This window comes from Paenibacillus polymyxa (assembly GCF_001719045.1).
Taxonomy (GTDB): Bacteria; Bacillota; Bacilli; order Paenibacillales; family Paenibacillaceae; genus Paenibacillus; species Paenibacillus polymyxa_B.
In genome coordinates, this window is the sequence record NZ_CP015423.1 from 2,858,088 (window position 1) to 2,915,758 (window position 57,671).

The 57,671-nt window shown below is 47.3% G+C and carries 54 protein-coding genes, 3 rRNA genes and 1 riboswitch (2 of these 58 cut by a window edge); of the genes, 53 read left to right on the top strand and 4 right to left on the bottom strand.

The window, feature by feature from the left end; all coding sequences use genetic code 11:
• The 5 genes in view from dnaN to gyrB are tightly spaced (at most 54 nt apart) and all read left to right on the top strand, a layout consistent with a single transcriptional unit that may run on beyond the window.
• On the top strand, positions 1–445 hold the end of the coding sequence (dnaN, locus tag AOU00_RS12795) for a DNA polymerase III subunit beta (protein WP_069290745.1). Its footprint begins 698 nt before the window's first position; 445 of the gene's 1,143 nt are visible here — the last part of the coding sequence; its start codon lies off the left edge, out of view; the stop codon is at positions 443–445.
• Positions 446–492: 47 nt separating this feature from the next.
• On the top strand, positions 493–711 hold the full coding sequence (gene yaaA, locus AOU00_RS12800; RefSeq protein ID WP_023986416.1) for a S4 domain-containing protein YaaA: 219 nt from the start codon (positions 493–495) through the stop codon (positions 709–711).
• Between the two features lie 54 nt (positions 712–765).
• On the top strand, positions 766–1,881 hold the full coding sequence (gene recF, locus AOU00_RS12805) for a DNA replication/repair protein RecF (protein WP_013308098.1): 1,116 nt from the start codon (positions 766–768) through the stop codon (positions 1,879–1,881).
• A gap of 16 nt (positions 1,882–1,897) precedes the next feature.
• A complete protein-coding gene (gene remB, locus AOU00_RS12810) occupies positions 1,898–2,149 on the top strand; it encodes an extracellular matrix regulator RemB (RefSeq protein ID WP_063211658.1) in 252 nt (83 codons plus the stop codon).
• A 30-nt stretch (positions 2,150–2,179) separates the two neighbouring features.
• Positions 2,180–4,090 (top strand): DNA topoisomerase (ATP-hydrolyzing) subunit B, encoded by a 1,911-nt coding sequence (gene gyrB / locus AOU00_RS12815; RefSeq protein ID WP_061830445.1) that lies wholly within the window; start codon positions 2,180–2,182, stop codon positions 4,088–4,090.
• Between the two features lie 140 nt (positions 4,091–4,230).
• Here the strand turns inward: gyrB and AOU00_RS12820 are convergent, their stop codons facing one another.
• A complete protein-coding gene (locus AOU00_RS12820; RefSeq protein WP_069290746.1) occupies positions 4,231–5,058 on the bottom strand; it encodes a YheC/YheD family protein in 828 nt (275 codons plus the stop codon).
• A gap of 465 nt (positions 5,059–5,523) precedes the next feature.
• On the opposite strand from AOU00_RS12820, the gene gyrA reads away from it, so the two are divergent.
• From gyrA to AOU00_RS12850, 6 genes are all read left to right on the top strand, one after another.
• On the top strand, positions 5,524–8,088 hold the full coding sequence (gene gyrA, locus AOU00_RS12825; RefSeq protein WP_061830447.1) for a DNA gyrase subunit A: 2,565 nt from the start codon (positions 5,524–5,526) through the stop codon (positions 8,086–8,088).
• Between the two features lie 215 nt (positions 8,089–8,303).
• Positions 8,304–9,392 carry an HD-GYP domain-containing protein gene (locus tag AOU00_RS12830; protein ID WP_069290747.1) on the top strand — a complete coding sequence of 363 codons (1,089 nt, stop codon included), beginning with the start codon at positions 8,304–8,306 and terminating at the stop codon, positions 9,390–9,392.
• Positions 9,393–9,708: 316 nt separating this feature from the next.
• A 16S ribosomal RNA gene (locus tag AOU00_RS12835) occupies positions 9,709–11,264 on the top strand.
• A gap of 286 nt (positions 11,265–11,550) precedes the next feature.
• Positions 11,551–14,476, top strand: a 23S ribosomal RNA gene (locus AOU00_RS12840).
• A 78-nt stretch (positions 14,477–14,554) separates the two neighbouring features.
• Positions 14,555–14,671, top strand: a 5S ribosomal RNA gene (rrf, locus tag AOU00_RS12845).
• The 16S, 23S and 5S rRNA genes sit together here, the layout of an rRNA operon.
• 234 nt (positions 14,672–14,905) lie before the next feature.
• The gene (locus AOU00_RS12850) at positions 14,906–15,325 is read left to right on the top strand and encodes a hypothetical protein (RefSeq protein WP_013308104.1); all 420 of its coding nucleotides are present in this window, start codon (positions 14,906–14,908) and stop codon (positions 15,323–15,325) included.
• Positions 15,326–15,697: 372 nt separating this feature from the next.
• Here the strand turns inward: AOU00_RS12850 and AOU00_RS12855 are convergent, their stop codons facing one another.
• On the bottom strand, positions 15,698–16,225 hold the full coding sequence (locus AOU00_RS12855) for a hypothetical protein (protein ID WP_069290748.1): 528 nt from the start codon (positions 16,223–16,225) through the stop codon (positions 15,698–15,700).
• Between the two features lie 400 nt (positions 16,226–16,625).
• Here AOU00_RS12855 and AOU00_RS12860 point away from each other — a divergent pair, with 400 nt between their 5' ends.
• From AOU00_RS12860 to rsmI, 10 genes are all read left to right on the top strand, one after another.
• Positions 16,626–16,811, top strand: a complete 186-nt coding sequence (locus AOU00_RS12860) for a sigma factor G inhibitor Gin (protein ID WP_023986422.1) — start codon at positions 16,626–16,628, stop codon at positions 16,809–16,811.
• 144 nt (positions 16,812–16,955) lie between these two features.
• Positions 16,956–18,539, top strand: a complete 1,584-nt coding sequence (locus tag AOU00_RS12865; RefSeq protein ID WP_069290749.1) for an aminotransferase class I/II-fold pyridoxal phosphate-dependent enzyme — start codon at positions 16,956–16,958, stop codon at positions 18,537–18,539.
• 103 nt (positions 18,540–18,642) lie between these two features.
• Positions 18,643–19,290 (top strand): dTMP kinase, encoded by a 648-nt coding sequence (tmk, locus tag AOU00_RS12870; protein WP_013308107.1) that lies wholly within the window; start codon positions 18,643–18,645, stop codon positions 19,288–19,290.
• Between the two features lie 74 nt (positions 19,291–19,364).
• The gene (locus AOU00_RS12875; RefSeq protein ID WP_007427998.1) at positions 19,365–19,694 is read left to right on the top strand and encodes a cyclic-di-AMP receptor; all 330 of its coding nucleotides are present in this window, start codon (positions 19,365–19,367) and stop codon (positions 19,692–19,694) included.
• Positions 19,695–19,891: 197 nt separating this feature from the next.
• The gene (locus tag AOU00_RS12880) at positions 19,892–20,335 is read left to right on the top strand and encodes a YaaR family protein (protein ID WP_013308108.1); all 444 of its coding nucleotides are present in this window, start codon (positions 19,892–19,894) and stop codon (positions 20,333–20,335) included.
• A 161-nt stretch (positions 20,336–20,496) separates the two neighbouring features.
• Positions 20,497–21,492, top strand: coding sequence for a DNA polymerase III subunit delta' (gene holB, locus AOU00_RS12885; RefSeq protein WP_023986424.1), 996 nt, complete (start codon positions 20,497–20,499; stop codon positions 21,490–21,492).
• A gap of 138 nt (positions 21,493–21,630) precedes the next feature.
• Positions 21,631–22,431: a PSP1 domain-containing protein gene (locus AOU00_RS12890; protein ID WP_013308110.1), complete on the top strand. Its 801-nt coding sequence runs from the start codon at positions 21,631–21,633 to the stop codon at positions 22,429–22,431.
• A gap of 27 nt (positions 22,432–22,458) precedes the next feature.
• Positions 22,459–22,833, top strand: a complete 375-nt coding sequence (gene yabA / locus AOU00_RS12895) for a DNA replication initiation control protein YabA (RefSeq protein WP_025722558.1) — start codon at positions 22,459–22,461, stop codon at positions 22,831–22,833.
• A 90-nt stretch (positions 22,834–22,923) separates the two neighbouring features.
• The gene (locus tag AOU00_RS12900; RefSeq protein ID WP_025722559.1) at positions 22,924–23,679 is read left to right on the top strand and encodes a tRNA1(Val) (adenine(37)-N6)-methyltransferase; all 756 of its coding nucleotides are present in this window, start codon (positions 22,924–22,926) and stop codon (positions 23,677–23,679) included.
• On the top strand, positions 23,676–24,557 hold the full coding sequence (gene rsmI, locus AOU00_RS12905) for a 16S rRNA (cytidine(1402)-2'-O)-methyltransferase (RefSeq protein WP_069290750.1): 882 nt from the start codon (positions 23,676–23,678) through the stop codon (positions 24,555–24,557). The genes AOU00_RS12900 and rsmI overlap by 4 nt, the downstream gene beginning before the upstream one ends.
• Before the next feature lie 124 nt (positions 24,558–24,681).
• On the opposite strand, the gene AOU00_RS12910 is transcribed toward rsmI, so the two are convergent.
• Positions 24,682–24,936, bottom strand: a complete 255-nt coding sequence (locus tag AOU00_RS12910; protein WP_007428005.1) for an AbrB/MazE/SpoVT family DNA-binding domain-containing protein — start codon at positions 24,934–24,936, stop codon at positions 24,682–24,684.
• Positions 24,937–25,267: 331 nt separating this feature from the next.
• Here AOU00_RS12910 and AOU00_RS12915 point away from each other — a divergent pair, with 331 nt between their 5' ends.
• The 13 genes from AOU00_RS12915 to AOU00_RS12975 all read left to right on the top strand — a co-directional run bounded on the left by AOU00_RS12915 (position 25,268) and on the right by AOU00_RS12975 (position 37,855).
• On the top strand, positions 25,268–26,551 hold the full coding sequence (locus tag AOU00_RS12915; RefSeq protein WP_069290751.1) for an HD domain-containing protein: 1,284 nt from the start codon (positions 25,268–25,270) through the stop codon (positions 26,549–26,551).
• A gap of 42 nt (positions 26,552–26,593) precedes the next feature.
• Positions 26,594–27,364: a TatD family hydrolase gene (locus AOU00_RS12920; protein WP_069290752.1), complete on the top strand. Its 771-nt coding sequence runs from the start codon at positions 26,594–26,596 to the stop codon at positions 27,362–27,364.
• A 201-nt stretch (positions 27,365–27,565) separates the two neighbouring features.
• Positions 27,566–27,847, top strand: a riboswitch (cyclic di-AMP (ydaO/yuaA leader).
• 271 nt (positions 27,848–28,118) lie between these two features.
• Positions 28,119–29,267 (top strand): resuscitation-promoting factor, encoded by a 1,149-nt coding sequence (locus AOU00_RS12925; protein WP_061831836.1) that lies wholly within the window; start codon positions 28,119–28,121, stop codon positions 29,265–29,267.
• A 146-nt stretch (positions 29,268–29,413) separates the two neighbouring features.
• Entirely contained in the window at positions 29,414–29,959 is a 546-nt protein-coding gene (gene rnmV, locus AOU00_RS12930) for a ribonuclease M5 (RefSeq protein WP_013308117.1), read from the top strand.
• A gap of 7 nt (positions 29,960–29,966) precedes the next feature.
• The gene (rsmA, locus tag AOU00_RS12935; protein WP_069292044.1) at positions 29,967–30,851 is read left to right on the top strand and encodes a 16S rRNA (adenine(1518)-N(6)/adenine(1519)-N(6))-dimethyltransferase RsmA; all 885 of its coding nucleotides are present in this window, start codon (positions 29,967–29,969) and stop codon (positions 30,849–30,851) included.
• Between the two features lie 55 nt (positions 30,852–30,906).
• On the top strand, positions 30,907–31,803 hold the full coding sequence (gene yabG / locus AOU00_RS12940) for a sporulation peptidase YabG (protein WP_061831846.1): 897 nt from the start codon (positions 30,907–30,909) through the stop codon (positions 31,801–31,803).
• 201 nt (positions 31,804–32,004) lie between these two features.
• Positions 32,005–32,286 (top strand): biofilm formation stimulator Veg, encoded by a 282-nt coding sequence (gene veg / locus AOU00_RS12945; protein ID WP_013308120.1) that lies wholly within the window; start codon positions 32,005–32,007, stop codon positions 32,284–32,286.
• Positions 32,287–32,448: 162 nt separating this feature from the next.
• Positions 32,449–32,628 carry a small, acid-soluble spore protein, alpha/beta type gene (locus tag AOU00_RS12950; protein ID WP_007428013.1) on the top strand — a complete coding sequence of 60 codons (180 nt, stop codon included), beginning with the start codon at positions 32,449–32,451 and terminating at the stop codon, positions 32,626–32,628.
• Positions 32,629–32,772: 144 nt separating this feature from the next.
• A complete protein-coding gene (gene ispE, locus AOU00_RS12955; protein ID WP_069290753.1) occupies positions 32,773–33,627 on the top strand; it encodes a 4-(cytidine 5'-diphospho)-2-C-methyl-D-erythritol kinase in 855 nt (284 codons plus the stop codon).
• A gap of 181 nt (positions 33,628–33,808) precedes the next feature.
• Positions 33,809–34,636 (top strand): pur operon repressor, encoded by an 828-nt coding sequence (gene purR, locus AOU00_RS12960; RefSeq protein ID WP_013308122.1) that lies wholly within the window; start codon positions 33,809–33,811, stop codon positions 34,634–34,636.
• A 175-nt stretch (positions 34,637–34,811) separates the two neighbouring features.
• Complete coding sequence (gene spoVG, locus AOU00_RS12965) at positions 34,812–35,099, top strand: septation regulator SpoVG (protein WP_007428016.1); 288 nt, start codon at positions 34,812–34,814, stop codon at positions 35,097–35,099.
• Between the two features lie 345 nt (positions 35,100–35,444).
• On the top strand, positions 35,445–36,842 hold the full coding sequence (glmU, locus tag AOU00_RS12970; protein WP_081330709.1) for a bifunctional UDP-N-acetylglucosamine diphosphorylase/glucosamine-1-phosphate N-acetyltransferase GlmU: 1,398 nt from the start codon (positions 35,445–35,447) through the stop codon (positions 36,840–36,842).
• Positions 36,843–36,901: 59 nt separating this feature from the next.
• Entirely contained in the window at positions 36,902–37,855 is a 954-nt protein-coding gene (locus AOU00_RS12975; RefSeq protein ID WP_013308125.1) for a ribose-phosphate diphosphokinase, read from the top strand.
• Between the two features lie 69 nt (positions 37,856–37,924).
• Here AOU00_RS12975 and AOU00_RS27590 read toward each other — a convergent pair whose 3' ends face one another.
• Positions 37,925–38,125, bottom strand: a complete 201-nt coding sequence (locus AOU00_RS27590) for a hypothetical protein (protein WP_023986434.1) — start codon at positions 38,123–38,125, stop codon at positions 37,925–37,927.
• Between the two features lie 74 nt (positions 38,126–38,199).
• Here AOU00_RS27590 and pth point away from each other — a divergent pair, with 74 nt between their 5' ends.
• The 19 genes from pth to hpt all read left to right on the top strand — a co-directional run.
• Positions 38,200–38,760 (top strand): aminoacyl-tRNA hydrolase, encoded by a 561-nt coding sequence (pth, locus tag AOU00_RS12985; RefSeq protein WP_061831840.1) that lies wholly within the window; start codon positions 38,200–38,202, stop codon positions 38,758–38,760.
• Between the two features lie 86 nt (positions 38,761–38,846).
• Positions 38,847–39,077, top strand: coding sequence for an anti-sigma-F factor Fin (locus AOU00_RS12990; protein WP_013308128.1), 231 nt, complete (start codon positions 38,847–38,849; stop codon positions 39,075–39,077).
• Positions 39,078–39,211: 134 nt separating this feature from the next.
• A complete protein-coding gene (gene mfd, locus AOU00_RS12995) occupies positions 39,212–42,739 on the top strand; it encodes a transcription-repair coupling factor (protein ID WP_023986436.1) in 3,528 nt (1,175 codons plus the stop codon).
• Positions 42,723–43,841 carry a peptidylprolyl isomerase gene (locus AOU00_RS13000; RefSeq protein ID WP_069290755.1) on the top strand — a complete coding sequence of 373 codons (1,119 nt, stop codon included), beginning with the start codon at positions 42,723–42,725 and terminating at the stop codon, positions 43,839–43,841. The genes mfd and AOU00_RS13000 overlap by 17 nt, the downstream gene beginning before the upstream one ends.
• Positions 43,842–44,008: 167 nt before the next feature.
• Positions 44,009–44,551 (top strand): stage V sporulation protein T, encoded by a 543-nt coding sequence (gene spoVT / locus AOU00_RS13005; protein WP_061831843.1) that lies wholly within the window; start codon positions 44,009–44,011, stop codon positions 44,549–44,551.
• 141 nt (positions 44,552–44,692) lie between these two features.
• Entirely contained in the window at positions 44,693–46,351 is a 1,659-nt protein-coding gene (locus AOU00_RS13010) for a putative polysaccharide biosynthesis protein (RefSeq protein ID WP_069290756.1), read from the top strand.
• Between the two features lie 158 nt (positions 46,352–46,509).
• The gene (mazG, locus tag AOU00_RS13015; RefSeq protein ID WP_069290757.1) at positions 46,510–48,009 is read left to right on the top strand and encodes a bifunctional methyltransferase/pyrophosphohydrolase YabN; all 1,500 of its coding nucleotides are present in this window, start codon (positions 46,510–46,512) and stop codon (positions 48,007–48,009) included.
• 333 nt (positions 48,010–48,342) lie between these two features.
• Positions 48,343–48,615: an HU family DNA-binding protein gene (locus tag AOU00_RS13020; protein ID WP_007428028.1), complete on the top strand. Its 273-nt coding sequence runs from the start codon at positions 48,343–48,345 to the stop codon at positions 48,613–48,615.
• Complete coding sequence (locus tag AOU00_RS13025) at positions 48,615–48,893, top strand: RNA-binding S4 domain-containing protein (protein ID WP_016818913.1); 279 nt, start codon at positions 48,615–48,617, stop codon at positions 48,891–48,893. Before AOU00_RS13020 ends, AOU00_RS13025 begins: the two co-directional genes overlap by 1 nt.
• Before the next feature lie 177 nt (positions 48,894–49,070).
• Positions 49,071–49,355: a sporulation protein YabP gene (gene yabP, locus AOU00_RS13030; protein WP_025721693.1), complete on the top strand. Its 285-nt coding sequence runs from the start codon at positions 49,071–49,073 to the stop codon at positions 49,353–49,355.
• Positions 49,352–49,930 (top strand): spore cortex biosynthesis protein YabQ, encoded by a 579-nt coding sequence (gene yabQ, locus AOU00_RS13035; protein WP_013308136.1) that lies wholly within the window; start codon positions 49,352–49,354, stop codon positions 49,928–49,930. The genes yabP and yabQ overlap by 4 nt, the downstream gene beginning before the upstream one ends.
• A 4-nt stretch (positions 49,931–49,934) precedes the next feature.
• Positions 49,935–50,264, top strand: coding sequence for an FtsB family cell division protein (locus AOU00_RS13040; protein WP_013308137.1), 330 nt, complete (start codon positions 49,935–49,937; stop codon positions 50,262–50,264).
• 123 nt (positions 50,265–50,387) lie between these two features.
• Entirely contained in the window at positions 50,388–50,912 is a 525-nt protein-coding gene (locus tag AOU00_RS13045) for a S1 domain-containing RNA-binding protein (protein ID WP_014279051.1), read from the top strand.
• Between the two features lie 67 nt (positions 50,913–50,979).
• Positions 50,980–51,126: a hypothetical protein gene (locus AOU00_RS26270; protein ID WP_155765239.1), complete on the top strand. Its 147-nt coding sequence runs from the start codon at positions 50,980–50,982 to the stop codon at positions 51,124–51,126.
• 292 nt (positions 51,127–51,418) lie between these two features.
• Positions 51,419–53,926 carry a stage II sporulation protein E gene (spoIIE, locus tag AOU00_RS13050; RefSeq protein ID WP_023986443.1) on the top strand — a complete coding sequence of 836 codons (2,508 nt, stop codon included), beginning with the start codon at positions 51,419–51,421 and terminating at the stop codon, positions 53,924–53,926.
• Positions 53,927–54,052: 126 nt separating this feature from the next.
• The gene (locus AOU00_RS13055) at positions 54,053–54,802 is read left to right on the top strand and encodes a vWA domain-containing protein (RefSeq protein WP_023986444.1); all 750 of its coding nucleotides are present in this window, start codon (positions 54,053–54,055) and stop codon (positions 54,800–54,802) included.
• Positions 54,786–55,724, top strand: coding sequence for a protein kinase domain-containing protein (locus tag AOU00_RS13060; RefSeq protein ID WP_061831248.1), 939 nt, complete (start codon positions 54,786–54,788; stop codon positions 55,722–55,724). Before AOU00_RS13055 ends, AOU00_RS13060 begins: the two co-directional genes overlap by 17 nt.
• 65 nt (positions 55,725–55,789) lie before the next feature.
• Positions 55,790–57,238: a tRNA lysidine(34) synthetase TilS gene (tilS, locus tag AOU00_RS13065; RefSeq protein ID WP_069290758.1), complete on the top strand. Its 1,449-nt coding sequence runs from the start codon at positions 55,790–55,792 to the stop codon at positions 57,236–57,238.
• A 47-nt stretch (positions 57,239–57,285) separates the two neighbouring features.
• Positions 57,286–57,671, top strand: partial view of a hypoxanthine phosphoribosyltransferase gene (gene hpt, locus AOU00_RS13070; RefSeq protein WP_025721686.1) — the 5' portion only. Its footprint extends 154 nt past the window's final position; 386 of the gene's 540 nt are visible here — the first part of the coding sequence; it begins with the start codon at positions 57,286–57,288; its stop codon lies beyond the right edge, outside the window.

Genomic DNA, 57,671 nt, shown 5'->3' on the forward strand with positions numbered 1-57,671 from the left:
ATTCAAAGTAGATCGGGTGCTATTTTATTCCCGCATCTTGGACGGCACCTATCCTGATACTTCTAGAATTATTCCGACCTCCTACAAAACAGAACTGATTGTGGATACAAAAAGTTTAAGTGAGTCAATTGACCGTGCTTATTTGCTGTCCCGTGAGGAAAAAACGAATATTGTAAAAATGCAGTCGCTGGAAAATGGCGGCTTGGAAATTTCCTCTAGTTCCTCTGAGCTTGGCAAAGTGCGTGAGGAAGTAACTGTGTCCAAATTTGAGGGAGAGCCGCTCAAAATTTCGTTCAACTCCAAATACATGCTCGACGTGCTCAAGGTGATTGATAGCGAGCAGCTGACGATTGCTTTTACCGGCATTATGAGTCCCATTATTTTAAAACCGGCAGATTCCAGCAATGCGCTGTATATCATCCTGCCATATCGCACAACCAACTGACGTTTAGCTTTAACCCACCCGAGGACAAGCGAAAGGATGAACAAGCCTTGAAACAGATATCTATACAGACCGAATACATCAAGCTCGATCAATTTTTAAAATTAGCCGATTGTGTATCCACAGGAGGCATGGCTAAAGCCCTGCTGCAAGAGGGACAAGTCCGTGTGAATGGTGAACCGGAAGAACGTCGTGGAAGAAAACTGTACCCGGGTGATACCGTAGAAGTAGAGGACAACGGAAGTTTCGAAGTTACAGCAGGAGCATGATCGCCTGGGTGGCAAGGACTCCTTTTAGGTACGGAGTAACAAGGGGGACCCTATGTGTTTGTGAACAACATTGTTTTGCAGCAATATCGGAACTATGAGCAGCTGGAGCTGAATGAATTTGGGCCCGTTAATTTGCTAATCGGACAAAATGCTCAGGGCAAAACGAATCTGGTAGAGGCGATTTTTGTACTGGCTTTAACCAAAAGTCATCGAACGTCCCGCGACAAAGAGTTAATCTCCTTCGGGGCTACTTCCACTCACCTAGCTGCGGATGTGGATAAAAAATACGGGAAAATCAGACTGGATCTCGCGTTATCCACACAAGGCAAAAAAGCAAAGATCAACGGACTGGAGCAGCGAAAACTGAGCGATTTTATTGGTTCGTTAAATGTGGTCATGTTTGCACCTGAGGATCTCGAAATCGTCAAAGGAACACCGGGGGTTCGCCGCCGGTTTCTTGACATGGAAATTGGACAGGTTGCGCCAGGATATCTGTATCATTTGCAGCAATACCAGAAAGTATTGGTGCAGCGAAATAACCTGCTCAAGCAAGCTTGGGGTAAGGATATGGCTTCAGTGCAGCTGATGCTGGAGGTATGGAATGAGCAACTTGTTGAGCATGGTGTTAAAATTGTTAAAAAGCGGAAACAATTTATAACAAAGCTACAAAAGTGGGCTCAGGCCATTCATGAAGGGATTGCAGGTGGGACAGAAGAGTTAAAATTAACCTATGTTCCCTCCTTCAGTGAGCCAGAGGAAGAAGATGAAGCTGTCTTATTGGAGCGATTTATGATAAAGTTATCCCAAATGAGGGAACAGGAAATCCGCCGTGGCATGACTTTGGCGGGACCCCATCGTGATGATTTGGCCTTTGCCATTAACGGCAGAGAAGTGCATACGTATGGCTCGCAGGGGCAGCAGCGGACGACGGCCCTGTCCTTGAAGCTGGCCGAAATAGAGTTAATTCATGAAGAAATTGGTGAATATCCTGTCCTGCTGCTGGATGATGTTTTGTCCGAGCTGGACCCCTATCGTCAGACTCAGCTGATCGAGACTTTCCAAAGCAAGGTACAGACCTTTATCACGGCAACCGGGGTTGAGACTTTGAACGCAGAACGACTCAAGGATGCCAATATTTATCACGTCCACGACGGGCATGTGGAACACTAAGGAGTGAGTGACCGCTATGTATATTCATCTGGGTGGAGAAAAAATCATCCGCTCTTCAGAGCTTGTGGCTATTTTCGATATCTCGATTGAAAAATCCTCTAAAATCTCCAAGCAATACGTGAACCACGCCCAACAGCAGAAGCATGTCGAGATGATTGGCGAAGAGGAAGCCAAGTCCATCGTAGTGACTCAGAATACGGTGTATTATTCCCCCATCTCCTCAACAACACTCAAAAAGCGGGCAAACCAGTTTTTTGCCAATGCTTAACCATAGAATCTATAGAAGTAGGTGAAAGGCATGTCTATGAATCAACCGTCTTATGATGCGGGCGAGATTCAGGTCCTTGAGGGCCTGGAAGCGGTTCGGAAACGTCCCGGGATGTATATTGGCTCCACGAGCGCCAAAGGTCTCCATCATTTGGTCTGGGAAGTTGTGGACAACAGCATTGACGAAGCGCTGGCGGGTTACTGTGACAGCATTCAAGTTGTCGTTCACGAAGACAATAGCATTACCGTTACAGATAACGGTCGCGGTATTCCAGTAAGTGAACACGCCAAAATGAAAAAATCTGCGCTGGAAGTCGTTATGACCGTGCTTCACGCAGGTGGTAAATTTGGAGGCGGAGGGTACAAGGTATCCGGTGGTCTGCACGGGGTTGGTGTATCCGTAGTAAATGCCCTCTCCAGTAAAATGATCGTGCATGTTAAACGGGACGGACATCTGTATGAGCAGGAATATCATCGTGGTGCTCCGCAGTATGATGTCAGAGTCATCGGTGACACAGACGAGACGGGTACCCAAACGACTTTTTATCCTGACGATCAAATCTTTACAGAAACGACCGTATATGACTATGATACGCTCCAGACGCGGATTCGTGAGTTGGCTTTCCTGAACAAAGGTATTGCAATCAGCTTGACTGATGAACGGACGGGCGCCAGCGATACATTTCACTACGAGGGCGGAATCAGTGAATATGTGCAATTTTTGAATCAAAAAAGAGAAGCGCTGCATGAACAGCCGATTTATGTCGAAGGCTCGCGTGATATGATTCAAGTCGAAGTGGCATTGCAATATAACGACAGCTATACCGAGAATATTTATTCTTTTGCCAACAACATCAACACCCATGAGGGCGGAACTCACGAATCAGGTTTCAAGAGTGCATTAACCCGGATTATTAACGATTATGCACGTAAAAATGGCTTGATTAAGGACAACAACGCCAACTTGACTGGTGACGATGTGCGTGAAGGATTGACGGCGATTATCTCCGTCAAAATTCCAGAACCACAGTTTGAGGGTCAGACCAAGACAAAGCTGGGTAACAGTGAGGTGCGAGGGATTGTCGAATCCCTATTCGCAGAGAAACTCCAGGAATTCCTAGAGGAAAATCCGTCTGTTTCCCGCCGGGTGGTTGATAAATCCTTACAAGCAGCACGTGCCCGGGAAGCAGCGCGTAAAGCGCGTGAGCTTACACGTCGTAAAAGTGCGCTGGAAATCAGTTCGCTCCCAGGCAAACTGGCGGATTGCTCCTCTAAGGATGCTTCGATTAGTGAACTGTACATCGTCGAAGGTGACTCAGCAGGAGGATCGGCCAAGCAGGGTCGTGATCGTCACTTTCAAGCTATTTTGCCGATTCGCGGTAAAATCCTGAATGTTGAAAAGGCACGCTTGGACCGTATTTTGTCCAGTGATGAAATTCGGTCTATGGTAACAGCAATGGGTACAGGGATCGGAGACGACTTTGACATCGCCAAAGCCCGTTATCACAAGGTCATTATCATGACTGATGCGGATGTCGATGGTGCCCATATTCGTACGTTGTTGCTGACGTTCTTCTATCGGTACATGCGTAAAATCATTGATGCAGGCTATATTTATATAGCTCAGCCACCACTATTCAAAGTGGAGCGTAACAAAGTTGTACGTTATGCGAACTCCGAGGCGGAACGTGATGAGATCATCAGGGAATTTGGAGAAAACGCGAAATACAATGTACAGCGCTATAAAGGTTTGGGTGAGATGAATGCGACCCAACTTTGGGAAACTACAATGGACCCTGAGAGTCGTACTATGCTTCAGGTAACTGTCAGTGACGCGATGCTGGCTGATACACTGTTCAATACCTTGATGGGTGATAATGTAGAACCCCGTCGTGACTTTATCCAAGAACATGCAAAGTACGTGAAAAATCTTGATTTTTAATGTGTGATGTTCCTTCCTAGTGGCTGTTTTACGTGCTCATTAGGTAGTATTTTGTAGGAGTTCCAAGGGGCGCCCAAATGGGCGTCCCTTTTCTTCTCATTAACCAGCCCGGGTGTATTTGAATATTTGAACTCATTGTTTTAGGCTTTTTTCTTAGAGCGTATGGTTTTACCCGTGGATGAAGAGTACCGGCCGTAGCCTACTGCATATCTGAATATTTTATGATAGAGGCTTTTGTTTGGAAGGGAAGAGAACACCTTAATTGCTGGTCTCGTATTAACCTCCAGAATCCACGGATAATTTTGCTGATCCAGTCCCACATCTAATCCAATTTCCCTTAAACGTGGGTATCTTTTTTGCAACTGCCAGGCTACCCGTTCGCCCATTTTTGATAATTTTTTCTCCAGTCGTACAGCTTCCTTTACATCCATGTATGGAGCGACCAGCTCATTGAAAAAGCGCGTTGTTCCACCGCTGTGATGATTGGTGACGACTTTGTCAGGAGCAGCTACGCGTCCTACAATAAGCGTTGTTTCCCATTGGTGTCTCAAATTCATCTGGGTTAATACCCTCAGATCGAAAGGGCGTGCTTCATGCTGAAGAAGTGGAATTCCACGCTGGATCAGATATGGACGTTTTCGTATGCGGGAAGAAACCACTTTATGCAGATCTTCTAGACTTTCGAAGGTGAAGGTATCTACTTCATAGCGAAGCACATACCAAGTTCTCTCTTCGATAATTCCTTCTTCTGTCGGCGGAAGCGGCTCTGTCAGCCTCTCTGCCCGCATAACCCCTTTTCCATAAGTACCGTTATCCGGCTTAATATAGACAGTACCATACACGGCCAACATTTCGTTCAAGTGATCAAATGTGTACAACCGTGTTTCTGGTACATAAGCCGCCAATGTCGGATTGGGGAGAATGGCATTTGTTTTGGTCCACTTACTGGATACTCGCTGAATAGACAAGTAATCTCATCCCTTTCTTTTCGAAATATGAGTCATGTACTTGGAATCCGCAACAGTTTGACAAAACAAGGGAAACTAAAGGACAAGCGCGTAAAACAATGATATAATAGAGAAATACGGCGTTTTTCGGAATTTTGCTAAGTGAACCCTGACCGTATACGTATTGTATGTGGAAAAGGCCCTTAGGGTGGGGGCTAATCCCCAGCTCTGGGGAATTTGTTATAATCAGGGCTTGTGAGTTGTACAAGAGATAGCAATCTGCTACTCGCAGAAAGAGAATGACGAGGGATTTACGCTGTAAAGAGGACAGATGCGTTTAATTGTGCTCTTTTTGTGAAAGTAATATAATTACACAGATGAGGATTTCAGCCAAAATCCTGCGCAGAGAGCGGAGTGTATAGGCAGTATCTTGTTAGGCTTTTCACATAGAGAGCATTGTATTGAAGGATAAGAAGGAGGACCAGCATGGCGGATCAAAATAACTCGCAAATCATCAATAGGGATATCGGAGTGGAAATGCGCGAATCCTTTATGGATTATGCCATGAGTATTATTGTTAGCCGTGCCTTGCCTGATGTGCGGGACGGACTGAAGCCGGTACACCGTCGTATTTTGTATGCGATGTCCGAGCTAGGCATGTCGCCAGATAAGCCTTACAAAAAATCGGCAAGAATTGTCGGCGAAGTTATCGGTAAATATCACCCTCATGGTGATACGGCTGTATATGATACGATGGTGCGGATGGCGCAGGATTTTTCCTTGCGTTATATGTTGGTGGATGGACACGGTAACTTTGGCTCCGTGGATGGAGATATGGCGGCTGCGATGCGTTACACCGAAGCACGGTTGTCCAAGATTGCCATGGAAATGCTACGTGATTTGAACAAAGAGACCGTTGATTTTATGCCGAACTACGATGGTGAAGAGAGCGAGCCCGTTGTATTACCTGCACGTTATCCTAACTTGCTGGTGAATGGCGTCGGCGGAATTGCAGTCGGGATGGCTACCAATATTCCTCCGCATAACTTGGGAGAGGTTATCGATGGTGTACAAGCACTAATCGAAAATCCTGACATTACGCCGATGGAACTTATGGATTATATTCAAGGGCCGGATTTCCCGACAGCAGGTTATATTTTAGGACGCTCTGGTATTCGTCAGGCGTACCAGACTGGCCGCGGATCTGTGACCATGCGTGCGAAGACCACCATAGAAGAGATTGGCAATAAAGCACGGATTATCGTGCATGAGCTGCCTTACCAAGTGAATAAGGCTCGTCTGGTCGAGAAAATTGCCGAATTAGTACGTGACAAACGTATTGAAGGCATTACGGATCTTCGGGATGAATCGGACCGTACGGGTATGCGTGTCGTTATTGAGTTGCGTAGAGACGTGAACCCGAATGTCGTTCTGAATAATTTGTTTAAACATACGGCCATGCAGTCGAATTTTGGTATTAATATGCTTGCCATTGTAAACAACGAACCGAAGATTTTGAACCTGAAGGATGTCTTGTATCATTATCTCAAACATCAGGTCGAGGTTATTCGTCGCCGGACAGAATTTGATCTGAAAAAAGCCGAAGCTAGAGCACACATTCTGGAAGGCTTGCGCATTGCCCTTGACCATCTGGACGAAGTTATTGCCTTGATTCGTTCTTCCCAAACTGCAGAAGCAGCTCGTGAAGGACTGATTGAGCGTTTCTCGCTCACTCTTGAACAGTCTCAGGCTATTCTAGATATGCGTCTGCAACGCTTAACCGGTTTGGAACGTGAGAAGATCGAGAACGAATATAACGAGCTAATACAAAAGATTGCGGAATATCGTGAGATTTTGGCGAACGAGCATCTGGTACTCAATATTATTAGCGAAGAGCTGAATGAACTTAAAGAACGTTTCGCTGATGAACGTCGCACTGAAATTACAGTGGGTGAAGAGAGTATTCTGGATGAGGATCTCATTCCGCGTGAAGATGTTATTATTACTGTAACCCATACAGGATATATCAAACGCCTTCCTGTTACTACTTATCGCAGTCAAAAACGCGGTGGTCGTGGTGTAGTGGGTATGGATACCAAAGATGAGGATTTCGTAGAGCATCTGTTCATTACGAATTCACATCATCATTTGTTATTCTTTACCGACAAGGGTAAGGTATATCGGATTAAGGCCTATGAGATTCCTGATCTAAGCCGGACTGCCCGGGGGACACCGATTATTAACCTGATTCAGATTGAACAGGGTGAGTCGATCAATGCGGTAATTCCAATCGAGGAATTTGTGGAGGATAGCTATCTATTCTTTGCGACCCAGCATGGAATTATAAAGAAGACACCTCTTGACGACTATGCAAATATCCGCAAAGGTGGCTTGATTGCCATTAACTTGCGTGAAGATGACGCCCTGATCGAAGTGAAGCTGACGGACGGACAGCAGGAAATGATTATTGGTACAGCACAAGGCATGTCTATCCGTTTCCCTGAAAGTGATGTACGGTCTATGGGCCGTAGCGCTACAGGGGTTAAAGGGATCAACCTTGATGAGAGTGATGCTGTAATAGGTATGGATATCGTAGATACCAGCCTGGATATCCTGATTGTAACGGCCAAAGGTTATGGCAAGCGTACCCCTGTTGTGGATTATCGTATCCAAAGCCGTGGAGGTAAGGGGATCAAGACGATTAATGTTACGGATAAAAATGGTCCGGTTGTCGGTCTCAAGGTTGTAAAAACCGAAGAGGATCTGATGATCATTACAGCTAGTGGCACCTTGATTCGGACTAGCATGGGGGAAATCTCCACGATGGGTCGGAATACACAAGGGGTAAGGCTGATTAATATTCGCGATGATGATTCGGTTGCAACTGTTTGTCGAGCGAACAAGAATGAGGAGCAGGATGAACTGCTTGAAGAATTATTAGAGGATGGGGAAGCTGGAGAGGGCTCCTCTCTATCATCTGTTGAACCAACTCTCGAAATGAATACAGAAGATACGGAAGGTAACGACCCAGAATCTTCTGAGGGCGAATAAGAGCCTGCATATGGAAACAACATTAGTTATTAAATTTTAGATGGAAGAGACTCTCTGACTATTTGGTCGGGGAGCCTTTTTCTTTTTCTGGCTAACGAATTCAGACAAGTATGCTTTAAATGGCATAAAATGAATGTACAGGATCAATCCCAAGTAATATAATGACATCATAACTGGCAGCTGGAGCAGCTGTTGTGAGAACAGAGAGGTTGACCATGACAACTGTACCCGTATCCGAATTAAAAGCAGGACTTAGATTGCAAAGCGATGTATTTACAGAAATGGGCAGCTTGCTGCTACCGAAAGGGCGCATTCTGCTACCGCGTGACTTGGAGATTTTACAGGCGTTCCTGATCCAGCAAGTTGAGGTAGGAACGGATGATCTTACAAAATCCAGTGGCGAGTCTACGACTGTTCGATCTGGAATATCGGAATCGCAAGGACCTTCGTTAGATGGGCGAGATGAATCTGAACAATTTCAGGATGAGTATGACAAAATGGTGATGCTCGTTAAGAACGCATTTCAATCGGTACTCGTCTCTAATTTATCTATATATGAACTGCGAGGACAATTGGAGTCCTTACTGGTGCACATTCAGCGCTATAATGTAATGACCTATACTCCGCCTGCCATGATCGAAGTGGACTATATTTTTCACAACGCCGTGCTAGCCTCCCTTACTTCCTACTCCATTGCACAATGGATCGGATTACCTCAAAAGGATTGGATGCAGGTGGCTTTTGCTGGATTGCTTCATGACATAGGGAATGCTAAAATGGACCCGGCCATTCTGTACAAGCCCTCCAAACTAACGTGGGAAGAGCAAGAAGAAATACGTAGTCATACATCACTAGGATACCAGCTGCTTAAAAATGTGAAAGCTATTAACGAAGGTGTGCGTTTGGCAGCTCTTCAGCATCATGAGAAAGTGGACGGTACTGGATATCCACTGCGTCTTAAAGGGGAACAAATCCACATCTACGCTAAAATCGTTGGAGTGGCTGATGTATTCCATGCTATGACTCTAGAGAAAACATACCGGCCTGCCCAATCACCGTATCTGGTTCTAGAGCAAATCAAGTCAGAATCATTTGGAAAGCTGGACCCAAGTGTCGTACAAGTTTTTATTCATAAGCTAACCCAATTCAATAATGGAACCAAGGTGCGCCTCAATGATAACCGTACAGGGGAAATTATATTTGCTGATCGAGATCATCCGACTCGTCCGTTGATTCAAGTAGATGGGGAAATCATTAACTTAATGCTGCAAAGAGAGCTTTATATCGAGTATATTGTTACTTAACTAAGTATTTTTAAAAAAACAGTTGCACAATATAAAGAAAGTATGATATATTATTTCTTGTCGCTTCAAGTGTTATCAAAAAGAGTGAAAAACACTTTTGAGAAAAAAGTGTTGACATAACTCTAGGAAATATGATACACTATAAAAGTTGCTGAGGGGTTGAAAGAAACGCCGAGGCGGACAATGAATGTTTGATCTTTGAAAACTGAACAACGAGTGAGTAAAACGATTTTGTTCGTAAAATCAAGAGATATTTTATCTCGTCAGTTTCAAAATGAGCTTATCGCTCTTTCGATAAACCAACTTCGGTTGGTCTTTAATGGAGAGTTTGATCCTGGCTCAGGACGAACGCTGGCGGCGTGCCTAATACATGCAAGTCGAGCGGGGTTATGTAGAAGCTTGCTTCTACATAACCTAGCGGCGGACGGGTGAGTAACACGTAGGCAACCTGCCCACAAGACAGGGATAACTACCGGAAACGGTAGCTAATACCCGATACATCCTTTTCCTGCATGGGAGAAGGAGGAAAGATGGAGCAATCTGTCACTTGTGGATGGGCCTGCGGCGCATTAGCTAGTTGGTGGGGTAAAGGCCTACCAAGGCGACGATGCGTAGCCGACCTGAGAGGGTGATCGGCCACACTGGGACTGAGACACGGCCCAGACTCCTACGGGAGGCAGCAGTAGGGAATCTTCCGCAATGGGCGAAAGCCTGACGGAGCAACGCCGCGTGAGTGATGAAGGTTTTCGGATCGTAAAGCTCTGTTGCCAGGGAAGAACGTCTTGTAGAGTAACTGCTACAAGAGTGACGGTACCTGAGAAGAAAGCCCCGGCTAACTACGTGCCAGCAGCCGCGGTAATACGTAGGGGGCAAGCGTTGTCCGGAATTATTGGGCGTAAAGCGCGCGCAGGCGGCTCTTTAAGTCTGGTGTTTAATCCCGAGGCTCAACTTCGGGTCGCACTGGAAACTGGGGAGCTTGAGTGCAGAAGAGGAGAGTGGAATTCCACGTGTAGCGGTGAAATGCGTAGAGATGTGGAGGAACACCAGTGGCGAAGGCGACTCTCTGGGCTGTAACTGACGCTGAGGCGCGAAAGCGTGGGGAGCAAACAGGATTAGATACCCTGGTAGTCCACGCCGTAAACGATGAATGCTAGGTGTTAGGGGTTTCGATACCCTTGGTGCCGAAGTTAACACATTAAGCATTCCGCCTGGGGAGTACGGTCGCAAGACTGAAACTCAAAGGAATTGACGGGGACCCGCACAAGCAGTGGAGTATGTGGTTTAATTCGAAGCAACGCGAAGAACCTTACCAGGTCTTGACATCCCTCTGATCGGTCTAGAGATAGACCTTTCCTTCGGGACAGAGGAGACAGGTGGTGCATGGTTGTCGTCAGCTCGTGTCGTGAGATGTTGGGTTAAGTCCCGCAACGAGCGCAACCCTTATGCTTAGTTGCCAGCAGGTCAAGCTGGGCACTCTAAGCAGACTGCCGGTGACAAACCGGAGGAAGGTGGGGATGACGTCAAATCATCATGCCCCTTATGACCTGGGCTACACACGTACTACAATGGCCGGTACAACGGGAAGCGAAATCGCGAGGTGGAGCCAATCCTAGAAAAGCCGGTCTCAGTTCGGATTGTAGGCTGCAACTCGCCTACATGAAGTCGGAATTGCTAGTAATCGCGGATCAGCATGCCGCGGTGAATACGTTCCCGGGTCTTGTACACACCGCCCGTCACACCACGAGAGTTTACAACACCCGAAGTCGGTGGGGTAACCCGCAAGGGAGCCAGCCGCCGAAGGTGGGGTAGATGATTGGGGTGAAGTCGTAACAAGGTAGCCGTATCGGAAGGTGCGGCTGGATCACCTCCTTTCTATGGAGAATCGTTTCCTGCAACGGAAACATTCAAATATGAAGCGTAAGCTTCAAAAACTACTCACTCGTTGCTCAGTTTTGAGAGCTCAAACTCTCAGAAAAAGCTGGTTGTTTACAGCTTTGCACCTTGAAAACTGGATACCGAAACGAAATTGCGTTTTAGAATATTCCTTTAAGCTGATCTTGTGTAAACAAGTGAAATAAAGGTAGCTGTCTTGAATTTAATTCACACGTAAGTGTTGAACCGAAATTCAGAGCAAATCGTATTTACAATGTAAATACTAGGTTAAGCTACAAAGAGCACACGGAGGATGCCTAGGCGCCAGGAGCCGACGAAGGACGTGGCGAACAACGATAAGGCCTCGGGGAGCTGTAAGCAAGCTTTGATCCGGGGATGTCCGAATGGGGAAACCCGGCTGTCTTCATCGACAGTCACTTTCTGCTGAATACATAGGCAGAATAGAGGCAGACCAGGGGAACTGAAACATCTAAGTACCCTGAGGAAGAGAAAACAATAGTGATTCCGTCAGTAGCGGCGAGCGAACGCGGATTAGCCCAAACCAAGGAGCTTGCTCCTTGGGGTTGTGGGACGTCTCACATGGAGTTACAAAGGAACCGGTTAGATGAAGAGGTCTGGAAAGGCCCGCCAGAGAAGGTAAAAGCCCTGTAGTTCAAAACTTGTTCCCTCCGAGACGGATCCCGAGTAGTGCGGGGCACGTGAAACCCCGTATGAATCCGGCAGGACCATCTGCCAAGGCTAAATACTCCCTGGCGACCGATAGTGAAGCAGTACCGTGAGGGAAAGGTGAAAAGCACCCCGGAAGGGGAGTGAAATAGATCCTGAAACCGTGTGCTTACAAGAAGTCAGAGCCCGATCTATGGGTGATGGCGTGCCTTTTGTAGAATGAACCGGCGAGTTACGTTCCCGTGCAAGGTTAAGGTGAAGAGCTGAAGCCGCAGCGAAAGCGAGTCTGAATAGGGCGAATGAGTACGTGGACGTAGACCCGAAACCGGGTGATCTACCCCTGTCCAGGGTGAAGGTGCGGTAACACGCACTGGAGGCCCGAACCCACGCATGTTGAAAAATGCGGGGATGAGGTGGGGGTAGCGGAGAAATTCCAATCGAACCCGGAGATAGCTGGTTCTCCCCGAAATAGCTTTAGGGCTAGCCTCGGAAAGAAGAATCGTGGAGGTAGAGCACTGATTGGGTGCGGGGCCCGCAAGGGTTACCAAGCTCAGTCAAACTCCGAATGCCATAGATTTAGTTCCGGGAGTCAGACAGTGAGTGCTAAGATCCATTGTCGAAAGGGAAACAGCCCAGACCATCAGCTAAGGTCCCCAAGTGTGTGTTAAGTGGGAAAGGATGTGGAGTTGCACAGACAACCAGGATGTTGGCTTAGAAGCAGCCACCATTGAAAGAGTGCGTAATAGCTCACTGGTCGAGTGACTCTGCGCCGAAAATGTAACGGGGCTAAACACACCACCGAAGCTATGGCTTGATGCTTGCATCAGGGGTAGGGGAGCGTTGAATGCGGGTTGAAGGTGTACCGTAAGGAGCGCTGGACTGCATTCAAGTGAGAATGCCGGTATGAGTAACGAAAAGATCTGTGAGAATCAGATCCGCCGAAAGCCTAAGGGTTCCTGAGGAAGGTTCGTCCGCTCAGGGTAAGTCGGGACCTAAGGCGAGGCCGATAGGCGTAGTCGAAGGACAACAGGTCGAAATTCCTGTACCACCGTAATCCGTTATGAGCAATGGGGTGACGCAGTAGGGTAGTGACGCGGACTGATGGATGTCCGTCTAAGCAGTGAGGCTGATGTGTAGGCAAATCCGCACATCGTAAGGCTGGGCTGTGATGGGGAGCGAAAATTATAGTAGCGAAGGTCATGATCTCAGACTGCCAAGAAAAGCCTCTAGCCAGGAGAAGGTGCCCGTACCGCAAACCGACACAGGTAGGCGAGAAGAGAATTCTAAGGCGCGCGGAAGAACTCTCGTTAAGGAACTCGGCAAAATGACCCCGTAACTTCGGGAGAAGGGGTGCCTCGGTAGGGTGAATAGCCCGAGGGGGCCGCAGTGAAAAGGCCCAAGCGACTGTTTAGCAAAAACACAGGTCTGTGCGAAGCCGCAAGGCGAAGTATACGGGCTGACGCCTGCCCGGTGCTGGAAGGTTAAGGGGAGTGGTAAGCTCGCAAGAGCGAAGCTATGAACCGAAGCCCCAGTAAACGGCGGCCGTAACTATAACGGTCCTAAGGTAGCGAAATTCCTTGTCAGGTAAATTCTGACCCGCACGAATGGCGTAACGACTTGGGCGCTGTCTCAACGAGAGATCCGGTGAAATTTTAATACCTGTGAAGATGCAGGTTACCCGCGACAAGACGGAAAGACCCCATGGAGCTTTACTGCAGCTTGATATTGAATTTGGGTACGATCTGTACAGGATAGGTGGGAGCCGTTGAATCTTGAGCGCCAGCTTGAGAGGAGGCATCCTTGGGATACCACCCTGATCGTATCTAGGTTCTAACTTGGTACCGTGATCCGGTGCGAGGACAGTGTCAGGTGGGCAGTTTGACTGGGGCGGTCGCCTCCTAAAGAGTAACGGAGGCGCCCCAAGGTTCCCTCAGAATGGTTGGAAATCATTCGAAGAGTGCAAAGGCAGAAGGGAGCTTGACTGCGAGACCTACAAGTCGAGCAGGGACGAAAGTCGGGCTTAGTGATCCGGTGGTACCGCATGGAAGGGCCATCGCTCAACGGATAAAAGCTACCCTGGGGATAACAGGCTTATCTCCCCAAGAGTCCACATCGACGGGGAGGTTTGGCACCTCGATGTCGGCTCATCGCATCCTGGGGCTGAAGTAGGTCCCAAGGGTTGGGCTGTTCGCCCATTAAAGCGGTACGCGAGCTGGGTTCAGAACGTCGTGAGACAGTTCGGTCCCTATCTGTCGTGGGCGTAGGAAATTTGAGAGGAGCTGTCCTTAGTACGAGAGGACCGGGATGGACGTACCGCTGGTGTACCAGTTGTTCCGCCAGGAGCACCGCTGGGTAGCTATGTACGGAAGGGATAAGCGCTGAAAGCATCTAAGCGTGAAGCCCCCCTCAAGATGAGATTTCCCAGTATGTAAGACCCCTTGAAGACGACGAGGTAGATAGGTTGGGGGTGGAAGTGCAGTAATGCATGGAGCTGACCAATACTAATCGGTCGAGGGCTTATCCTAAGAATAAAATGCAAATGAGTTTCGGATCCAGTTTTCAGGGTGTAACCTTGAATGTAGAATTTACGATGTAAATTCATGTTTGGTGGCGATAGCGGAGGGGTTCCACACGTACCCATCCCGAACACGACCGTTAAGCCCTCCAGCGCCGATGGTACTTGGACCGCAGGGTCCTGGGAGAGTAGGACGTCGCCAAGCAATAAGTAAAGAGGATCATGATCTCGTTGAGATTATGATTCTTTTTTTGCATATACGTATATTTTAGAAATATCCTTACAAAAGGAAGGTAACATTTTTGTTACGGAATGTAGGAGTAAACCCTGTATAATATAGGTATTGAATCCCATACACACACGCTGCATTATTGCAGATTTATGCAAACTCCATCATAGGATTTTGTATAGTCAATCAGGCTGGTAAGGAGGGAAGATCATGCGGCGAAATAAATGGCTTGCTCTATTGGTGCTATTCAGTGTCGCTGTCGCGATTCTTACCGGGTGCGTGGAAGAGGAGCCTTCTTGGACATCGTTTGAGGGTGCTGCTAACGAGAAGACGTTTCCGGTTCCTAAAGAAGCTAGTAAAACCGATCGGGCCAGCAGTAATTCGGACATGGACTATGTTCGCTATGCACTGCCAGCGTTGAAGGAAAGTGATAGTCTACCTGCTCCTTATTTAGAAGAGATTGCAGCTTGGGGCTGGACTGAGGAACCGAATTTATCCACCTCGAATCAGAAGGTGTTTCAGAAAAATAAGCATATGGTGCATTTGTCTGTGCATGATGGTTCTTTTACTGTATTGGTTCCAAAAGACAGAAAGGCTGTTGTGAAGAGCAAAAGCGTGGATCTTAATTAGGGACACGGTTTTCAACCGAGTAAGTAGCATAGGATTTATTGTAGATCATATTTATAGTAAACTCAGCATATTGTATGCTGTGTATCATGATGAATGAAGAGATCGGATATGGGGAAGCACTCAGAACTGCCGTTGAGTAGGGAGTGGCTTCCTTTTATATATTTGCATGTTGATCAAATGCCCTACATGAATAACGAGGATAACGATGAGGAAAAGTTTACTTGATAAGAGAATAAAGCGATTTTAATTGTTAATCCACAAAAAAAGGAGTAACCGTTTGAGGTTGCTCCTTTTTTATTGCTTCAGTCTAGATCGTTGATAGGTTAGTTCAGACCTGAGTTTTCTATCTGTACGGATAATGAGTGGTTAAATTTACTGTAGATAATATGAGGCATCTTCATCGGTGAACTTTAACATGCCATCTTTTCTCTCGCCGGTAAGCCGACTGAGGATGTATAGACGCGGTGCAATAAGCCAAAGATGCCAGAAGAGTAAGGATACAGTAAAGGCTGGTGGAGACCAGAGAATGAATACGGCTGATAAGCAGATACCGATCCAGAGGGTATGTATGTGCACACGACGAAAGATGCTATAGCCTATGTACTGGTCTGTCATATAGCCTAGCCAAGGTAATTTACGGTGGAATGCCCAGCGTTTGCGGAAGGATGTTCCGCCACCGATATATAGGACAGATCGTGAGATTACGAAGTGTACCCATAAGGTTAGGAAAAAGGCAAGAGCAAACAAAAACACGCTAGTCCAGGAAAAGGCAAGAAGCAGAAAGAGAAGCATAATAACAGGCAGTGTGATATGACTCCATATTAGTTGACGCGGTATACTGATTTTTTTAATGAGCTTGTAGTGATAGTAGGTAGCTTTGGTTCCGGTTTCCTCTGTCATGCGAACAGTCCTTTCATTAATCTACTGCATCACAAGTGGCTTCCCGTCCACAGCCGGAAAAAGGGACGGTACTTCGCTCATGCCGCTTTAAATAAGCATTTAATCGTTTTTGTAGAAATACAGAATGATCGACATCCAGTGTTAGCTAGCCTACTCTATAATTACTGGAAAAGCTATCACTGATGAAGTGTTCAAGGGCTCCGATGAAAGGGTATCCATACATAAGAGCTTTTCTTATTATATCGGCATAGACGGCTGTTTTTTAAACATACGGGGTACAAACACCATAATGGCCCAGATGGAATATATATAGAGTATATCGTCGAACTGGGCTATGAAAAGGTTTAAAATAGTAGAAAGTGACCCATACTAATAGTAAAAGAAACAAGGTGGGATGGATATGCATGATCAAGGCGGCCACCGCTGTATTATATGCGGGCAGCACAAGCATGAAGGCATTTTTATCGTTTCCGAGTTTATCTGTGATACGTGTGAAGCTGAAATGGTGCACACGGATGCAACTGATGCCAAATATCATTTTTTTATTGATCAACTAAAGCAAATCTGGGTACAGAAAAATGCATAATATCCTTTGCTAATTAGTCTTTGAAGGATTGGCATTCCAAGGTCTGTCGATACGGGCCTTTTTTTCTGTGAGTAAAAGTAGGATTCCGCTTGATTTTACGATAAAATAAGGTAGATATAAAGCTTTGTTTGGAAGGATTGCAGAATGATGGGGAAAAAGGCGGTACATGCACCATTAATGGAAGCTCTAATACGTTACCGGACTCAGGGCAATGCTTCTTTCCATGTACCCGGTCATAAAAATGGACAAGTATATGAGCATGAAAATATTGCATCTCTGTTGCAAGAAGTGATGTCTATTGATGCGACAGAAATTACTGGACTGGATGATTTGCATCACCCAGAAGATGTGATTCGTGAAGGGCAAGAGCTGGCTGCAAAGTGCTTTGGTGCTGAAGAGAGCTTTTGGCTAATTGGAGGAAGCACGGTCGGTAATTTGGCTATGATTTTAACTGTATGTACGGAGCCGGGAGATCTACTGCTGGTACAGAGAAATGTACACAAATCTGTCCTGAACGGTCTCATGCTGTCAGGGGCTAATGCGGTATTCCTAGATCCGGAAATAGATACACTAAGCGGGCTGGCGGTTGCCCCAACGACGGATACAATAAAAGCTGCACTGAAGGCCTATCCTTCGGCTAAAGGGGTGTTACTTACACTACCTAATTACTATGGGATGGGGCATGACCTGAAGGCAACGGCTAAGGCCTGTCATGCAGCCCATGTGCCGCTATTGATAGATGAGGCACACGGTGCCCATTATGGGCTGCATCCTCGTTTGCCAGCCTCTGCGCTATCCTGCGGGGCTGATGTAGTCGTCCAGTCGACACATAAAATGCTTCCAGCCATGACCATGGGGGCCATGTTACATGTGCAGGGAGAGAGAATCCATCGGGAACTGCTTCGTCAGCGTTTGGCGATGGTGCAAAGCTCTAGCCCTTCTTATCCGTTAATGGCTTCACTGGATTTGGCAAGATGGTATATAGAGGCGTATGGAGCAGATGCTTTTACAGTGGGCTTAGCGGCGGCAGATGCTTTTAGAAAGGGCCTGGAGCAGCTCCCACGCTTTCGCTTGCTAGAACCTACACAGCAGGCACTAGAGGGAGAATATGCTCACAGGGGAATCTCTGAGGTCCTAGAAAGGGCTGATGAGGGAATAAGCGGATATTCAACCCAGGATCCTTTTAAATTGGTACTGTATGATACATGGGGTATACTGGATGGGTTTGGACTCAAGCATGAGTTGGAGACTTACGGATGTGTTCCAGAGATGAGCGACGAAAAACATGTTGTTTTATTGTTTACGTTAGGCTCTACGGCTAAGGATGCGAGTCACCTGTTGCAGGCTCTTGTGCATATAGATAATGATATAAGATTTAAGGAGACGGCTGGTGAGCCGGGGTCAACGGAAAAAGAGCAGCAAAGATTCGAATTAGATTTTTCCACGTGGAACAATGATAGAATGAAGGGATACTCTAGTCCGGTGCCGTTTGGGCTTCGACCGATTAGCCCGGATCAGATGGAGACCGTGCCTGTAGACGAATCCGCTGGCAGGGTAGCGGCTGAAATGATTATCCCGTATCCTCCAGGTATTCCACTGCTATATGCAGGAGAAACGATTACAGAAGCGATTGCATTGCGGATGAGTCGTCTACGTGAGCTGGGAGCCAAGTGGCACGGGGTAGCAGATGAAAGTATGCTTACAATTCGGGTATTCCGTTTACAATAAAGATTAGATACTAGAGACTTAACAAATACAGAAGACTGAATAAAAGAAGCATACGTAGCCTATGGGTGACTTTTATTTTTCAGGCAGGAAAGCAGGGAATAACATGAATCGGAAAGGCATTTTTATCACACTGGAGGGGGGAGACGGCTCCGGTAAAACAACTATGATTCAACGGCTGGCGAAGTTTATGGAGGAAGAAGGCTATCCAGTCATCACGACGAGGGAGCCGGGTGGCATCGAAATTTCCGAAAAGATTCGTTCTATCATTTTGGACCCTGCTCATACCAGTATGGATGCTCGAACAGAGGCACTTTTATACGCGGCGGCGCGGCGTCAGCATTTGGTGGAGAAGGTAAAGCCGGCTATTGAACAGGGAGCTATCGTATTATGTGATCGTTTTGTGGATAGTAGCTTGGTCTATCAAGGATTTGCAAGAGGGATCGGAATTGAAGAGGTGGCTTCAATTAATCGCTTTGCGGTGGATGATTGGGAGCCGGATGCCACATTTTATCTGGATATTGAGCCCGAATTGGGATTGGCAAGAATTAATGCGTCACGAGGAGCAGAAATGGACCGCCTCGACATGGAGAGTATATCGTTTCACCATAAGGTGCGAGAGGCATATTTGGAGTTGGCTCGCAAATTTCCGGAGCGAATTACAATTGTTGATGCATCTCCGGCGCCAGAGCAGGTGGAGCAAGTATTGAAGGATTTGCTGAAAAAGCGGTTTGTTCAGAATTTTAGCATATAATTGTCGAAGGATATACGGTAAAATTGAGCTAGGGACAAGGTTGTCTCTAATATGACTTGAAGGAGGAATACAGGATGAAGCTGATTATTGCGATTGTACAGGATAAGGACAGTAACAGATTATCCAGCGGACTGGTGAAAGCTAATTTCCGTGCTACTAAATTGGCGAGCACAGGAGGATTTCTGCGTGCTGGTAATACGACATTTATGATCGGTGTTGATGACAATCAGGTGGACTCATTAATGAACGTCATTCGCAGCAGTTGCAAGGTTCGTGAACAGCTGGTCACACCCGTTACCCCTATGAGCGGGACGACGGATTCCTATTTACCGTTGCCTGTTGAAGTCCAGGTGGGTGGAGCGACGGTATTCGTGATGCCTGTAGACCGTTTCGAGCATTTCTGAATCTACACAATAGGGCCTATTCTGCCGATATGATAGGGGAATCGCCTGTATCTTCTCACATGATGAGAGTGAGGGCAGATCCACTAAAACGGCAGCGCTACAGCGCAGTCCCCGGAAAGCCGAAGAAACCCTGAGTTCTAGATCGAACTGTTCATGAAGGGGGAAAGTGGAAGCATCCGGGGAGAAAGCAGGTTTATATGAAAATAAATCCGGGCTATCGCCCTTTACAAAGTACATTGTCTACGAATGAAATGAGTGCAAAGCCAATTCAGCCCAAGAGCTTCTCCGACGTTATGCAGCAAAATGGGGAGCAAGCTTCGCAGGAGGAATTGAATCGGCGCTTTAAGGAAATACAAATGCAGGGAGATCGTCTTGCACGTTCAATGACGATTCGTGAGCTGAAGGCCTATAAGATGCTGGTTAAACGGTTTTTGGAAGATACCGTTCGGCGAGGCGTGTCCATGAAGGACACAAAGGGCTGGGATCGCCGGGGACGCAGCAAACGTTATAAGCTGATTGATGAAGTGGATGAGCTGTTGCTCAAAATGGCGGATGAGCTGCTCGAAACCGAGCAAGGCAAGATTGAGCTTTTGCAAGGGGTCGGTGAGATCAGAGGATTGCTAATTAATCTCTCATTTTAATGCAGACTTATGTTATAAATGAATACAGACGGGCTGTTGCCACGAAGAAATAATCTGCTTGCTGATCATGCTGGCAGATTATTTTTGACTATGTACATGCCTGGAAGAACAACGATTTGCCGATGGATCACAGTTGTTTTCAGTGGAGAAAGTGAGGAAATATGTCTTTTCAACATATAATGGGCCAGGATGTAGCCAAAAAAATGCTGCAAAGTGCACTACGGAATCATACGGTCAACCATGCCTATGTTTTTAGCGGGCCGCCGGGAAGCGGGCAGATGAACATGGCGCAGATCTTTGCTAAGGCTTTATTTTGTGAGCGACAGACGGATGATGCATGCGGGGAGTGTTTGTCATGCCGCAAGGTAGAGCACGGGAATCATCCAGATTTGCATATTGTAGAGCCGGATGGAGCTACGATTAAAATTGATCAGATTCGTGGGCTTCAACGTATATTTTCTTACAAATCTGAAAGCTCCAATCCGAAGGTATATATCATTCGGCAGGCGGATACCATGACAGTGCAAGCTGCTAATAGCCTACTTAAATTTCTGGAGGAGCCCCAGATTCCAGTGGTCGGCATACTCATTTCTGAAAATGGACAGGCGTTGCTGCCTACGATTCAATCACGGACGCAGCAGGTTCCTTTCCACGCTTTACAGCCGGAGGTGATGATGCAGGCATTAATTGGGGAAGGCTATACGGCAGGGCTTGTCCGGTCGGTCGTTCATATTGCTTCAGGACTGGAATCATGTAGAGAAATTCTCCAGCAGAATTGGTTTGCAGAAATTAGAAACGTAGTGTTACAATTAGTGAAGGAGTCCATGAGTCGGGGGAGCTCGTCTATTATTCTGGCTCAACAGAAGATTTTTAAAACTGGACTTTCTGAACACCTGGATATTCTGTTTCATCTGTTTCATTTGTGGTTTAAGGATATGCTTCATTTCCGTTACGGAAGGCACGAAAGCATTGTTTTCATAGATCATTTGGAGTCCGTCTCCAAATTGGCAATCACCCGCAGCACGGAACAATGGGTCTCTTATATGGATTTGGCCGCGAATTGCAGGAAGAAGCTCCGTTTTCACGTCAACGGGCAATTATGCGTGGAGCAGCTTCTGATTGGGTTGTCCGATACAAGCGGTTCTATCACCGGCTAACAGGAAGGCGCGCTTGTTCCACTCTGCACAATCCGCGACGCCAGGTTCCCGGTTTGTGCGACAGTGAGACTTCAATTGCGGCCATTCGTACAATGTCGGCTTCAAATGAGGTTTAGTGGCATACAAGGGGGTTAATTTTTGTATAGTGTAGTGGGTGTCCGTTTCAAGAAGGCGGGCAAGACTTATTATTTTGATCCGTTGGATCTTCCAGTGGAGAAAGAAAACTGCGTCATTGTAGAGACCGCGCGCGGTATTGAATATGGCAAGGTTGTAGTGGGCAAAAAAGAGGTAAATGATTCGGATGTTGTCCTGCCCTTAAAAAAAGTCATTCGTATTGCTGGGGATGATGACGCTCTTGTTGTAGAAGAGAATAAATTGGCGGCAAAGGATGCATTCGGCACGTGTTTAAATAAAATTAAAGACCATGGCCTTAAAATGAAGCTGGTAGATGTAGAATTTACATTTGACCGAAATAAGATCATTTTTTATTTTACGGCAGAGGGTCGGGTAGATTTTCGAGAGCTTGTAAAGGACTTGGCCAGTATTTTTCGTACACGGATCGAGCTGCGGCAGATCGGCGTACGGGATGAGGCTAAAATGCTTGGCGGAATCGGACCTTGTGGACGTATTCTGTGTTGCTCCTCATGGCTGGGGGATTTTGAGCCGGTATCTATTAAGATGGCGAAGGATCAGAGTTTGTCGCTGAATCCGACGAAGATTTCCGGGTTGTGCGGGAGATTGATGTGCTGTCTCAAGTTTGAACATGATAACTACGAAAGCATGCGAGAAGAGCTACCTCAGGTGGGTAAGATGGTTATCACCTCTTTGGGAGAAGGTAAAGTCGTAGGTGTGAATGCAGGTCATCGCACGGTGCATGTTCAACTGTTTGAGATCAGTAAGGTCAAGGAACTTCCAATGGACGATGTAGTCGTCAAGTAAACCATTAGGTTGCTTCGGGGTGGAAACTTGGATAAATTAAATGTTTTTGCGCGTATTCACGAAATGGAAACCCAAATGGGACAGTTGCATAGCGATCTGGGTGAATTGAAACTGGCAGTAAAAGAGCTGCTGGAGGAAAATCAACGACTAACGATTGAAAACGAACAGGTGCGCAAGATGCTCAAACGTGAAACCTCTGGAGAAGAAAAAACGGCAAACAAGCCGAAGCTTCCTCCTCCGATCGTCATTAAAGATGAAGGGCAAACGGGTGAGGTCGTGGGCGAAGGCTACGACAATCTAGCGAGGCTGTATCATGAAGGATTTCATATATGCAACGTGTATTACGGACATTTGCGAACGGAAGGCGATTGCCTCTTCTGTCTGTCATTTTTGAATAAATAAAAACAAGCCGTAGGAGCAAGATGCCTACGGCTTTTTTGTAAGGAAGTATGAGTGAAAAGCGATTTTGGTTATAAAAGATGGGAGAGCACTATGTACGAAAATGAAAAGAAGTCGGAACGAATTGATGATCTGCTTTCACATAATTTGCGCATTATCCAAAGTGATGAAGTATTCAGCTTCTCGATGGACGCGGTCTTGCTGGCACGTTTTGCCGGTATTCCGCAGCGCGGGAAGATTCTGGATTTGTGTACTGGCAATGGGGTTGTCCCGCTGTTGCTAACGACACGAACAAAAGCGTCTATTGAAGGAATTGAGATTCAACCACGTTTGGCAGATATGGCTAGACGTAGTGTCAGCTTGAATGGATTAGAAGCAGCAATTCAGATTCGGGAAGGGGACCTACGTGAGCTGGTTCACATCACGGGACATGGTGTTTATGATGCGATTACCGTGAATCCCCCCTATATGCCGCTAAATGGTAGCGATATCAAGCTGAATCCTCACCAGGCAATTGCCCGTCATGAAGTGAACTGCACACTGGAAGAAGTCATTCAGGCATCCACCCGGCTTGTACGTAATGGGGGAAAGGTATCTATGGTTCATCGCCCGCAGCGGCTGGGTGAGATTATAACCTTGATGCGTAAACATAGTTTGGAACCCAAACGAATACGTTTTGTTCACCCACGAGTTCATATGGAAGCCAATATGGTCTTGGTTGAAGCATTACGTGACGGTAAACCGGAGGTTCGTTTGTTGCCTCCGCTCATTGTATATCAGGAAAATGGGAATTATACTCAGGAAATAAGAGATATCTATGGAGAAGTAAGCAAGGGGGATTCTGTGTGAAAGCAGCTGTACAAAAAAGCTTCAGTACCAGCGAAGAAGAACGGGGAAAGTTGTATCTTGTTGCAACACCCATTGGGAATCTGGACGATATGACCTTTAGGGCGATTAACACCTTAAAGTCATGTAGTATTATCGCTGCCGAAGATACACGGCAGACACGCAAACTGCTCACCCATTTCGAAATTACACCGGATATGCTCTTCAGTTATCATGAACATAATAAGGCTGCCAGTGGGCCTGAACTGATACGATATATAATAGAAGGAAAAAATTTGGCACTGGTTAGCGATGCAGGTCTACCAGCCATTTCTGACCCTGGTTCGGATCTGGTCAAACTGGCACTGGAAGCGGAAATTAGCGTCATTCCTATCCCAGGAGCAAATGCGGCACTATCGGCTTTAATTGCCTCAGGACTGGATACAGAAAGGTTCACCTTCGCTGGCTTTCCACCACGGGAGAAAAAGGACCTAGAGAAGCTGTTGCTATCGTTTCAGGTATCTCACGGCACAATTATTTTTTATGAATCGCCTCATCGTATTGTGAAGACATTGATGGTGTTGAAGGAAACATTAGGTTCACGCAAAGTGGTGCTTGCGCGTGAGCTGACCAAGCTGCATGAGGAATGGGTGCGGGGAACCGTGGAGCAATGCCTTGCTAAACTAGAGGAGAATCCGCCGATTGGTGAATATTGTCTGGTGGTTGAAGGGAAAGACAAAGAGGAAGAGGAACAGGAACGTCAGGCATGGTGGCAGTCTTTATCTTTGGAGTCCCACGTCGCACATTATGAGGCAGAGGGACTCACACGCAAGGATGCAATGAAGCGTACAGCCACAGATCGTTCAATCTCCAAGAGAGATGTTTACAACGCACTCTTATGAATATCTGCCTAAACAAAAAAGGGCCTTCCAACGGTTGGGTTCAAACCGTGGAAGGCAACAAGGAGTATATATGAAAAAGGTTAGAATTAACAATATCTGATAAGTCTATTATATACTAAAATTCTCAGTTTGTCACAGGTGTTGGGATTTCAGAAATGCAATCTTGGCAAACAATTTTTCCTTTGAAGTAAATTACGTTCTCAGCATTGCCGCAGAAGATACAAGCTGGCTCGTATTTTTTAAGCATGATGCGTTCGCCATCAACATAAATTTCCAAAGCGTCTTTCTCTCCGATTCCCAGGGTACGGCGCAATTCGATTGGAATAACAACACGTCCGAGCTCGTCAACTTTTCTTACAATACCAGTGGATTTCATCATAATAAATCAGGCTCCTCTCGCCGTTTAAAATAATATAAGTGTCATGATTCGACAAAATTTTCTCTTTTCTGATATTTACTATACCAACGATTCCCAAAACAGTCAACCTTAAAAATGTAGTAACAGTCTGATTATGCAAAAGTATTTAGATTAAAGAGCTTTACTTGTGTGTATTGCCTTATCTTATTGATGATTTATTCAGTTTGTCGATTTGGAAATGTCGAAAAACTATAATTCGACATATTACGACAAATAATGTCGAATGAGGGAAACCATTTAGGATTTTATTGTATTTTAATCCATTATTCCGAATATTAAAGGAGCTGATATCTTGCACCAGCCACTCAGTGAAGAAAAAGTTTTTAAAGACCCGGTACATAATTACATCCATGTTCAGGATACTGTGATATGGCGGTTGATCAACACGCCGGAGTTCCAACGTTTACGGCGCATACGGCAGTTAGGTACGTCGTATCTTACGTTTCATGGAGCGGAGCATAGCCGGTTTTCACACTCATTGGGCGTATATGAGATTACGAGAAGTATTATTTCTCAATTTGAACGTGGGGATTTCCCGGATTGGCCGAAGGAGGAAAGGCTGGTTGCTCTGTGTGCAGCTCTATTGCATGATGTGGGGCACGGCCCGTTTTCTCATTCAATTGAGGAAGCCTTTCATATGAACCATGAGGATTGGACATGCCGCATTGTACTGGGATACACGAAGATCAACGCCGTGCTACGGCAAGTCGACGAGAAGCTTCCACAAAGGGTGGCTGCGGTTATAGCCAAAACGTATGATAAACCGATTGTTGTCAACCTGGTAACCAGTCCACTAGATGCCGATCGTATGGATTATTTGTTGCGGGATGCTCACTCGACAGGCGTCAACTACGGCACGATTGATTTGGATCGTATTTTACGACTGCTGCGTCCTCATAATGGGAGAATTGTTGTGAAGGAATCAGGTATGCATGCAGTAGAAGATTATTTAATGTCACGCTACCAGATGTATTGGCAAATTTATTTTCATCCTGTAACACGCAGCTCGGAAATCCTTTTACGTAAAATTTTCAAGCGAGCAAAGGAATTGTTTAAAAACGGATATGAGTTTGGATTTCTGCTGGACCCGTTGCCGGATCTGTTGAAAGGAGATCTTACAGTAGAGCAATATCTGATGCTCGACGAGTCATTAATCCAGACCGTATTTAGCCAGTGGAAACGAGAAAAGGACGAGATTTTAAGTGATTTGAGCAGCCGGTTTATGGACCGTAGATTGTATAAATATGTAGAGATTGAAAATATGGATACAGATACCATTGACAGTATTCGAGAAGCTTTGAAAGAGGCTGGTTTGCACCCTGAATATGATTTTGAAATTGATTTTCCGACAGATCTTCCTTATGATGTGTTTCGGCAGGGTGGCTCGACGGACAACCAGATTTTACTGCTTGGACGTCAGGGCGAGGTGAGTGAAATATCCGAAGTTTCGGAAATTGTGCGCTCAATAAGTGGTATTCACCGAGGGAAATATCATATGTATTTTCCCCAGAATAAATTGAACGCGGTAAAAGACAGGCTTCCTGCCGAAATAAGGAATTATTTTGTCAAAGAATAGACAACTATATAGAAATGTAAGTAAAAAAAGGAGATGTAAACCTTGGATTTATTCGACACTCATACTCACTTGGATGCGCCACAATTTGACGAAGATCGTGAAGAAGTTATAGCACGTGCTGTCGAATCAGGAGTAACGCGGATGATCAATATCGGATTTAATCGTGAGACCATTCCATCCACCATGAAATTGGCCGAGACGTATGATTTTATTTATGCGGCAGTTGGATGGCACCCACAGGATGCTATTACAATGCAGGAGGGCGATCTAGAATGGATTGCATCGTTATGCGGTCATAAAAAGGTTGTAGCCATCGGGGAGATCGGTCTGGATTATTATTGGGATACATCACCGAAGGATGTGCAGCATCGGGTGTTTCGAAATCAAATTGGTCTGGCTCGTGAGCTCAAGATGCCCATTGTTATTCATAACCGGGATGCCCATGAAGATATTGTTAAGATTTTGCGTGAGGAAAAAGCGAGTGAGATTGGTGGAGTCATGCACTCCTTTTCGGGTAGCTGGGAGACAGCCAAAATGGTGCTGGATATGGGATTTCACCTTTCCTTCGGTGGTCCAATAACGTTCAAAAATGCCAAGCAGCCAAAAGAGGTGCTCGCACAGGTGCCGCTGGACCGTCTGCTCATTGAAACTGATGCTCCCTATCTGACACCTCATCCGTTTCGTGGGAAGCGAAATGAGTCTGCACATGTGAGACTGGTAGCAGAGGATGCAGCCCAAATCAAAGGGATTACAGTGGAGGAATTAGTGTCAATAACGACCCGAAATGCCCTGGAACGATTTGACATTCAATGAAAAAGTGAAGAAATCGATCAAAATAAAGAGATAGACGAAGCTAATCATGAATTTGTTGCAGGAAACTCGAGAATATTACAATATTTTAACCGAATATTTTAAAAAATGTACTTGAAACCTGCTTTACAACATGCATAGAAACAGGATATCATCTTTTCAGTGAATTGTTGTTTGAATGTAAACATCAACAAGTCATTTCATGAACCAGTCTCGCTGAGTCCCTTTTACAGGGAACGGGGGAACCGATATGGCTTACAGTACGTCCGGCGTATGTGCAAGAAGGGAACTTCTCTTCCGCCAGCCGGCTCGACCTAAATTCTTTTCCCGGTGGGATTGAACAGGTGGAGGAGCCGTATTTCGATTTCTTTCTGGGTCTTCGGGGTGAATGTGAAGGCGACCGCCATGAGCGGTTGACCCAAGCTAGGGCGACTCTCTACGTCCGAACCCGACAGCTAACCCCGTAAGCGTAACAAGAGAGAAGCCATCTCGTGCATGAGTTTTCCCGCATATTCACACATGCCGGAAGCCACGAAAGAGCTCTCTAGTCTCTTTCTCTGGCTTTTTTTGTTGTGAATAAAAGAAAATCTGTCATCATACTGTGGTTAAACAGGGGAGGACAGCATGCCGCGAAGACGGGTACATGGTGCAGGACAGTCGTAGTTTGGGCTTGTCTTGTAGAAAATCTGTTATAGTCACGTCAAATCTCAACTATGTCTTACTCCAGACGGCGGGCTATGTAAGGAGGACGGAGGAAATGGGCATTTTCCAGAAAAAGGATACCCATGAGTCACGCTCATCCAGCATGTCTTACGTATTGCGTTGGAAGCAAGAGAATGTGCGCCAGGCTGCTTTGGTTGCTATTTTTCTAATCGCGCTAACGATTATGATTTCAATTCTGATGTACACGCAATCTAAAAAACAAGTCTTTTTTGTCATCGATGGCAAGGCGTCTGCGGTAGAAACCCGGGAATCCAAGCTTCAAGATTTGCTGAGCGAGCATTCCATTTCACTTCAGCCGCATGATACAGTTTCCATGCCGCTAAATGGAGCAATACAGGATGGCGATCGCGTAGTCATTAAACGTGCCAATCAGGTTAAAGTATCTTCAGGCAATGAGACGAAAAAGTTGTACACAACAGAAAATACAGTAGAAGGTGCCATTCGTACCTCGGGCTATAAATTATCATCAACGGATAAAGTTTATCCTGCGTTGGATGCCTCTGTTTCGTCTAACATGGACATAAAAATCGTCCGTGTGAAGAAACAGCAGGTCGAACAGAAAAAACAGGTGCCTTATCAGGTCATCAAAACGGCCGATCCGAGTCTTTATAAAGGCGATAATCGGGTCATTCAAAGCGGCAAATCGGGTGTGGTCGTCCAGCACGTTCAAAAGGTATATCATGATGGAAAGTTGGTATCCAAACAGCTGGTTAACAAGGAAGTTGCACAGAACCGTGTGGATAAGGTCATTGCGGTAGGAACGAAGAAAAAACCGGTCGTTCTTGCTGCTTCCGTCGGTCCCAATGATGCGGTTAAGGCAACGACGGTTAGTTCGGGCAGTGCTGTCCGTAAAGCAGGCGTAAATTTTAAATATAGCAAAGTTTTACAAAACGTCTCCATGACGGCGTATTCCTCACAGGAGCCAGGTATCGGTACACGTACTGCATCCGGCGCACGTGTCACGGAAGGACGCACCATCGCGGTCGATCCGAGTATAATTCCAATCGGCTGGTGGGTGTATATCGAAGGGGTGGGCTTCCGTCGTGCGGAGGATACCGGTGGCGCGATTAAAGGCCACAAAATCGATGTGTATTATGAGAGTTTGAGCCGAGCCAACCAATTTGGTCGTAAGCACGGTAAAACCGTATATGTTATCGGACCGGTAAAGCCTGAAATCAACTAAAACAGGTTGTGTATGTTGAGGGCAATGCGATAGTATTAACAACATAGTTATGCCATGCTAAGAAGAGGATATCCTCTTCTTATTTTGTTTTCAAAAGCAGGGAAAGATAAATATAGCTTGCTGTGTAGCAGTGGAGGGAAACACAAATGATCAAGGAAGTGATCGTGGTAGAGGGCCGGGATGATACGGTGGCCATTCGCCGCGCTGTTGAAGCGGATACGATAGAAACTGGCGGCTCCGCCATTAATAAAATGACGCTGCGTAAAATTGCATTGGCGCAGGAGCGGCGGGGGGTCATTATTTTAACCGATCCCGATCATGCAGGGGAGCGCATCCGTAAGATTATCGCTTCCAAGGTACCCGGCTGCAAGCAGGCCTTTATACCCGAGGCAGAAGCGACGCGTAAAGGAGATATTGGCGTGGAGAATGCCTCACCAGAAGCGATCAGACACGCTCTTGCACGGGTCCATACGACAGTGGAAGGCGCCGACCCGCTGATTGAGTGGGCGGACCTGATTGATGCTGGACTCATCACCCATCCCAATGCTGCTGCACGCCGTATGGCCTTAGGGAATGTGCTGGGTATTGGTTATTGTAACGGAAAGCAGCTACATAAACGGCTGTCTGTATTTCAGATCAGCCGCGAGGAGTTTGCCGGGGCGCTGGCACAAATTGAAAGTGAAGGATTGTGATGTCCGTATGACAGGGATTCAAGATATAGCAACACCGCGGCGTACGAAGGAAATTATTCAACGGCACGGTTTTTCGTTCAAAAAGAGTTTGGGACAAAATTTCCTGATTGATCAAAATATTCTCAATAAGATTGTAAATGCTGCCGGATTGGATGAGACGAAGGGTGCACTTGAGATCGGTCCTGGGATTGGCGCTTTGACCGAGAAGCTGGCGCAATCGGCTAAGGCAGTTACCGCTGTCGAGATTGACCAGCGGCTGCTGCCAATTCTCGAAGAGGTGTTGGCCCCTTACGAGCATGTGAAGGTACGTCATGGAGACGTGCTGAAGCTGGATTTACGTGAGGTGTTCGCAGCCGATTTTGCAGACGTGAGTAAAGTAAGTGTCGTGGCTAATCTGCCGTACTATGTTACTACACCGATTCTGATGAGGCTGCTGGAGGACAAGCTCCCTCTGGAGAATATCGTCGTTATGATCCAAAAAGAAGTGGCTGAGCGCATGGCTGCGTCTCCTGGAACGAAGGATTACGGCAGTCTGAGCATTGCAGTGCAATATTACAGCGAACCTGAATTAGTCTGCATTGTGCCGAATACAGTATTTATTCCCCAGCCAAATGTGGAGTCTGCAGTCATCCGGCTGCGTGTACGGGAAGCCCCTCCGGTGGAAGTGGTGAATGAGAAGCACTTCTTTGAAGTGGTTCATGCTGCTTTTGCCCAGCGTCGTAAAACCATTTCCAATAACTTAAAAAGCCGTTTCTTCACCAAAGAGAACAGGGACACGCTGGAGCCGCTGTTGCAACAAGCTGGTATTGAACCCTCCCGTCGAGGAGAAACGCTAAGTATTGAGGAATTTGCGCGTCTCAGCGCTGTGCTGTTGGAGGCAGGTATATCCTAAGCTGGAACCAAACTGTGCATTCACCCATACGATATAGGAGGGGTGATACAGTGTGATGAGTTTAGGAGACTTGGTCGTTCGGAAATCGTACGGCGGAGATGTCACGTTTCGTGTTGAGGACATCCAGCGGGATAAAGCGATCATTAAGGGAATAGAATTTCGGCTGCTGGCCGATTCCCCGGTGAACGATCTGGTCAGAGTGCCTGCAGACCAGATTAGTGGTAAGACTCAGCAGGCCCACATTAAGGCTGGTGAGTCTCTTAATCTGTTGCAACGGGCACGCCAGCAGCAAGCTGCTCGTAGTCAGGCAGCTCTGGTAGGGGACTGGAGTGATCCGGTTGAGTCAACGTATTTTGAAATGCCGGGAAAGGTTCTTCACCTGGATGGAGATCCCAGCTATCTGAAAAAATGTCTCAGTTTATATGAACAGCTCCGTGTTCCTGCAGAGGGACATCACGTTCACGAATCGGCAATGGCGGACACGTTGTACCGACTGCTTCCTCGTATCCGCCCGGATATCGTAGTCATTACTGGACATGACGGTGTGCTGAAGCAGCCACAGCCTTACGATTTGTACAGCTTGAAAAGTTATAAAAATTCGCAAAATTTTGTGGCGGCAATTCAGGTAGCAAGACAATATGAACGTCATCTGGATTCGCTGACGATTGTAGCGGGAGCATGCCAGTCCCATTTTGAGGCGCTGCTACGTGCGGGAGCAAACTTCGCCAGCTCACCAGGGCGTATCCTGATTCACGCGCTGGACCCCGTTTACGTGGCTGCCAAGGCGGCCTTTACTTCGATCCGTGATACGGTCAACATGGGGGACCTGTTTCACCAGACAATCAGTGGCAGTCGCGGAGTGGGTGGAATTGAAACTAGGGGAAGCTATCGCATCGGCCTGCCGAAGCTTGAAAATTTATCAACGCTTAAAGTAACGCCTTCCGCAATCTAGGATTCAAATGTGCCAATAGGATTAACCTGAGCAAAAAGCCTCTGCTTTCAGAGGCTTTTTGTCATTTTTTATATAAATTATTCCTGTTCGCAAAAAATTAAATTGACAACTTATTTTTCGTGTTGTTATAATATTTAGCTTGATTTGACAATCCCTCTAAAATTCATTATAATGGACAAGGAAAGAGGTGGTCGTTAGGCAATGGCTAAAAATACGCTGTTGGAAATCAAACGCAGTCTCGACGCACATGTAGGGCAAAAAATTTTGCTGCGGGCTAACGGCGGACGCCGTAAGACCGTCGAACGAACTGGTGTCTTGGAAGAAACGTACCCTTCTGTTTTTATCGTCAAGCTGGATCAGGAGCAACAGACGTTTAAACGTGTCTCCTACAGCTATGCTGACATTCTTACCGAGTCGGTAGAAGTCAGCGTATATGATCCCGACTCCCATACAAGTGTAGTCGAATATTTTGAAACACCTTAATTAATTTCGTGATTTATACCAGCTTTGCAGGTTTAACGACGGCTTCGTCATTTCAAATGACGGGGCCGTTTTGTATATACAGAGCAGGATGAAGCAAGACATCTCTGCACATACTAAGCCGGGAATGATCTTCCTTATTCCATTGCCGAAGGAGGCGTATGTATGAGCCGAAGAAGACGGAGTGTCATGTCGGAGGAGCTAAAGTACGAGCTGGCCAAAGATCTTGGATTTTACGACACGGTCAAGGAAGAAGGCTGGGGAGGCATTAAAGCCAAGGATGCGGGCAATATGGTCAAGCGGGCTATCCAACTTGCCGAGCAGGCAGCTTCCCGCAAATCGTAGCTATCGGTGGTGCTGATGAAAAGCGGGGATATCCGGGATTAGACCGGGTCATCTTCGCTTTTTTGAACCTCATGACTTGACACGCTGAGTCTGATATAATATGTTAAGCTGTCTTGAGGGAAAAGTTGAAGGTGGGTGAACGCCTTGAAAATATATGAAAAAGCACCGGCGAAAATCAATTTAATGCTTGATGTTCTACGTAAGCGGGACGATGGTTATCACGAGGTCGAAATGATTATGACCATGGTCGATCTGTCTGACCGATTGACGATGTCTGAGTTACCGCGTGATACCATTATTATTTCAAGTCAAGCCGGGTACATACCATTGGATGAAAAGAACTTGGCTTTTCAGGCTGCTCGTCTGATCAAAGAACGTTATAACGTGTCTACGGGCGTCCACATTCATCTGGATAAGCATATCCCGGTGGCGGCAGGGTTGGCAGGTGGAAGTAGTGATGCTGCCGCAGCGCTGCGTGGACTGAACAAGCTATGGAAGCTTGGTATTTCGGATGCCGAATTAAGGGTGCTGGGTGCGGAACTGGGCTCAGATGTACCTTTCTGTATTACAGGGGGTACAGCTTTAGCAAGTGGACGCGGAGAACTGCTCAAGCCACTTCCGAATCCGCCACAATGCTGGGTGATCCTTGCGAAGCCACCGATTAATGTATCGACGGCTGAAGTGTATGGTCGTGTCAAAGCAGATCAGATTGCGCACCACCCGTCTGCCCGCCAGATGGAGCATGCGATCCATAACGCTTCTTTTACCGATGTATGCAACGCGCTGGGGAATGTACTTGAGGATGTAACACTAAAGCTGTATCCAGAGGTAGAGCATCTCAAAAACTCCATGATCCGCTTAGGAGCAGACGGTGTGCTGATGTCAGGTAGTGGACCTACAGTGTTCGGACTGGTATCGAAGGAAGCCAAAGTGCCACGGATTTACAATGGACTAAGAGGGTTTTGTAAAGATGTGTATGCAGTACGACTTTTGACCTGATTTTAGATATTTCTTTCATATTATAGTGGTAATTGTTGTACAAATACGTACGAAGATGATATATTTACTATTAAATATTCGGATTTTACTATATCACTTACATTCCGCCAGCAACCGGCCAGTCCGCCGGTGCTTTACTGTACAAAGCGGGCGGCAGGAGAATAGATCGCGAGGAATTGTTGTGAAAAAACTTAAAAGAAGCTCACGATTGGTGGAAATGACGCAATTTTTGTTGTCACGGCCGCATACGCTGGTGCCTCTTACTCATTTTGCGGATCGCTACGGGGCAGCTAAGTCCTCCATAAGCGAGGATCTGGCCATCATCAAGGAAGTTTTTGAGGATGAGGGCACTGGCGAGCTTCTGACACTGGCGGGAGCGGCAGGGGGCGTGAAACTGATCCCGAGGCTTTCCAAGCAACATGCGCTTGCGTTTGCGAACGACCTGTGTGCGCAACTGGAGCAGCCTGACCGCATATTACCGGGAGGATACCTGTATTTGTCCGATTTGCTGGGCCAACCTGCGATGATGAACGAAGCTGGTAAAATATTCGCCACCGCTTTTGCCAATCGTCAGATTGATGTGGTTATGACGGTGGAGACCAAGGGTATTCCACTTGCCTATGCAACCGGAGCACAGCTGAATTTGCCAGTCGTCCTCGTACGGCGTGATCATCAGGTGACAGAAGGCTCGGCTGTAAGTATTAATTATGTTTCAGGATCACAAAAGAGCCTGCATACAATGTCTTTATCCAGACGTGCGATGCGTGAGAAATCGCGTGTGCTCATCGTAGATGATTTTATGAAGGCCGGTGGCACGATTCAGGGGATGGTCGACTTGCTGGCTGAGTTTGATGCTGAGGTGGCCGGTGTAGGTGTGCTGGTAGAATCGGGCGAGGTGGAGAACGAAGAGCGCCTGCTGCACGATTATATTTCACTGGCGAATCTGACCGCAGTCGATTCTCGAAGCAAGCAAATTACGGTCAAGCTGGGCAATTATTTTGATGAGTGAACAGGGCAGTAAATTGTCACAATCCATCATAAAATACCTAAATATGTCGAAAAGAAATCTTTTCAAAAAAATTACCTGAATTTAGGATACGAATTACCGAAAAAAAGAAGGATTTCGAACTGCTGTGTGGAATGTATACACCAAGTCCTATTTGGAAAAAGGTGGTGAAACACACATGCAGATTACGGATGTTAGACTCCGCCGAGTGAACTCAGAAGGAAGAATGAAGGCGATTGCATCCATTACGATTGATAACGAGTTTGTTGTTCATGACATCCGAGTTATCGACGGTAATAACGGGATGTTCGTAGCTATGCCAAGCAAACGAACTCCAGACGGAGAGTTTCGCGATATCGCTCATCCGATATCTTCAGGAACCCGTGAGAAGATCCAAGCTGCTGTATTGACTGAGTACGAACGTGCAGCTGTGGATGAAGAAGTTGCTATTGAAGAAGGCGCTTAATTCGCCTAAAGCAGGATTGGGGTACAAAAGAAAAAGAGAGCCACTAACTGTGGCTCTCTTTTCTTTTTGTCTGGAATGAGATATATTCTTTAGTGAGTTAACAGTCAGTTTTAAGGCAACTTGGAGCCATCCGGGCTGCCGAAGCGGCTTTTTCATAAGACAGGGACTAGGCAGAGATGCGTCCCGGGGATGAATGTCCAGCACAAGCTGGCCTGAAAAAATAGCCATTAACCAAAGGTTCGCCGTTATTTTTCAGGAGGATTGTGAAAAGTTAAGCAAAATCTGATCTGGGAATTAACGTTTTAGCCAAGGGGTAACTGTTATTTTCAGGATAGGAGGTTGGACTTGTTGGAAAGGTTGGCAGTCATTCTTGCCGCAGGGCAGGGAAAACGTATGAAATCCAAATTATATAAAGTTCTGCATCCGGTGTGCGGAAAACCGATGGTCGGGCATGTGCTCGACACGGTTCGTGAAATCGGTGTGTCCCGAAGCGTAGTCGTCGTGGGTCATGGAGCAGAGGCGGTACAGTCTTATTTGGGACCGTCGGCAGAATATGCGCTTCAGGCTGAGCAGTTGGGAACGGGCCATGCTGTCAAGCAAGCCAAGGACTTGCTCGGTCAGGAAAAAGGTACAACCATTGTCATTTGTGGGGATACTCCTTTGATCACAGCGGAAACGCTGGAGGGCTTGGTGCAACTGCACGAGAGCCGTGGGGCAGCTGCGACGATTCTGACCGCTGAGTTGGACGACCCGAAAGGATATGGACGAGTTATTCGTGATGCTTCCGGGGCCGTGCTCAAGATCGTGGAACAGAAAGATTGTTCACCTGAGGAAGATGCTGTCCGGGAGATCAATACGGGAACGTACTGCTTTGACAATGCCAAGCTGTTTGCAGCGCTGGACAAGGTAACGAACACCAATGCACAGCAGGAATATTACCTGACAGATGTCATTGGTATTTTGCATGGTGAAGGTGAGCAGGTTGAGGCGTATTTGACAGATGATGTGTCTGAATCCATCGGTGTTAACGACAGAGTGGCTTTGTCGATAGCTGAGGGCTATATGCGTGAGCGCATTGTTCGCAAGCATATGCTGAATGGTGTCACTGTCATTGATCCGTCTTCTACCTATATCGGGAGCGAGGTTGTTATTGGTTCCGATACGGTACTGTACCCGAACACATGGCTGCATGGTCAAACACAAATCGGAGAAGATTGTGTGATTGGTCCACAGGCTGAGATTCAGAATACGATTATCCATTCAGGCGCAACGGTAAAACATTCGGTGTTGAACGAAGCGGAAGTGGGAAGCAGTACATCTGTGGGGCCGTTTGCTTATCTGCGTCCAGGCGCGAAGCTTGGCGAACATGTGAAAATTGGTGATTTTGTTGAGGTGAAAAATGCGACCATTGGAGATCATTCCAAGGTGTCTCATTTGAGCTATGTCGGTGATGCTAAGGTGGGTACAAACGTAAATATTGGCTGCGGGGCAATAACGGTCAATTATGATGGATATAATAAATCCATTACAGAAATTGAAGACGATGCCTTTATTGGCAGCAACGTGAATCTGATCGCCCCGATTAAGATTGGAAAAGGTGCTTATGTTGTAGCAGGCTCCACTGTAACACATGCTGTCCCTGATAACGATCTGGCCATTGCCAGACCACGTCAAGAGAACAAAGCCGGATATGCGGACAAGATCCGCGCACGTGCCAAAGCGAAGAAGAAAAGATCGGAATGACCTTAATCAGCAAGCTGTTGAATCTGTAATGAATGAACCAGCACGGAGGGTTTCTATTAATGACTTATTGCGATTCCAAACTCAAAATATTTACTTGTAACTCCAATCCGAAGTTAGCCCACCAGATTGCGGACTACATCGGCATCCCAATGGGGGAATCCCATACCACATCGTTTAGTGACGGTGAAATCCAAGTTAAGCTGTCGGAAAGCGTACGCGGCTGCCATGTGTATATTGTGCAGTCAACTTGTCTGCCGGTTAACGACAACTTGATGGAGTTATTGGTTATGATTGATGCACTTAAACGCGCTTCTGCCAAAAGTATCAATGTCGTTATGCCATATTACGGTTACGCTCGTCAGGATCGTAAAGCTCGTTCACGCGATCCGATTACAGCGAAACTTGTCGCTAACTTGATTGAAAAAGCGGGAGCTCACCGCGTAATCAGCATGGATTTGCATGCGATGCAGATTCAGGGATTCTTTGATATTCCAGTAGATCATATGTTGGGAGCGCCAATTCTTGCCCAATATTTCCGTTCCAAGCAAATTGAGAACCCGATTGTCGTTTCACCCGATCATGGCGGGGTCGTTCGTGCGCGTAAGCTGGCGGACTTCCTGAGTGCGCCGCTCGCTATTATTGATAAGCGTCGTCCAGAGCCAAATGTCAGTGAAGTGATGAACATCATCGGGAACATTGAGGGTAAAACGGCTATTTTAATTGATGATATCATTGATACAGCCGGAACGATTGTATTAGGTGCAAATGCGCTTAAAGAAGGCGGCGTAAAAGATGTGTATGCGTGTTGTACACATGCTGTGCTGTCCGGTCCTGCTATGGAAAGACTGGAGAATTCGCCATTAAAAGAGGTGGTTGTGACGGATACAATCCCGATCGTTCACCCGAATCCGACAAGCAAGCTGAAGGTATTGTCTGTGGCTCCATTAATGGGAGAAGCTATCATCCGTGTGCATGAAGAATTGTCGATCAGCAAACTGTTTGAAATCGAATAAGCGCTGGCTCATTAAAAAAAGGGGTTGCCTTTTCCATATGGAAAAGGTAACCCCTATCAGCATGTCAGGCTAAAAGCCTGGGCGAGATATGAATGTGAAACGTTGACGATTGTATAGTGTGTCCTCTATTTCGACGAAATGCTCATTAAAACGCGCAACGATGCCAATCTGAATATGTACATTCCCGTCATAGATCTGGACAGGAACGGAATGTTTTAAATGATATAGAAAATGGCTGTCATATAAGAGGATATCACCTTGATTGAGCATACCGGCACGCACCTTCCTATTCAATACAACTATTTTACCAAAAAATCAAGACTGCGAAAGAGGGTGTCAAAGTTATGAAGTGGATTGTAGGATTGGGCAACCCCGGTCCCCAATACGAGAAAACGAGACATAATGTCGGATTTATGGCATTGGATGCTCTTGCCTCGCGTCATAACATCCAGATTAACCAAAGCAAATGCAAGGCGTTAATTGGAGAGGGTCACATTGGTGGCGTAAAAACCGTACTGATTAAGCCAATGACCTATATGAATCTATCAGGCGAGTCTTTACGTGCTTATATGGACTATTATAAGGCCGATATGGAAGATCTGATTGTCGTGTACGATGATCTGGATACAGAAGTCGGTAAAATAAGATTGCGTTATCAAGGTAGCGCAGGCGGTCATAACGGCATTAAATCGATCATTCAGCATACCGGCACGCAGTCCTTCAATCGGATTCGTATGGGCATTTCCCGCCCGGAGCCTGGACATGCTATTGTCGATTATGTTCTGGGTACCTTTCCCAAGAAGGAAAAAGAATTACTGGCCGGAATGATCGAGGACACGTGCAACGCCTTAGAACACAGCTTGAGTCATCCGTTTGAACGGACGATGGCTGAATTCAACAAGTAAGTTCAGACGTAGGCAGACGGGCTTAAATGGAAGATTGTTGGACATACTGAAAGGTATAGAAAACTTTCAGGAGGCATATACATTACATGATTGTTAATTATGTATGCAGACATTGTCGAACTTTCTTGGGACGAATTGATTCCGCGGCAATAACCGAAGAAAGGTTGGGCTTCCATTCCTTGACCCCTGCCGAACGTAGAGATATAATAGCGTATAATTCGGGTGGTGAAGTGACCGTCAAAGTCATTTGCGAGCATTGCAGTCAGGCATTGGAGAATAATCCAGAGCTGAGTCTGCTCGTTAATCCGCTCCAATAACAGGTATTCAACTGGTAGGATGTACCAGCTTGAGAGGTGAAGCGGCAATTCCGCTTATGGAGCCTTGGCAGCATTGCTGAGGCTTCTTTTTCGGTTTACATGTAACTATTTATAAGCATAAAGGGGTGCCTTTTTTGTTACAAGCACTTATTCAGGCTTTTACGAAGGATGCTGATTATGCATCCATTGCAGCAGGTATTTCATCAGGGATGAAGGAACAACTGATATCAGGTTTATCAGGCTCTTCCCGACAGGTACTGATGGCCGCGCTTGCCGAAGATACCGGACGACCGTTAATGGTCATGACGCACAATATGTTTGCCGCTCAAAAAATAGCAGATGACTTACAGGAAGCGCTTTCTCCTGATCAGGTTTTATTGTATCCTGCTAATGAGCTGGTAGCTGCTGAAGCTGCAATATCCAGTCCAGAGACATTGTCCCAACGAATTGATGTATTGATACGCTGCGCCCAGGGTTTTCGTGGGATTGTTGTCGTGCCGTTTTCTGGTGTCCGACGTTTACTGCCAATCCCGGAAACATGGCGTGAGGCTCGTATTGAGCTGAAAGAAGGCGAAACGATTCAGCTGGAAGCGTTTTTGCTACATATGGTCGAGATGGGCTACCAGCGTGTAGAGCGTGTGGAATCACGTGGAGAGATGAGCGTACGCGGAGGAATTATTGATTTTTATCCAATGACAACCCGTTGGGGTTATCGTGTGGAGCTGTTTGACGATGAAATCGATTCGATCCGTAAGTTTGATCCGCAAGATCAGCGTTCGGTGGAAAAGGTTCAGGACGTTACCGTAACGCCGTGTAAGGAAGTTATTGCGAATAACCAGCGTATGGATCAGGCGGCGGATGCCGCTGCTATTTTGTTGGAGGAGCAGCTGGGCAAAATGACGGATCGTCAAGCTAAGCAGCACCTGAAAGAAGAGATTCATCGTGAAATTGAGTTGCTGCGAGAGCATGTGTATTTTGACGAAATCTATAAATATATCTCCCTGCTGTATCCTGAACGTAAAACCCTAGCAGACTATATGCCGGAAGATACGATTCTGATTATTGATGAACCGGCACGTATGCTGGAAACAGCCAAGCAACTGGAACGGGATGAGTCAGAATGGAATCTGCATTTGCTTCAAAACGGTAAAACGTTACCGCAGCTAGAACTGTCAGATGACGCGGACAATCTGCTGTACAACCGGAGATTTCAGACGTTGTTCCTGTCGATTTTTCTTCGTCAGGTTCCTCATACCCAGCCACAAAATATTTTGAATTTCATCTGCCGAGGCATGCAGGATTTCCATGGCCAAATGAATGTGCTCAAGGCGGAGATGGATCGTTGGCGCAAAGCCGGCACACAGGTTATGATGCTGGCAAGTGGAGATGAACGTCTGGACCGGATGCGCCGAGTGCTTGAAGATTACGGTATTGATGAACCGACGATGGCTATCGGCAATCTGCAAAGCGGTTTTGAAATGCCATCTATTCATCTGGCGGTCATTACCGAGGGCGAGATGTTTTCCCAGAAGCAGCGGAAAGCTCGTAAGCAGGGCCGGCATGTGGACAATGCAGAACGGATTAAGAGCTATAGCGAGCTGAAGGTGGGCGACTACGTCGTACACCAAAATCACGGGATCGGGAAGTACATGGGGATCGGCACGCTGGAGGTTGGCGGTATCCATAAGGATTACATGCATGTCCTCTACGCGGGTGGAGATAAGCTGTCAGTGCCGATTGAACAAATTGATTTGATTCAGAAATATGTCGGCTCAGAGGACAAGGAACCCAAGATTTATAAACTGGGTGGCAATGAGTGGACACGGGTTAAAAGTAAGGTGCGCAGCTCGGTTCAGGATATTGCGGATGACTTGATCAAGCTATATGCAGAACGACAGTCGGCACCAGGGTTTGCTTTTGAAAAGGATTCACCAGAGCAACAAGAGTTTGAGGATATGTTCCCGTATGATGAGACACGTGACCAGATTCGGGCCATCGAAGAGATTAAGAAGGACATGGAGCAGAGCCGCCCGATGGATCGTTTGCTATGCGGTGATGTAGGTTACGGCAAAACTGAAGTTGCCATTCGTGCTGCTTTTAAGTCTGCTATTGAAGGCAAACAAGTAGCGGTGCTGGTACCGACGACGATTTTGGCACAACAACACTATGAGACATTCCGTGAACGTTTTTCAGGGTATCCGTTCAATATTCAGGTATTGAGCCGTTTCCGCTCGCGCAAAGAGCAGAATGAGACGATTAAAGGGGTCCGGCAGGGCACGGTCGATATTGTCATTGGTACCCATCGTCTGTTGTCGCAGGATCTGGTGTTTAAGGACCTCGGAATGCTGATTGTCGATGAAGAACAGCGATTTGGCGTAACCCACAAGGAAAAGCTGAAGAAGCTGAAAACGAACGTAGATGTGCTGACGTTAACGGCAACACCTATTCCGCGTACGTTGCATATGTCCATGCTGGGTGTACGTGACTTGTCAGTCATTGAGACGCCACCGGAAAACCGTTTTCCAGTGCAAACGTATGTGGTTGAGCATAGCCAGACTCTAGTCCGTGAGGCCATTGAACGCGAGATGGCACGCGGAGGGCAGGTGTACTATCTGTATAATCGCGTGCAGGGCATTCAGGAGATGGCTGCCGAGATCAATGCGCTTGTACCGGAGGCCAAGGTGGGCGTGGGTCACGGACAGATGTCCGAAACCGAACTGGAGAAAACGATTTTGGATTTCCTGGATGGCGAATACGATGTGCTGGTCAGCACCAGCATTATCGAAACCGGCGTGGATATTCCAAATGTGAATACACTCATTGTGCATGATGCCGATAAAATGGGGCTATCTCAGCTTTATCAGCTGCGTGGGCGTGTAGGTCGTTCCAATCGGATTGCCTATGCTTATTTCACGTACCAGCGGGATAAGGTGCTCACGGAAGTGGCGGAGAAGCGCCTTCAGTCGATTAAAGAATTTACGGAGCTCGGCTCCGGGTTCAAGATTGCAATGCGCGATTTGTCCATCCGTGGAGCGGGTAACTTACTTGGCGCTGAGCAGCATGGTTTCATCGCATCCGTCGGTTTTGATCTCTACTCGCAGATGCTGGCTGAGGAAATTAATAAACGTAAAGTCAGTGTACTTGGAGAAGAGGATCAGTCCAATCGGAATTGGAGTACGTCGATTGATTTAGGCGTCGATGCTTACTTGCCGGGAGACTATATTTATGACAGCATCCAGAAGATTGAGATTTATAAAAAGGTTGCAGCGGTCAGCACCTTTGACGAGGCTTCCGAACTGGAGGATGAACTGGTCGACCGATTTGGCGATCTGCCAGAGGCTGTGCGTCATTTGCTAGCCGTGGCTCGCCTCAAGGTATATGGACGTATGTATGGCATCGAGTCCATGGTGCAACGGGATGACAATATAGTGCTGAAATTCCATGAAGGGCGCCAGCAGGCGGTACAGACCGCCAAACTTGCCGAGATTGGCAATCGCTTTGAAAGACGTGTACAATTTGAACAGGGCACTTCTATGAGCGCACGCATAAAGGGCAAAGGTCTAAATGATCCACAGTTGCTAGAACTGCTGGAACAATTTTTGAGTGCATTGAAAGAAGCATTCACATTGAAGGAGGAACTGCAAAATGCCACAACTAAATAAAAGAAAACCTTGGAGAATGCTCTCCTTGGGAATGGCAGCGCTGCTAGCTATATCTGTCCTGGCAGCATGTACGAAGCAAGCGGATGAGAACAAGGTCAAGGATGAACCGAAGGACAACAGCAAGGTTGTCGTGACCTATAAGGGTGGAACCATTACCGAAAATGAGTTCAACCAAGAAATCAGCATGATGAAATTCCTTTACCCGGAATATGAGGCTGCGTTAGCTTCGGATCAGGTACGGGAGCAAATTGTAAAGCAGGAAGTGGTGTACAAGCTTCTGGCGGCCAAAGCGGACGACAAAGCCAAGGAGCAGGGTGCCAAACAAGGGAACGAACAGCTGGAGCAGTATAAAAAGTCAGTCGGAGAAGATAAGTTCAAGACATTTCTGAGTGATAAAAAACTGACCGAACAAGGTGTGAAAGATTACTTCACGCGTGTAATGACGGTAATCAACAGCGAAACCAACAAAGTAACAGATGATCAGCTAAAACAGGAATTTGAGAAAAATAAAGATCAATTCACGACAGCAACTGTGCGCCATGTATTGATTAACTTCGAAGATCCTAAAACGAAGAAACAGCGCAAAAAAGAGGATACCCTCAAGCTGGCCAAAGAAGTGAAGGCGAAGCTGGATGGAGGAGCGGATTTTGCGACGATTGCTAAGAAATATTCAGAAGACCCAGGTTCTGCGTCTAACGGAGGTCTGTATGAGAATGCATCCGTAGCGCAATGGGTACCTGCTTTTAAAGAGGCCGCTGAGACTCAACCGATCAACAAAATTGGTGAGCCGGTGGAAACGGAATACGGATATCACGTGATCAAAGTGGAGTCCCGCAATGAGCCAACGTTTGATAAATTGAAAGACAACGAAAAGGCAGCCCTGAAAAATAAATTGGCCGGGGAAAGTATCCAAAACTTTACCGAAAATGATTTGGCAAAACTTGATTTGAAAATCAATCTGCCGAAGGTACCAGCTACGCAAGAGAAAAGCGGTGCAACTTCCGGTGCCGGTAGCACAACTACACCGGGCGCAACAACAAACGGTACGGGCGATGCCAAGGCAGGAACAGCCAAAGATGGAGCTACAAACGAAGGTAAATAACTGAACATGCATAAGGAATTGGGAACAGATGAATACTATGGTCAGATATCACCATAAACACCATGACCGTGACGTTCTTCGTGACCGCTTCTGGGGGAGTGGAAGCGTCTTTCGATACCGTCAGTAGTTTACTAAATTCTTCTTGAGAAAGTGGGGCAACATGTGAAATGAAAGCTACTGGTATAGTTCGCCGTATTGATGACCTTGGGCGGGTAGTTATTCCAAAGGAAATTCGCCGCACCTTGAGAATTCGTGAAGGAGATCCGCTTGAGATTTTTGTGGATCGTGACGGAGAAGTCATTTTGAAAAAGTATTCACCTATTGGTGAACTTGGTGATTTCGCCAAAGAATATGCTGAGTCCCTGTTTGAAAGCACGGGCCATATTACAATGATTACCGATCGGGACACCATTATTACGGTGGCTGGAGGCTCCAAAAAAGATTTTCTGGACAAGCCAATCGGTAGCATTATCGAAGGTAGTATGGATAATCGCAAAACTGTGCTGGAGACAGCCAGCGGCTCTTATGAGCTAACGCGAGACCACGAAGAAACACTCTCGTCCTTTGTGGCGGCTCCCATTGTTTCCGGTGGTGATCCCATTGGTTCCGTTGTATTGTTGAACAAGGACGAAAATGTAAAAATGTCCGAAATGGAAGTCAAAATGGCTGAAACAGCCGCTGGCTTCCTGGGCAAACAAATGGAACAGTAACATCCCGTTTCACCCCTGTATGACGTACAGAATGGCGAAAGCCGTCCTACGTTGTACAGGGTTTTTTTTCTTTCCGGGAGAAGAGGCGGTATAATAGGACTCGTGAAAGATGCATATTTCAGGTGGGAGTGAAGACGGAGAATGCAGGAAAATCGCGCCGCTTCGCGGCTGCTACGGGGTGCTGTCATTTTGACACTGGCAGCAGTAGCGAGCAAGCTGATCGGCACATTGCAAAAAATCCCGCTGCAGAATATCGGCGGCGACGGCGTGTTTGGCATTTATAATACGGTTTATCCTTTTTATACGCTATTCATTACCATTGCAGCTGCTGGATTTCCGGCAGCCATATCCAAATTTGTAGCTGAGTTTGAGGCAGTGGGAAACCGGGCAGCGGGGCAACGTGTTGCTCGGCTATCTTCGCTTGTCTTGGGTGTCTTTGGATTGATCCTGGGCGTGCTGATGTATACGTGTGCGCCGCTCATTGGTCAATGGATCGACAATGCTCACGTCATTCCGTCGGTGAGGGCGGCGGCGTTTGCCTTTTTGTTCGTGCCGGTTATGGCGGGATTGAGAGGATATTTTCAAGGTTTGCAAAATATGCTTCCGACTGCTATCTCCCAAGTGACGGAGCAGGCGATACGGGTAAGCGTGATGATTATGCTGTTGCTGCTCATGCTGTCACAAGGAGCGGGGGCGGATATGATTGCCGCCGGAGCAGTGTTTGGTTCAGCAGCAGGCGGAGCAGCGGGCTTGGTCGTCATGTTGCTCTATTGGCGAAATCACAGGAAGAGGCCTAGAAGGCAAGGGACGGACATGGCGACAGTGCAAGCACAAACTGGAGAGCTACACCCAGCGGAAAGCAACGGTGCCTTGCTAAAGGCGCTGCTGCGTTATGCCTTGCCTGTTTGCCTTGGAGCGCTAGCCGTTCCGTTAATTAGTCTGGTTGACACATTTACCGTACCTCGATTGTTAAAGCAGGAGGGTTTGGACGATACTGCGGTTATGGTGGCCTTTGGCGTGTATAACCGAGGTCTGCCGCTGGTACAGCTAGTCATGATGTTTGCCACCACCCTGTCGGCATTATTCATTCCATCGCTGGCTGAGGCGCGGGTGACCGGCGGTACGGAGCTGGCACGTCGCCAGTGCGAGCAATCGCTGCGCTGGTTTTGGTTACTGGGACTAGCCGCTGCGACAGGCTTGATCGTGCTGGCTGTGCCCGTCAATGTGATGCTGTATGCGGACGACACCGGCAGCGGGGTCATGCGCTGGATGGCGCTAACCGCCGTAGGCGGCACGCTCAGCATCATCTCGGCTGCGCTGCTGCAAGGGCTTGGCGCGGTTCGCGCGCCGGCTCTGGCGATGCTCGCGGCCGCAGTAGCCAAGGCGCTGCTAAACTGGCTGCTCGTGCCGCAGCTAGGCACGGCTGGAGCCGCCATTGCGGGGGCTGTCGCCTATCTGCTGGCGGCGGTGATCAACATCGTGCTGCTGGCTCGCTTGGTAGGCCTGCGTGGGAGCTGGTCCGCCAGCGTGCTCAAGCCGGCGGCACTGCTTATCGCCCTGGCTGGTGCGGCCGGGGCGGCGATGTGGGGCACCAGCGCTGTGCTGGGTGCTTTGGGGTGGGCTGCCGGAGGTCGTGCCACGGCAGCCGCGGAGAGCCTGCTGGGCGTAGCCGCAGGCGCCGTAGTGTTCGTGATCGGCCTCGCACGCTTGAGGCTGATCACGGAAGCCGAGCTTGTGGCGGTGCCCAAGCTCGGACGCCCGCTGGCAGCCGTGCTGCGCAGGCTGCGTGTACTGACGTAGCCCAGGCATAGGGCTTAGGGTACGAAAGCGGCACAGCCATTTTATGAGCCTATACAACTTTGTGGTATAGTAAATGCCAAAGCAAAGGAAGCGGAAGCGGGTTAGGCCGTGTATTTTTTCGAGCATGAACCTTGTTTCTGCGAAACGGAGGATTGAATATGAGCGTAACATTAACGGTCGTAGGTCTGGGCTCGGGAGATCCGGATCAGCTTACGATAGGGATATTGAACAAAATGCGGGGCGCTTCAGCGCTCTATCTGCGGACCAAGGAGCATCCTGCGGTTCAAGTGCTGAATGAGTTTGAAGTGGCTTTTGAGTCGTTTGACAAGGTATATGAGACAAAGGATTCCTTTCCAGAGGTATACGAGGAAATTACCAGCCAATTAATTACAACGGCTGCTAAGGCGGCAGACGGAAGCGAAATCGTCTATGCGGTTCCCGGTCACCCGATGGTGGCAGAAGCAGCGGTGCAGTTGCTTAAGGAGCGTTGTCCTGCGCAAGGGATTGATCTGAACATTCTGGGCGGCGAAAGTTTCCTGGATGAAGCTTTTGTGCGTCTTGGTTTTGATCCGATTGAGGGTTTCCAGCTGTTGGACGCAGGTACACTGGATGCCAGCTGGCTCCAGCCTCAGCTGCATACGCTGATCGGACAGGTGTATGACACCTTCACGGCATCTGATGTAAAGCTGTGCCTGATGGAGCGATATCCTGACGATTATGAGGTGTATGTCGGTCACGCTCTTGGGGTGGAAGGTGAGGAAGCGGTGCACAAGGTGCCGCTGTACGAGCTGGATCGAGTAGAGGGCTACGGGAACCTATCCTTGGTATACATACCTCGCAGTGAAGATGAGGCACTGAAACGGCGTTCTTTTGACCGTCTACACGAGATTGTCGATATTTTACGCAGCCCGGAGGGCTGTCCATGGGATCGTGAACAGACACATCAGTCGATTCGCAAAAATCTGATCGAAGAAACGTATGAAGTCATCGAAACGATAGATGAGGACGACCCTGAGCATATGAAGGAAGAACTAGGCGATCTGTTGTTGCAAATTTTGCTGCATGCCCAAATGGAAGAGGAAGTCGGAACCTTTAATGTGTATGATGTTATCCAGGGGCTGAATGATAAGCTTATTTTCCGTCATCCACATGTATTTGGTGACAATCAAGCGAATGATGCGGAAGAGGCGCTGCAAAACTGGGAGCAGATGAAGGCTGAGGAAAAACGGCTTAAAGGCACGACGGCAGCATACCCTTCCGTACTGGATGGGGTTCCACGTGATCTGCCTGCTCTTATGAAATCGTACAAGCTCCAGAAGAAAGCAGCTAAAGTAGGCTTTAACTGGGATAGCATTGAGGGCGTATTTGATAAATTAGACGAAGAAGTGGCTGAGTTGAAGGAAGCGGTTCGTGAAGGGCATGCCGTGGAAGCCCAGTTGCTGGAGTTAGGCGATGTGTTATTTGTTGCCGTGAATGCAGCCCGGTTCATGGGAGTAGATCCAGAAGAGGCATTGTCCGCCACCAATCGCAAATTTGTCGACCGTTTCCAGTATATTGAGCAGAAATTACGCGAGCAGGGGCGTCGTCCCGAAGAAAGCAGCGTAGATGAAATGGAGACTTACTGGCAGGAAGCCAAAAAGCTCCTTGGCAAAGCGTGATTCCACACATTCGCTTTTGGCTGCACAGACCAGTAAAATGAGACATATGCAGGGTTGAAAGAAGGCCCAGTTTGAGAAGACTTGCCAATGGACAGAGTTTTGTAGTAGGATGTTGGCTTAACTGGGGTCGAATAAAAAAACGCCTGTCATTGCAGGATTTTTACGGACAAGCCAGAATAACTTGTAGTAATTCTGAAAATAACTGTAGCTTATAGTTAAGCGTGTTACAGTGACATTCAGGAGGGCTTCGGCCACAGTTGGACCTCACGTCTGCTCCATAAATGGACATGCAGCGTGATGATTATTTTTTGACATTTGGGAGGCTTTTATCTTATGAACAAGACAGATCTGATCAACAATATTTCCAGCAAAAGCGGTTTGAGCAAACGTGACGTTGAAGCTGTATTGAATGGCGTTCTTGGTGAAATTACAGATGCACTTGCTAGCGGTGACAAAGTGCAACTGATCGGCTTTGGTACTTTCGAAACACGCAAGCGTTCCAGCCGTACAGGCCGCAATCCACAAACCGGTAACACGATTGAAATTCCAGAATCGACCGTTCCTGCTTTTAAAGCCGGTAATAAGCTTAAAGAAGCCGTTAACTAATGCGTCTTGATAAATTCTTGAAAGTCTCGCGGCTGATTAAGCGGCGTACGGTAGCCAAGGACGTCTCCGAACAAGGGAGAGTGCTGGTGAACGGACGCGAAGCCAAGCCGAGCAGTGCGGTCAAAGTAGGCGATGAAATTACCGTCCAGTTTGGCCAGAAGCTGGTGACCGTGCGAGTGGAACGGCTCGCCGACACTACACGCAAGGACGAGGCTGCAAGTATGTACACTTTGGTAAAGGAAGAGCCTATTGCCAGGGACAATGGTTTGAACTGGTAAGCAGACCTCTGATTTTCTCATAACTGTACATGAAAGCATTCCTTCATTATTTTATGAAGGAGTGCTTTTTTTCTTTAATGACGAGTTTTCGTCCATCATATGCTGATTAACAGCAAAAGCGGTTCTAAATCATACGGCCCCCTTCATAAGCTAAGAACAGAAGGAGGGGTACATGCCATGATTGAACAAGGGAAGTCCAAGCACCATGATCTGCGCATGCAAAGCCGCAAGCAACTCGATATTTCAGGCGTCAGCAATGTGGAGAGCTTTGACAGTGAAGAATTTTTGCTTCAGACCGAGCTGGGCCATCTCACCATTCGCGGACAACATTTACATATCAAAAACCTCAGTCTAGAAGAGGGGCTGTTGTCCATTGAAGGTCTGATTACTTCCCTCGTCTACCTGGAGCCCGGGGCCCCGGCCAAAAACGGAAAAAGCCTATTCGGCAAGATCTTCAAATGAACCCTTACACGCAATGGCTGACGTTGACGTGGATGCTGTTGTCGGGCATAGCCATGGGAGTGGTGTTTGACAGCTACCGGGTGCTGTCCATCCGCTTTCATTTTGCCCGCTGGAGCGTTCATATGTTGGACGTGCTGTACTGGGTGGCCTCGGCTTTGTTTATTTTCCGTGTGCTATACGCGAGTAATCGCGGTGAGCTGCGGTTTTATGTCTTTTTAGGACTACTTTTGGGGGTTTGGCTCTATTTTTGGGCCTTTAGTGTTACAACCCAACGTTTTGTGGTAATGTTATTAGAGATAGTTCGCAGACTGACGTTGATCGTGAACAGCATACTGCGCATCCTGATTGTTCTTCCGGTGTTAGCGCTGTATCGGCTGTTACGCAAGCTGGTCGGATGGACATGGGCACTAATTGTGTTCCTGGGAAGGATGCTGATATACATCCTGATGCCGGTTTGGAAGCCGATCCTATGGCTGATCGGTCCGCTTAAAGCGCGCTGGAAGACTCCAGAGTTGCTCGTAAAGCTGGGTATCAGACTGAAAAACACAGCGAAAAGATGGTTTGGAAGGAGGTAGTATCATGCGTAATTCGTCTGTAGATCGCCATTCATCTTCTACGTCCAAGTCCAACGCGGGCGGGCGCAGGCGAATCATGATTTGGTTGCTATCGCTTGCCGCCTTTGGTAGTTGGGCAATTTTTACCTTTTTTTCTCAAGGCATGATTATGGCCGATCGAAGTGAACAGCTCACCCAGAAGGAAAAGCAGAAGCAAGCTGCTACACAAACGGAACAACAGCTTCAAACCGAAGTGAATCGTCTGAAGGACCCTGAGTACATTGGCGAGATTGCCAGAAGCAAGTACGGTCTTTACAAACCGGAAGAGACGCCAATCATCGGAGATCAAAAATAGGAACATTATCGGGCCAATGCTTAGTTGACCTTGGTTCCGCCATTTTGTATAATCAAATCACCACAGCGGGATTTTTTTGCAAAAAAATCGGTTGTATATTTTAAGGGAGGATCATTTTATTCTATGGCAATTGAAGTGGGCACCAAGTTAGAGGGCAAAGTGACAGGCATCACGCATTTTGGAGCATTTGTGGATTTGTCTGGAGGTGTCACGGGTCTCGTTCACATCTCGGAAATCGCCGATAACTATGTTAAGGATGTTAACGACCACCTGAAGATTAATGATGTTGTGACGGTGAAAGTCATTAATGTTGACAAAGATGGCAAAATCGGACTTTCCATTAAGCAAACGATTGACAAGCCGGCAAGTGAAGCCCGTCCCCCAAGAGCTCCAAGACCGGAGCGTACAGGAGGACCAGGCGGAGGCGACCGTTTCGGCGGTGGAGGTTCAGGTCCAAGTCAAGGACGCGGTGGTGGTGGCGGTGGTTTCAACCGCGATCGTGGAGGCCGTTCTTTCAAGCCTGCACCGGGTAAACCTTCATTTGAGGATAAAATGTCACGCTTCCTGAAAGATAGTGAGGAACGCATTTCGTCGCTGAAAAAGAACACCGAAGGTAAACGCGGAGGACGCGGCGCGAAGCGTGTTTAATTCACTTTGACAACCGTATCAATCATACACGGAAAACCGTACAGTCGAGAGACTGCTACGGTTTTTTTTGCGTTCTACCGACAACGGATGCGATAAGCAGCGATTGTTGGCGCTGAATCCAGTGGTTAGTCGTACGGGCATTTATGAGATTCGCAATTTTGATGAAGAAGAAAAGAGCTTCGATGCTGGAAAGCGGATGTTTTTTTTGTCGTGAGGACATAATCGTCCGACAAACTCCAACGGTTTTCCGTCTATCTTCTGTGCAAATCGCTAGATTGGACATCAGGATGAACGACATCGAGAGGTCATATAAGGAGTAGCGGGACGTTTCTTCCATCGGCTTCCATACGGGCGTAGCTTGATGTTCAGAGTGATGCTCTGTCCTTTCGCGCAGAACGTTTTTTTGTCGGAAATTTCTTGGAATAAGACGTGGGGTTCTGACAAACTTTCTCAGTCGTTCCGGTTTAAGATAGGAACATCAAATTGATGAATGGGGTGCCTGACGCATGATGGAGAAATGGAACGTGGTACATTTTCCGGGGTTAAAATCTAGAAAGTCCAAATCCAAAGAGCGTACGGAAGGGTGGTCTTCCAGACTCAAGAAACGGCTGGATTCACATAAAGTGGTGCAATGGGTAACGGCGCAAAGATGGATGCTGCTATTGTCAGCTATGGGAGTTCTACTGGGACGCGCCACTATTTTGGACGAGCTTTCTCCGTTTGCCCTCGCTTATTTTGCGGTCATAACGTTTCTTCGGCGTGATCTGATGCTGCCTGTAGCTGTATCCGTTGTGTTAGGCAGCCTGTTAGCTCCTTACCCATCGTTATTTATGATTGGTGGCGAGCTACTGGTATTTTATCTCCTGTATCGCGGACTACGAACCTTCGACCGTCTGGAATTATCCTATGCCCCGCTTATGGTTTTCTTGTCGGTGTTTATGGTCAATTTATTTAACGCCGTGATGGCTCCAACTTTTACATGGTATGAGCTTATCATTGTGGGAACGGATGCGGTTCTCAGTTTTATGCTCACGCTGGTGTTCACGCAGGCCATACCGTTGTTTACGTACCGCAAGAAGACAAGCCAGCTCAAGAATGAGGAAATTTTATGTCTTATTATTTTATTAGCCTCTGTGATGACGGGAGCAGTAGGCTGGACTGTTCATTCATTGTCTGTCGATCATGTACTATCGCGATATTTGGTCTTGGTGTTTGCTCTGGTGGGAGGTGCCTCGCTGGGCGCATCGGTCGGTGTAATTACCGGTTTAATTTTAAGCTTGGCCAATATGTCTGCAATTGTGCAGATGAGTTTACTCGCTTTTGCAGGTTTGCTGGCAGGGATGCTGCGTGAAGGGAAAAAGGGTGCTGTTGCGCTTGGGATGCTGCTAGGCTCCTCAATTCTGACGATCTATTTGGACGGAACCGGAGACGTGCTGACGTCAACTTGGGAGAGTTGTGCGGCGATTCTATTATTCTTAATGACCCCAAAAAGTTTCTTTAAAGCGGTTTCTACCTATGTTCCCGGTACGCAGGACCACGCCAAATCTCAGCATGAATATGCCAAAAGGGTCCGCGATCTCACCGCAGAGCGGGTAACGAAGTTTTCCCGTGTATTCAGTCAGCTATCCCGCAGCTTTCACCAGATATCTGCGAGTGAGAGCACGAAGTCGGACGGAGAAATCGAACACTTTATGAATGCGGTGGCAGAAGGGACATGTGCCTCCTGCTTCAAGTGTGAGCAGTGCTGGGACGGCAAGTTTATGCAAACCCATCAGTATATGACGGAAATGATGAGCGCCATTGAGGATAACCCCGATTTGGAGCCGGAGCAGATCCCCCCGCAATGGAGCAAGGCATGTGCTAAAACGGGCGCTGTCCTGCAAGTGATGAAGCAGCAGTATAGCCTCTACCAACATAATATGCAGTGGAAGCGCCAAGTATACGATAGTCGTCAGCTTGTTGCTGACCAGCTATCGGGTGTATCACAAATTATGGAGGATTTAGCGCGAGAAATTCAGCGGGAAGGACAGACCATGCATCGGCAGGAGGAGCAAATACGAGAGGCTCTTGATAGACTGGGCTTGTCCATCCAATCTATTGAGATTATTAATCTGGATGCAGGTCAGGTAGAAATTGAGATTGTCCATGCCTATACAAGGGGATTTGATGAATGTCGGAAAATCATTGCTCCACTTCTGTCGGACATTCTGGACGAGCATATAGCTGTGATGCGCGAAACGGAGGCAGATCGCCGCCAAGGCTTGGCTACAGTCATGTTCGGCTCTGCTAAAACGTATGAGATTGCTACAGGGGTAGCTAGTGCCGCCAAAGGAGGCGATTTTTTCTCAGGAGACAGCTACAGCATGATGGAGCTAGGGAACGGGACTTTTGCAGTCTCATTAAGTGATGGTATGGGGAACGGAGAGCGCGCGCAGCAAGAAAGCAGTGCAGCACTTAACATTTTGGAGGAATTACTGCAATCGGGTATGGACGAAAAGTTGGCGATCAAGTCGGTTAACTCTGTCCTGATGCTGCGATCACCTGAGGAAATGTACGCTACGGTCGATATGGCGCTGATTGATCAGTACACGGCCCAGACAACTTTTATGAAGATTGGGTCTACGCCGAGCTTTATTAAAAGAGGGGAGGAGGTCATCCCTGTATCTGCCAGCAACTTGCCGATTGGCATTATACAGGATATTGAAATTGATTTGGTATCACTGCAGCTCCAGCCGGGCGATATTCTCATTATGATTACAGACGGTATATACGACTCACCCGGTTACGCGGTTAATAAGGAAATATGGATGAAACGCATGATTCAGGAAATTGAAAGCGAAGATCCTCAGCAGTTGGCCGACTGTTTGCTAGAACGGGTTATTCGATACCAACAAAATCAAATCTATGATGATATGACTGTAGTTGTTAGTAAAATCGACCACTTCCGCCCAGAATGGGCAACTCTCCATGTACCTGGCATGAGGTGGTTGGAACGTCCACGGACGGTGAGCTAAGCCGACATTGCCCGGGAAATTCCTTACCCATTTTTAAAAATCCGCATCCTTCGTTTGAATCGTTCCGGATTAGGCAAAGATAGAATCTATCGGGATAGATTAAGAGGAAGCGGAGGTCAAAAAACGATGAAGCAAATTTTGATCATTACAGACGGATGCTCAAATGTAGGTGTTAGTCCAGTCATGGCGGCTGCCCAGGCTTTACGGGAAGGTATTACAGTGAACGTCGCCGGAGTCATAGATTATGGAACTATTGGCGAGCTTGGCAGTGCGGAGATTCAAGAAATTGCTAAAGCAGGGGGAGGGTTTAGCCAAATCGTAGGGACAAAACAGTTGGCGCAGACCATGCAGATGATGACGCGCAAAACGGTGGTTCAAACCATTCAGCAGGCGGTTAATAGAGAGTTAACGCACATTCTGGGTGAGGGTGGCGCCAAACATATCGGTGAACTTCCTCCGGCCAAACGAGCCCAAGTGGTTGAGGTGATGGATGAACTGACAGAAACAAGCACCCTGGAGATTGCTTTGCTCATTGATGCAAGTGCGAGCATGAAGCCCAAGCTGCCTGCTGTAGAGGACAGCATCCGCGATTTGCTGCTCAGTTTACAGTCCAGAAGCGGACACAGCCGTATATCTGTATTTCATTTTCCGGGCGGCAAAATGGGAGAAGACGCAGTCATGGATATCGGTTGGACCTCTGAGCTTAACCAGATCAAATCGATATTTGGACGCTTGCGGATGAAAGGGGCAACACCGACAGGTCCTGCCATTTTACAAGTGATTGATTATTACCGATATGTTACACTAGGAGAACAGAAAGATCTGGAAGAATCCTATGGCAAAGGAGAAGGGATGCTCGGTGACTACGTCGTCTGATCCCGTTCTTGCACCCGGAACGGTCATCAAGGGCAAGTGGAAGCGGAGCAGCTATGTCATCCAGCGCTTGCTGGGCCGGGGAGCGAACGGAACTGTATATTTGGTAAAAGAAGCACAGGCCGATCGGCAATTTGCTCTGAAAATGGGGAAGAACACGCTTGATCTGCAATCAGAGATTAATGTGCTGACCACATTGCAGTCTCAGGGGACTCAGGCCGCCCTTCAGCGAAATGGAAATCCTTCCTTTTTGTTCGAGGTGGATGATGTAGTGTTACGCAGCGGAGAAATCCCCTTTTATGTTATGCGATATGTTAAGGGTGATCCGCTTCATCGTTTTGTGGCAGCCAAAGGGCCGGAATGGTATGGTGTGGCTGGAACTGGTATACTGAATCGTCTGGCGGATCTCCATCAGGCAGGATGGGTGTTTGGCGACCTGAAGCCGCAGAATATTTTGGTCAATGCCTATGGAGAGGCTGAATTAATTGACTACGGTGGGGTGTCTCTTGCTGGTCGGAGTGTTAAACAATTCACAGAGTGGTATGATAGGGGATTCTGGAATGCTGGCAGCCGAAATGCTGATTCCCAGTATGACCTGTTTGCCTTCGCTCTTCTAACGATTCATATATTGGAGAGCGAATCATTAAAGACCGCTGCGAGTAGGCTGCCACAGCTGCGGAATACGGCAGAATTGACGGTCATCATTCGCCGTAGCCGTGTATTGCGCCCCTATGCCGAATGGCTGCTGGGTGCAGTGCGTGGAGAATATTCCGATACTCGTGCAGCGGCCCGATCTTGGTCACGTTTGGCTTCCGCACATGTCAGGCAATCGTCGGTTAAAAAAGGGAACCCACGCTGGCTGGGATATGCTTTCACGGTATCGCTTTTGCTGCTTGCCGGAGCGCTCTGGATTGCGTTAAGGTAGCAGCAGACTTACATAAGATAACAGATGATCATCATTTTTACGGTCGGGAGAAAAGAGGGTCGTGAATGGGAACAACAAAACCGACCGGTGTTGTGCAGGAAGTGCTCGCCTTGGCGCGAGATCATTCACTGTGGAGCCCCGGAGACCGCATTGTGGTTGCTGTATCCGGTGGGCCGGATTCGGTGGCCCTTTTGCACATTTTACATGAAATATCCGTTATACATATGCCTTTACAACTCGTCTGCGCTCACGTTCATCATGGCTTCAGACCAGAGGAATCGGATGCGGAGGCTGAAGAGGTACGCAATATTGCCGGAAAGCTCGAACTACCATTTGAAATGACTCGGGTGGATGTACCCGCTTATATGAAGGAGAGCGGGAAGGGGCCACAGGAAGCAGCCCGCGAGCTGCGCTACAGCTTTTTACATGATATGGCTACAAAGTGGGAAGCACAGCATATTGCAATGGCTCACCACGGCGACGATCAAGCCGAAACGGTTCTCTTGCACTTGCTGCGTGGTAGCGGCCCAGCAGGTTTGGCAGGTATGCGTTTGGCGCGCAGGGAAAAAAATGTGCAACTCATTCGCCCGCTGCTACGTATGTACAAGGCTGACCTGATTGAGTTTTGTAACTTTTATGATCTTTCCTATGTGATAGACAGCACTAATTTATCATCCAAATACCGTCGTAACGCCATTCGCATGGATGTGCTTCCTTTTTTGGGGCAATATAATGAGCGACTGACACCGTCCCTAAACCGGCTGGCCGAAACGATGGCTGACGAAAATGACTTTATGGAGGCATCCACGCTGTCGGCATACGAGAAAATGGTGCGCTTGGATAATGGCAGGTACATGTTTCCCATCGCTTCATACCGTAAGCTATCCGTTGCTTTACAACGGAGGTTGATTAAACTAATATTAAATTATCTGCCTTCGGACAGTGAAAATTTTGATTTTCGTAAAATTGAGACCGTTCGACTAAGACTTCTCCAAGAGGCATCGTCTACATGGAGTTTGGACTTGGGAGGCGGTGCGGTTGGAGTCCGCGAATATGACCAGGCGGTTTTGTTTGACCGTACGCAAGTCGTTATGGGCGAATGGTGCTATGGACTAAGTGTATTGCCTTTTTCCGGTGAGCTAGAGTTGCCTGAGGCAGGTGGTATACTTCGGTGGCGAAGGGCTTCCTATTCGGATGCGGACCATCCGGCGAATAAGGAGGAAGCGTGGTTCGACGCAGATCAATTGAGTCTGCCTTTGACTGTACGCTCGCGATTACCTGGAGATACCATGTATGTAATGGGATTAAACGGAAGAAAAAAGGTTAAAGATATTTTTATTGATGAAAAAATACCTCCTTCAATGCGTTCCGTTACTCCCATCGTCTGCGACCACGCTGGAACTATTCTCTGGATTCCGGGCGTACGACGTTCTGTACATGCCGCAGTGCAAAAGCACACGTCTTCGGTTATATATATGTCATGGCAAAGACGAGAGAGTCCGGGGCATCGGTAATTGCGCAGGAACGGCTTTCATAGTATAAACTTAGGAGGTTTACACCGTTGCAAAATGATATTCAGGAAATATTGATCAGCGAAGAAGAAATTCAGAGTAAAATTAAGGAATTGGGTGCACAGCTCAGCGTGAAATATGAAGGTAAAAATCCATTGGTGATTTGCGTACTGAAAGGTGCGTTTATCTTTATGGCTGATTTGGTTAAAACCATTACAGTGCCGTTGGAGCTTGATTTCATGGCTGTATCAAGTTACGGAGCATCCACAAAATCCTCAGGTATCATAAAAATCATTAAGGATTTGGACGCATCTGTAGAAGGACGCGACGTTCTGATTGTCGAAGATATTATCGACAGCGGCCTGACGCTGACGCATTTGATTGAATTGCTTAAAAACCGTAATGCCAATTCGGTATGTGTCGTAACCTTGTTCGA

Bases quoted from the DNA above. Each gene is read 5' to 3' on its own strand.
- remB (WP_063211658.1), top strand. From the start codon at position 1,898: ATGTATATTCATCTGGGTGGAGAAAAAATCATCCGCTCTTCAGAGCTT.
- gyrB (WP_061830445.1), top strand. From the start codon at position 2,180: ATGTCTATGAATCAACCGTCTTATGATGCGGGCGAGATTCAGGTCCTT.
- gyrA (WP_061830447.1), top strand. From the start codon at position 5,524: ATGGCGGATCAAAATAACTCGCAAATCATCAATAGGGATATCGGAGTG.
- AOU00_RS12830 (WP_069290747.1), top strand. From the start codon at position 8,304: ATGACAACTGTACCCGTATCCGAATTAAAAGCAGGACTTAGATTGCAA.
- AOU00_RS12850 (WP_013308104.1), top strand. From the start codon at position 14,906: ATGCGGCGAAATAAATGGCTTGCTCTATTGGTGCTATTCAGTGTCGCT.
- AOU00_RS12855 (WP_069290748.1), bottom strand. From the start codon at position 16,225: ATGACAGAGGAAACCGGAACCAAAGCTACCTACTATCACTACAAGCTC.
- AOU00_RS12860 (WP_023986422.1), top strand. From the start codon at position 16,626: ATGCATGATCAAGGCGGCCACCGCTGTATTATATGCGGGCAGCACAAG.
- AOU00_RS12865 (WP_069290749.1), top strand. From the start codon at position 16,956: ATGATGGGGAAAAAGGCGGTACATGCACCATTAATGGAAGCTCTAATA.
- tmk (WP_013308107.1), top strand. From the start codon at position 18,643: ATGAATCGGAAAGGCATTTTTATCACACTGGAGGGGGGAGACGGCTCC.
- AOU00_RS12875 (WP_007427998.1), top strand. From the start codon at position 19,365: ATGAAGCTGATTATTGCGATTGTACAGGATAAGGACAGTAACAGATTA.
- AOU00_RS12880 (WP_013308108.1), top strand. From the start codon at position 19,892: ATGAAAATAAATCCGGGCTATCGCCCTTTACAAAGTACATTGTCTACG.
- holB (WP_023986424.1), top strand. From the start codon at position 20,497: ATGTCTTTTCAACATATAATGGGCCAGGATGTAGCCAAAAAAATGCTG.
- AOU00_RS12900 (WP_025722559.1), top strand. From the start codon at position 22,924: ATGTACGAAAATGAAAAGAAGTCGGAACGAATTGATGATCTGCTTTCA.
- AOU00_RS12910 (WP_007428005.1), bottom strand. From the start codon at position 24,936: ATGATGAAATCCACTGGTATTGTAAGAAAAGTTGACGAGCTCGGACGT.
- AOU00_RS12925 (WP_061831836.1), top strand. From the start codon at position 28,119: ATGGGCATTTTCCAGAAAAAGGATACCCATGAGTCACGCTCATCCAGC.
- rnmV (WP_013308117.1), top strand. From the start codon at position 29,414: ATGATCAAGGAAGTGATCGTGGTAGAGGGCCGGGATGATACGGTGGCC.
- rsmA (WP_069292044.1), top strand. From the start codon at position 29,967: ATGACAGGGATTCAAGATATAGCAACACCGCGGCGTACGAAGGAAATT.
- yabG (WP_061831846.1), top strand. From the start codon at position 30,907: ATGAGTTTAGGAGACTTGGTCGTTCGGAAATCGTACGGCGGAGATGTC.
- veg (WP_013308120.1), top strand. From the start codon at position 32,005: ATGGCTAAAAATACGCTGTTGGAAATCAAACGCAGTCTCGACGCACAT.
- AOU00_RS12950 (WP_007428013.1), top strand. From the start codon at position 32,449: ATGAGCCGAAGAAGACGGAGTGTCATGTCGGAGGAGCTAAAGTACGAG.
- spoVG (WP_007428016.1), top strand. From the start codon at position 34,812: ATGCAGATTACGGATGTTAGACTCCGCCGAGTGAACTCAGAAGGAAGA.
- AOU00_RS12975 (WP_013308125.1), top strand. From the start codon at position 36,902: ATGACTTATTGCGATTCCAAACTCAAAATATTTACTTGTAACTCCAAT.
- AOU00_RS27590 (WP_023986434.1), bottom strand. From the start codon at position 38,125: ATGCTCAATCAAGGTGATATCCTCTTATATGACAGCCATTTTCTATAT.
- pth (WP_061831840.1), top strand. From the start codon at position 38,200: ATGAAGTGGATTGTAGGATTGGGCAACCCCGGTCCCCAATACGAGAAA.
- AOU00_RS12990 (WP_013308128.1), top strand. From the start codon at position 38,847: ATGATTGTTAATTATGTATGCAGACATTGTCGAACTTTCTTGGGACGA.
- AOU00_RS13000 (WP_069290755.1), top strand. From the start codon at position 42,723: ATGCCACAACTAAATAAAAGAAAACCTTGGAGAATGCTCTCCTTGGGA.
- spoVT (WP_061831843.1), top strand. From the start codon at position 44,009: ATGAAAGCTACTGGTATAGTTCGCCGTATTGATGACCTTGGGCGGGTA.
- AOU00_RS13010 (WP_069290756.1), top strand. From the start codon at position 44,693: ATGCAGGAAAATCGCGCCGCTTCGCGGCTGCTACGGGGTGCTGTCATT.
- mazG (WP_069290757.1), top strand. From the start codon at position 46,510: ATGAGCGTAACATTAACGGTCGTAGGTCTGGGCTCGGGAGATCCGGAT.
- AOU00_RS13020 (WP_007428028.1), top strand. From the start codon at position 48,343: ATGAACAAGACAGATCTGATCAACAATATTTCCAGCAAAAGCGGTTTG.
- AOU00_RS13025 (WP_016818913.1), top strand. From the start codon at position 48,615: ATGCGTCTTGATAAATTCTTGAAAGTCTCGCGGCTGATTAAGCGGCGT.
- yabP (WP_025721693.1), top strand. From the start codon at position 49,071: ATGATTGAACAAGGGAAGTCCAAGCACCATGATCTGCGCATGCAAAGC.
- yabQ (WP_013308136.1), top strand. From the start codon at position 49,352: ATGAACCCTTACACGCAATGGCTGACGTTGACGTGGATGCTGTTGTCG.
- AOU00_RS13040 (WP_013308137.1), top strand. From the start codon at position 49,935: ATGCGTAATTCGTCTGTAGATCGCCATTCATCTTCTACGTCCAAGTCC.
- AOU00_RS13045 (WP_014279051.1), top strand. From the start codon at position 50,388: ATGGCAATTGAAGTGGGCACCAAGTTAGAGGGCAAAGTGACAGGCATC.
- spoIIE (WP_023986443.1), top strand. From the start codon at position 51,419: ATGATGGAGAAATGGAACGTGGTACATTTTCCGGGGTTAAAATCTAGA.
- AOU00_RS13055 (WP_023986444.1), top strand. From the start codon at position 54,053: ATGAAGCAAATTTTGATCATTACAGACGGATGCTCAAATGTAGGTGTT.
- tilS (WP_069290758.1), top strand. From the start codon at position 55,790: ATGGGAACAACAAAACCGACCGGTGTTGTGCAGGAAGTGCTCGCCTTG.